The sequence below is a fragment of the Chlorobium sp. genome, from assembly GCF_036528655.1.
Taxonomy (GTDB): Bacteria; Bacteroidota; Chlorobiia; order Chlorobiales; family Chlorobiaceae; genus Chlorobium.
Map to the genome: position 1 here is coordinate 1 of NZ_JAIGND010000024.1, position 57,671 is coordinate 57,671.

General features: G+C 50.9%; 51 protein-coding genes and 2 tRNA genes (1 of these 53 running past the window's edge). 17 read left to right on the forward strand and 36 right to left on the reverse strand.

The genetic code is table 11. The features are described from left to right. Positions 1-206: 206 nt before the first annotated feature. Together K4305_RS06780 and K4305_RS06785 are read left to right on the forward strand one after the other, a co-directional pair. Positions 207-698, forward strand: a complete 492-nt coding sequence (locus K4305_RS06780) for a thermonuclease family protein (RefSeq protein ID WP_331561646.1) — start codon at positions 207-209, stop codon at positions 696-698. Positions 699-786: 88 nt separating this feature from the next. Next, entirely contained in the window at positions 787-1,197 is a 411-nt protein-coding gene (locus K4305_RS06785) for a hypothetical protein (RefSeq protein WP_331561648.1), read from the forward strand. 109 nt (positions 1,198-1,306) lie between these two features. Here the strand turns inward: K4305_RS06785 and htpX are convergent, their stop codons facing one another. The 4 genes from htpX to K4305_RS06805 form a co-directional block, all read right to left on the reverse strand. Next, positions 1,307-2,182: a protease HtpX gene (gene htpX / locus K4305_RS06790; protein ID WP_331561649.1), complete on the reverse strand. Its 876-nt coding sequence runs from the start codon at positions 2,180-2,182 to the stop codon at positions 1,307-1,309. Between the two features lie 897 nt (positions 2,183-3,079). Then, positions 3,080-5,779 carry a cation-transporting P-type ATPase gene (locus K4305_RS06795; protein ID WP_331561650.1) on the reverse strand — a complete coding sequence of 900 codons (2,700 nt, stop codon included), beginning with the start codon at positions 5,777-5,779 and terminating at the stop codon, positions 3,080-3,082. Positions 5,780-5,789: 10 nt separating this feature from the next. After that, complete coding sequence (locus K4305_RS06800; RefSeq protein ID WP_331561651.1) at positions 5,790-6,725, reverse strand: universal stress protein; 936 nt, start codon at positions 6,723-6,725, stop codon at positions 5,790-5,792. A 29-nt stretch (positions 6,726-6,754) separates the two neighbouring features. Continuing rightward, positions 6,755-8,458 carry a cation:proton antiporter gene (locus tag K4305_RS06805; RefSeq protein ID WP_331561652.1) on the reverse strand — a complete coding sequence of 568 codons (1,704 nt, stop codon included), beginning with the start codon at positions 8,456-8,458 and terminating at the stop codon, positions 6,755-6,757. Between the two features lie 730 nt (positions 8,459-9,188). Between K4305_RS06805 and K4305_RS06810 the strand changes: the two genes are divergently transcribed. Next, positions 9,189-9,503, forward strand: a complete 315-nt coding sequence (locus tag K4305_RS06810; protein WP_331561653.1) for an HPF/RaiA family ribosome-associated protein — start codon at positions 9,189-9,191, stop codon at positions 9,501-9,503. Between the two features lie 3 nt (positions 9,504-9,506). On the opposite strand, the gene K4305_RS06815 is transcribed toward K4305_RS06810, so the two are convergent. Together K4305_RS06815 and K4305_RS06820 are read right to left on the reverse strand one after the other, a co-directional pair. Next, complete coding sequence (locus K4305_RS06815) at positions 9,507-9,665, reverse strand: hypothetical protein (RefSeq protein ID WP_331561654.1); 159 nt, start codon at positions 9,663-9,665, stop codon at positions 9,507-9,509. Positions 9,666-9,717: 52 nt separating this feature from the next. After that, positions 9,718-10,803, reverse strand: coding sequence for an alkene reductase (locus K4305_RS06820; protein WP_331561655.1), 1,086 nt, complete (start codon positions 10,801-10,803; stop codon positions 9,718-9,720). 346 nt (positions 10,804-11,149) lie between these two features. On the opposite strand from K4305_RS06820, the gene K4305_RS06825 reads away from it, so the two are divergent. The 4 genes from K4305_RS06825 (at position 11,150) to K4305_RS06840 (ending at position 15,305) form a co-directional block, all read left to right on the forward strand. Continuing rightward, positions 11,150-11,551 carry a COG4315 family predicted lipoprotein gene (locus tag K4305_RS06825; protein ID WP_331561656.1) on the forward strand — a complete coding sequence of 134 codons (402 nt, stop codon included), beginning with the start codon at positions 11,150-11,152 and terminating at the stop codon, positions 11,549-11,551. Positions 11,552-11,711: 160 nt separating this feature from the next. Next, positions 11,712-12,581 carry a UbiA family prenyltransferase gene (locus tag K4305_RS06830; RefSeq protein ID WP_331561657.1) on the forward strand — a complete coding sequence of 290 codons (870 nt, stop codon included), beginning with the start codon at positions 11,712-11,714 and terminating at the stop codon, positions 12,579-12,581. Between the two features lie 105 nt (positions 12,582-12,686). Continuing rightward, a complete protein-coding gene (locus K4305_RS06835) occupies positions 12,687-13,853 on the forward strand; it encodes an ATP-binding protein (protein ID WP_331561658.1) in 1,167 nt (388 codons plus the stop codon). Between the two features lie 480 nt (positions 13,854-14,333). Beyond that, positions 14,334-15,305, forward strand: coding sequence for a KamA family radical SAM protein (locus tag K4305_RS06840; RefSeq protein WP_331561659.1), 972 nt, complete (start codon positions 14,334-14,336; stop codon positions 15,303-15,305). Positions 15,306-16,392: 1,087 nt separating this feature from the next. Here the strand turns inward: K4305_RS06840 and K4305_RS06845 are convergent. The 11 genes from K4305_RS06845 to K4305_RS06895 form a co-directional block, all read right to left on the reverse strand. Further along, the gene (locus K4305_RS06845; protein ID WP_331561660.1) at positions 16,393-17,331 is read right to left on the reverse strand and encodes a toll/interleukin-1 receptor domain-containing protein; all 939 of its coding nucleotides are present in this window, start codon (positions 17,329-17,331) and stop codon (positions 16,393-16,395) included. Positions 17,332-17,713: 382 nt separating this feature from the next. Then, positions 17,714-19,006 carry an FRG domain-containing protein gene (locus K4305_RS06850; RefSeq protein ID WP_331561661.1) on the reverse strand — a complete coding sequence of 431 codons (1,293 nt, stop codon included), beginning with the start codon at positions 19,004-19,006 and terminating at the stop codon, positions 17,714-17,716. Between the two features lie 108 nt (positions 19,007-19,114). Beyond that, on the reverse strand, positions 19,115-19,537 hold the full coding sequence (locus tag K4305_RS06855) for a hypothetical protein (protein ID WP_331561662.1): 423 nt from the start codon (positions 19,535-19,537) through the stop codon (positions 19,115-19,117). 90 nt (positions 19,538-19,627) lie between these two features. Next, on the reverse strand, positions 19,628-20,581 hold the full coding sequence (locus K4305_RS06860) for a caspase family protein (protein ID WP_331561663.1): 954 nt from the start codon (positions 20,579-20,581) through the stop codon (positions 19,628-19,630). A gap of 7 nt (positions 20,582-20,588) precedes the next feature. Next, the gene (locus tag K4305_RS06865) at positions 20,589-21,005 is read right to left on the reverse strand and encodes a TIR domain-containing protein (RefSeq protein ID WP_331561664.1); all 417 of its coding nucleotides are present in this window, start codon (positions 21,003-21,005) and stop codon (positions 20,589-20,591) included. Between the two features lie 373 nt (positions 21,006-21,378). Next, positions 21,379-21,798 (reverse strand): type VII toxin-antitoxin system MntA family adenylyltransferase antitoxin, encoded by a 420-nt coding sequence (gene mntA / locus K4305_RS06870; protein ID WP_442880433.1) that lies wholly within the window; start codon positions 21,796-21,798, stop codon positions 21,379-21,381. Between the two features lie 387 nt (positions 21,799-22,185). After that, the gene (locus tag K4305_RS06875) at positions 22,186-23,121 is read right to left on the reverse strand and encodes a hypothetical protein (protein ID WP_331561666.1); all 936 of its coding nucleotides are present in this window, start codon (positions 23,119-23,121) and stop codon (positions 22,186-22,188) included. Between the two features lie 270 nt (positions 23,122-23,391). Next, positions 23,392-23,778, reverse strand: coding sequence for an ankyrin repeat domain-containing protein (locus tag K4305_RS06880; protein WP_331561667.1), 387 nt, complete (start codon positions 23,776-23,778; stop codon positions 23,392-23,394). Between the two features lie 56 nt (positions 23,779-23,834). After that, entirely contained in the window at positions 23,835-24,203 is a 369-nt protein-coding gene (locus K4305_RS06885) for a hypothetical protein (RefSeq protein ID WP_331561668.1), read from the reverse strand. A 4-nt stretch (positions 24,204-24,207) separates the two neighbouring features. Beyond that, entirely contained in the window at positions 24,208-24,645 is a 438-nt protein-coding gene (locus K4305_RS06890) for a hypothetical protein (RefSeq protein ID WP_331561669.1), read from the reverse strand. 66 nt (positions 24,646-24,711) lie between these two features. After that, on the reverse strand, positions 24,712-25,197 hold the full coding sequence (locus K4305_RS06895) for a hypothetical protein (protein ID WP_331561670.1): 486 nt from the start codon (positions 25,195-25,197) through the stop codon (positions 24,712-24,714). 127 nt (positions 25,198-25,324) lie between these two features. Between K4305_RS06895 and K4305_RS06900 the strand changes: the two genes are divergently transcribed. Next, positions 25,325-25,915 (forward strand): pentapeptide repeat-containing protein, encoded by a 591-nt coding sequence (locus K4305_RS06900; protein ID WP_331561671.1) that lies wholly within the window; start codon positions 25,325-25,327, stop codon positions 25,913-25,915. Positions 25,916-25,953: 38 nt separating this feature from the next. Continuing rightward, positions 25,954-27,411 (forward strand): type II toxin-antitoxin system HipA family toxin, encoded by a 1,458-nt coding sequence (locus K4305_RS06905; protein WP_331561672.1) that lies wholly within the window; start codon positions 25,954-25,956, stop codon positions 27,409-27,411. A gap of 32 nt (positions 27,412-27,443) precedes the next feature. Here the strand turns inward: K4305_RS06905 and K4305_RS06910 are convergent, their stop codons facing one another. The 8 genes from K4305_RS06910 to K4305_RS06945 all read right to left on the reverse strand — a co-directional run bounded on the left by K4305_RS06910 (position 27,444) and on the right by K4305_RS06945 (position 40,229). Then, a complete protein-coding gene (locus K4305_RS06910; protein ID WP_331561673.1) occupies positions 27,444-28,844 on the reverse strand; it encodes an APC family permease in 1,401 nt (466 codons plus the stop codon). Continuing rightward, positions 28,841-29,767: an SAM-dependent methyltransferase gene (locus K4305_RS06915; RefSeq protein WP_331561674.1), complete on the reverse strand. Its 927-nt coding sequence runs from the start codon at positions 29,765-29,767 to the stop codon at positions 28,841-28,843. Before K4305_RS06915 ends, K4305_RS06910 begins: the two co-directional genes overlap by 4 nt. 56 nt (positions 29,768-29,823) lie before the next feature. Next, positions 29,824-31,827, reverse strand: coding sequence for a TonB-dependent receptor domain-containing protein (locus K4305_RS06920; RefSeq protein ID WP_331561675.1), 2,004 nt, complete (start codon positions 31,825-31,827; stop codon positions 29,824-29,826). A 289-nt stretch (positions 31,828-32,116) separates the two neighbouring features. Continuing rightward, positions 32,117-33,928: an ABC transporter ATP-binding protein gene (locus tag K4305_RS06925; protein ID WP_331561676.1), complete on the reverse strand. Its 1,812-nt coding sequence runs from the start codon at positions 33,926-33,928 to the stop codon at positions 32,117-32,119. Continuing rightward, the gene (locus K4305_RS06930) at positions 33,925-35,679 is read right to left on the reverse strand and encodes an ABC transporter ATP-binding protein (protein ID WP_442880434.1); all 1,755 of its coding nucleotides are present in this window, start codon (positions 35,677-35,679) and stop codon (positions 33,925-33,927) included. Before K4305_RS06930 ends, K4305_RS06925 begins: the two co-directional genes overlap by 4 nt. 109 nt (positions 35,680-35,788) lie before the next feature. Next, positions 35,789-37,069 (reverse strand): MFS transporter, encoded by a 1,281-nt coding sequence (locus K4305_RS06935; protein WP_331561679.1) that lies wholly within the window; start codon positions 37,067-37,069, stop codon positions 35,789-35,791. 99 nt (positions 37,070-37,168) lie between these two features. Beyond that, on the reverse strand, positions 37,169-39,343 hold the full coding sequence (locus K4305_RS06940) for a TonB-dependent receptor (protein ID WP_331561680.1): 2,175 nt from the start codon (positions 39,341-39,343) through the stop codon (positions 37,169-37,171). 55 nt (positions 39,344-39,398) lie between these two features. Further along, complete coding sequence (locus K4305_RS06945; protein WP_331561681.1) at positions 39,399-40,229, reverse strand: class I SAM-dependent methyltransferase; 831 nt, start codon at positions 40,227-40,229, stop codon at positions 39,399-39,401. A gap of 848 nt (positions 40,230-41,077) precedes the next feature. On the opposite strand from K4305_RS06945, the gene K4305_RS06950 reads away from it, so the two are divergent. The 6 genes from K4305_RS06950 to K4305_RS06975 all read left to right on the forward strand — a co-directional run bounded on the left by K4305_RS06950 (position 41,078) and on the right by K4305_RS06975 (position 46,015). Continuing rightward, complete coding sequence (locus tag K4305_RS06950; RefSeq protein ID WP_331561682.1) at positions 41,078-42,049, forward strand: hypothetical protein; 972 nt, start codon at positions 41,078-41,080, stop codon at positions 42,047-42,049. A 103-nt stretch (positions 42,050-42,152) separates the two neighbouring features. After that, entirely contained in the window at positions 42,153-42,638 is a 486-nt protein-coding gene (locus K4305_RS06955) for a DUF6650 family protein (protein WP_331561683.1), read from the forward strand. 71 nt (positions 42,639-42,709) lie between these two features. Then, positions 42,710-43,705 (forward strand): DUF2971 domain-containing protein, encoded by a 996-nt coding sequence (locus K4305_RS06960; RefSeq protein ID WP_331561684.1) that lies wholly within the window; start codon positions 42,710-42,712, stop codon positions 43,703-43,705. Positions 43,706-43,814: 109 nt separating this feature from the next. Continuing rightward, complete coding sequence (locus K4305_RS06965; protein ID WP_331561685.1) at positions 43,815-44,159, forward strand: hypothetical protein; 345 nt, start codon at positions 43,815-43,817, stop codon at positions 44,157-44,159. A gap of 219 nt (positions 44,160-44,378) precedes the next feature. Next, on the forward strand, positions 44,379-44,618 hold the full coding sequence (locus tag K4305_RS06970) for a JAB domain-containing protein (RefSeq protein ID WP_331561687.1): 240 nt from the start codon (positions 44,379-44,381) through the stop codon (positions 44,616-44,618). A 329-nt stretch (positions 44,619-44,947) separates the two neighbouring features. After that, a complete protein-coding gene (locus tag K4305_RS06975) occupies positions 44,948-46,015 on the forward strand; it encodes a hypothetical protein (RefSeq protein ID WP_331561688.1) in 1,068 nt (355 codons plus the stop codon). Positions 46,016-46,822: 807 nt separating this feature from the next. Here K4305_RS06975 and K4305_RS06980 read toward each other — a convergent pair. Further along, positions 46,823-47,881, reverse strand: coding sequence for an IS5 family transposase (locus K4305_RS06980; RefSeq protein WP_331561689.1), 1,059 nt, complete (start codon positions 47,879-47,881; stop codon positions 46,823-46,825). A 133-nt stretch (positions 47,882-48,014) separates the two neighbouring features. Between K4305_RS06980 and K4305_RS06985 the strand changes: the two genes are divergently transcribed. Both K4305_RS06985 and K4305_RS06990 read left to right on the forward strand, forming a co-directional pair. Then, positions 48,015-48,821 (forward strand): hypothetical protein, encoded by an 807-nt coding sequence (locus K4305_RS06985; RefSeq protein WP_331561690.1) that lies wholly within the window; start codon positions 48,015-48,017, stop codon positions 48,819-48,821. A gap of 291 nt (positions 48,822-49,112) precedes the next feature. Next, positions 49,113-49,835, forward strand: coding sequence for a CsgG/HfaB family protein (locus tag K4305_RS06990; RefSeq protein ID WP_331561691.1), 723 nt, complete (start codon positions 49,113-49,115; stop codon positions 49,833-49,835). Positions 49,836-49,878: 43 nt separating this feature from the next. On the opposite strand, the gene egtD is transcribed toward K4305_RS06990, so the two are convergent. From egtD to K4305_RS07040, 10 genes are all read right to left on the reverse strand, one after another. Continuing rightward, positions 49,879-50,886 carry an L-histidine N(alpha)-methyltransferase gene (gene egtD, locus K4305_RS06995; RefSeq protein ID WP_331561692.1) on the reverse strand — a complete coding sequence of 336 codons (1,008 nt, stop codon included), beginning with the start codon at positions 50,884-50,886 and terminating at the stop codon, positions 49,879-49,881. A 24-nt stretch (positions 50,887-50,910) separates the two neighbouring features. Continuing rightward, on the reverse strand, positions 50,911-52,206 hold the full coding sequence (locus K4305_RS07000; RefSeq protein WP_331561693.1) for a rhodanese-like domain-containing protein: 1,296 nt from the start codon (positions 52,204-52,206) through the stop codon (positions 50,911-50,913). Between the two features lie 184 nt (positions 52,207-52,390). Further along, positions 52,391-52,909: a hypothetical protein gene (locus K4305_RS07005; protein ID WP_331561694.1), complete on the reverse strand. Its 519-nt coding sequence runs from the start codon at positions 52,907-52,909 to the stop codon at positions 52,391-52,393. 13 nt (positions 52,910-52,922) lie between these two features. Continuing rightward, a complete protein-coding gene (locus K4305_RS07010; protein WP_331561695.1) occupies positions 52,923-54,332 on the reverse strand; it encodes a B12-binding domain-containing radical SAM protein in 1,410 nt (469 codons plus the stop codon). A gap of 150 nt (positions 54,333-54,482) precedes the next feature. After that, positions 54,483-54,923, reverse strand: coding sequence for a hotdog fold thioesterase (locus tag K4305_RS07015; protein WP_331561696.1), 441 nt, complete (start codon positions 54,921-54,923; stop codon positions 54,483-54,485). A 57-nt stretch (positions 54,924-54,980) separates the two neighbouring features. Next, a tRNA-Gly gene (locus K4305_RS07020) sits at positions 54,981-55,053 on the reverse strand. 31 nt (positions 55,054-55,084) lie between these two features. Beyond that, positions 55,085-55,158 (reverse strand) — tRNA-Met (locus K4305_RS07025). A gap of 56 nt (positions 55,159-55,214) precedes the next feature. Beyond that, the gene (gene ispD / locus K4305_RS07030; protein ID WP_331561711.1) at positions 55,215-55,964 is read right to left on the reverse strand and encodes a 2-C-methyl-D-erythritol 4-phosphate cytidylyltransferase; all 750 of its coding nucleotides are present in this window, start codon (positions 55,962-55,964) and stop codon (positions 55,215-55,217) included. Between the two features lie 26 nt (positions 55,965-55,990). Then, on the reverse strand, positions 55,991-57,031 hold the full coding sequence (gene queA, locus K4305_RS07035; RefSeq protein ID WP_331561697.1) for a tRNA preQ1(34) S-adenosylmethionine ribosyltransferase-isomerase QueA: 1,041 nt from the start codon (positions 57,029-57,031) through the stop codon (positions 55,991-55,993). 117 nt (positions 57,032-57,148) lie between these two features. After that, positions 57,149-57,671, reverse strand: the final stretch of a protein-coding gene (locus tag K4305_RS07040) for a beta-phosphoglucomutase family hydrolase (RefSeq protein WP_331561698.1). It continues 2,642 nt past the right edge of the window; 523 of the gene's 3,165 nt are visible here — the last part of the coding sequence; the start codon falls outside the window, past its right edge — the gene reads right to left on this strand; it ends in the stop codon at positions 57,149-57,151.

Genomic DNA, 57,671 nt, shown 5'->3' on the forward strand with positions numbered 1-57,671 from the left:
GAAAATACTAAAATCCCTTATGTTCAGAAGGTCATCAGGCTTGAACCGATTCCGGCGCCATCTGCCCCTTGGCAGAAGAACCCGCTCAACGGGAAGGTGATTGTCGATCAACTACACAGAACACCACTTTCTCATAAAACCGATTTTCGTTGTTAAATATTCTCGTTATGCATCAAGGATTCCTCTATCAATCCCCTCTTGTAATCATGTCTGCGCTTTTCCTCCGAGCCAGACTCCGCATCTTTCTCCTCCCCCTTCTGTTTTTCTTTTCCTCATGCAGCGAGTCACCCGAATCTGCCCGCGTCGTCAGAATCGCAGACGGCGATACCATAACCATTCTCTACGCCGACAACACGCAGGAAAAAATCCGGCTCTACGGTATCGATTGTCCCGAAAGAACACAGCCGTTCGGCAGGAAAGCCCGTCAGTTCACAAGCTCGCTCGTTTTCGGAAAACAGGTAACCATCCGCAGTGTGGATCGCGACCGATACGGAAGAAACGTAGCCTGGATATATATTGGCGAAATGAATCTCAACGCCGAACTCGTCAGGGCAGGTTATGCCTGGCATTACCGGAAACACTCGAACGATCCGATGCTGCAGAGGCTCGAAAACGAAGCAAGAAAAGCCGGGCGAGGCTTGTGGCGAGACTCGGATCCGGTGCCACCATGGAAATACCGTAACGGAAAACGCAACTGAGAGATACCTGCTGCCGCAAGCCGGAATACGTTTTTTTGGGGGGCTGAATTATCCACCAAAACGCGACCGGAACTCAAAACACATAGCCATGCATAACAATCAGAACATCGAAGCCGTAACGAAAATGACGCTGCAATTCCTGGCTGAAGCAATCGGACAATGCCCGGCCGGACTCGATAACAACACGAACAGAGACATCGTTTTTGCCCTACTCGGGTTCCAGTACGGAGCCGTGCAAAGCGCGTCTTACGTTGCCGGTCTCGACGAGGAGGACACTGCCTCCATCGCCGAAGAGGTCGTCGGAAGAATCAACGGCATGGAGAGGAATACGGCATCCAAAATACTTGCCCTCATGCCTATGCTTGCAGAAAAGCAATATCCTCCGATCGGTATCGGCGGCAAGGCAATAATCGGTTTTTATAATGCTGACGCAGATGAAGAAAAACAGAACGCGGCCGGTTCGCTGAGAGAAATCCTCCGCCAGATCGACGAAGGGTAGATCCCGAATCGACCGACAGCAAAACCTCGCTCATCCAGGCATGCGATCCGACGCCCTGAAACTGCAAAGCCCCGCTTTTTCACGGGGCTTTGCAAAGAGCATCTCAATCTCAACGTGCCGACTCCAGCGCGGCAATACGCGATTCAAGGGGAGGATGGCTGCTGAAAAGAGCCATCATGCCGCCTCCCGCAATCCCGCTTGCCGCCATCTCCTTCGGCAACTGGCCAGCCTGGAGACCTCCCAGAGCCCGCAGAGCGTCAATCATAGGACGACGGTCGCCCATCAGCGCAGCCGCTCCCGCATCAGCCCGGAATTCACGCTTGCGTGAAAAGTACATAACGATGATGCTTGCAAGGATGCCGAACATAATCTCAAAAGCAATGCTGCTGATCCAGTAACCGATACCCGGACTGCCAGAGGACTCCTCGTCCCGGCGAAGAAAGCTGTCGACAGCATAGGCCAGGACACGAGCCAGAAAGATCACGAAAGTGTTGACCACGCCCTGAATCAGCGTCAGTGTCACCATATCGCCATTCTGGATATGGGCCACCTCGTGAGCCAGCACGGCTTCCACCTCTTTTTTATTCATGCTCTGCATCAGCCCGGTCGAGACGGCCACCAGCGATTTCGACTTGCTCGGCCCAGTGGCAAAGGCATTCGGAGCGCCTTCGAAGACGGCCACTTCAGGCATCGGCAATCCGGCTTTTTTCGACAGCTGTCTCACGGTATCGACGAGCCATGCCTCCTCCTGGCTGGATGGCCGCTCGATAACCCGTGCGCCGGTGCTCCACTTTGCCATGGTTTTCGACATCAGCAGCGAAATAAAAGAACCGCCGAAGCCGATCAGGGCAGCAAATGCCAGCAGCATGCCCAGATCGAGCCCGTTGCCGGTTAAAAAGCGGTCGACGCCCAGAAGACGGGCGCTGACGGACAGAACAGCTATCACCGCAAAGTTGGTCAATACAAAAAGAAATACGCGTTTCATACAGGTGCTCCTGCTTTATAATATTATTGATTGATTATACATGTAAAGATAGGCACTTAAGCAGACCATGCAGTCTCTTCGGATAAATAAGAAATTCTCCGCTTATGAAAAACCATAATCGCTTCTGAAGAGAAAATTTCCGGAATGACACGCATGCAGATCGGAGTATCTGATTAGTAATATCAGAATCCGTCTCATTCCGGTCCAGGCTCGTCTATCTTATAACGTAACCACCACGATTATCGCAAAAGCCAGAAAAAAAGGATATGCTCGATACGCTCCATTAAGCTGTAGAATCCATTGTTAAACTGCGAGGCATAACCCCGCGGCAAGCGGATCGACAGCCGAAAACTGAAAGGAACCGAAAAACCGGAAGTTCCTGACGATCTGAAAAATCTGCGGAATTACCTTAACTTGCAAAGCGGAAGCATCATGACTCACGATGCCCCCCTATGGGATTCCTATTATAATTCGCAATATCGAGGCCAGAAATGCCATCCCGAATTACGCTGAAGAACAGTCAGGGATGCTGATCGATCCCGATTCCCGGTTTTCCTGAAAACAGATCTTTCAATCCGCACTCATCAGCCATCCCCCTATCGCGGAATAACCTTTACGGACGCAGGAGAAACACCGTTAATAATCCCTGCCGTCTTCTGATTAGTCCACCGTTCCACCCGGGCAATACCGGCTGCTCCATAAACAATCAACGGCAGGATAACATAAACATAACGATGCCGCCGATTCCTGAAAAACGGGATTCAGGGCGTTTTCAGAATCTCTAACGCTTTGGGCCGATTTCCTCTGATGTCCGGCTTCATTCACGGTCTCCGTGAGCCATACCTGCACAGTCCTGTGTATGCAGACATAGTATGCGACCGGCACTCCGGCAGCTTATTACTGTATGCCGGACTTGTTGAAAAACGTTCTTACAATGAATTTTTCAAGTTCAACGAGCAGCAGCAAGATAAAGCCTACAACCATGATAATTACCCATTCGGTCAGACCGAGCGGTCTTGTGGCAAAAAGCTTCTGCATGAACGGCGCGTAGATGAAAAGCGCCTGCAGCGCCAGAAGAATGCCGACAGAATAGAGTACCGCGGGATTTCCGGTAACGGCTTTTCCCGAAAAAACGGAGGAAACGAAAAAACGCGAACTGAAAAGGTAGAAAACTTCGAGCATGACCAGCGTCGTGACGGCAACCGTCCTCGAGAATTCATGGGAATATCCGGCGCGCTCATACCAGAGAAAGAGCCCGAAGGTACCAATCATCAGGAGGATGGAAACATACATGATCCGCCAAAGGATATAGCGCGAAAGAATCGGTTCGTCGCTTTTCCGAGGTTTCCGCCGCATGACGTTCGCTTCGGCGGGTTCGAACGCGAGCGAGAGGGCAAGCGTTACGGCCGTAACCATGTTCACCCAGAGAATCTGCACGGCGGTGACCGGAAGCGTGTAGCCGAGAGCTATGGCAAAAAGGATGCTCAGCGCTTCGCCGCCGTTGGTGGGCAATATAAAGAGAATCGACTTCTTGAGGTTGTCGTAGACCGTCCGGCCCTGTTCGATCGCACTCGCTATGGTCGCGAAGTTATCGTCGGCAAGCACCATTTCGGCAGCCTCTTTCGACACTTCGGTACCTTTGAGCCCCATGGCTATGCCGACGTCGGCCCGTTTGAGCGCCGGCGCATCGTTCACACCGTCGCCGGTCATGGCAACCACATGACCCCTGGCCTGCAGAGCCTTGACCAGACGAAGCTTATGCTCCGGACTGCTGCGGGCGAACACGTCATGCCGCAGGACGGCATCTTCAAGTTCGCCGTCGTCGAGTTGTTCGATCTGCGCGCCGGTTACGGCATGCATGCCCTCACCGATACCGATCATCGCTCCGATGGCTTTTGCCGTATCGACATGATCGCCGGTAATCATTTTTACGCGTATACCCGCGCTCTTGCAGGCCTGTACGGCGGCTATCGCCTCCTCGCGAGGCGGGTCGATCATGCCCGTGATGCCGAGAAAAACAAAATCGCCGGCGACATCCGAAAAATCCAGTCCGGTTTTTTCCGGATCGACCTCCTTGCAGGCGACGGCAAGCAGGCGCTGCCCCTGCGAGGCCATTATGAGCATCGCCTCGTCCCAGTATGACAAATCCGGAACGCCCTCTCCTTCGCCGTTGCGCTGCCTGGCACATCTTGCCAGCACGACTTCGGGAGCCCCTTTCATATAGATTCTGCCGTGTCCATGATGATCATGGTGCAGGGTAGCCATAAAGCGATGTTCGGATTCGAAGGGAATCATATCGATGCGGGGCCACTCATTCCTTACGGCCTCTGGATCGTAACCAGCCTTCATGCCCAGTACATAGAGAGCGCCTTCGGTCGGATCGCCGGAAAGAAGCCACTGGTTTTCGTGATGGCGAACCGATGCGTCGTTACAGAGCAGCGAAGCCTGGGCAATAGCCCTTACAGATTCGATGCTCTGGTGATCGACCTGCCTGCCGTCCGAAAGAAAGGCACCATCGGGAATATATCCTGAACCGGTCACGTCGAAGATCGCTTGAGACAACGCGAGCGAACGGACGGTCATTTCGTTTCGGGTAAGCGTTCCGGTTTTATCGGAACAGATCACCGATACCGAACCGAGAGTTTCTACCGCAGGCAGTTTTCTGATAATCGCCTTGCGACGGGCCATCGCCTGCACTCCGATGGCAAGGGCTATGGTCATGATGGCGGGAAGTCCTTCGGGAATTGCGGCAACGGCAATGCCAACCGCTGCGTTGAACATCTCCGATACGGAATATCCTCTTGCGAATACCCCGAAAAGAAACAACAGAACCGATACCGAGACGATAACGATCGAAAGCGTTCGGGCGAACTCTTCGAGACGACGCATGAGCGGAGTCTGAAGCGTTTCGACCGTACCGAGCATGGTGCTGATTCTGCCGATCTGGGTGCCGTCGCCGGTTTCGACAACGACTCCCTCAGCCCTTCCGTATGTAACCAGCGTTCCGGAAAAAGCCATGCAGGCACGATCACCTATAGATGCTTCGGCGGCAACCGCATCGCTCTTTTTCTCCGTCGGAAGCGATTCCCCCGTAAGAATGGCTTCGTCTATCTTGAGGTCCCTGACGCTGAAAAGACGCACATCGGCAGGCACTTTATCCCCCGACTGAAGAATCACCACATCTCCGGGCACAAGTTCCTCGGAGGGTATGGATACCTGCATCCCGCCCCTCCTGACAAGAGCCTGCGGAGAAAGGAGATCCCTTATGGCATCGAGCGCCTTCTCGGCTTTGCCTTCCTGAACATACCCGATCAGCGCATTGATGACGACAACGCCAAAAATAACCCACGCGTCGATCCAGTGACCGAGCAGTGCCGTAACCAATCCGGCAACAAGCAGGACGTAGATGAGAATATTCCTGAACTGCAGCAGGAACCTGACGAGCGGATTCTGTTTTCCTGGCGGATTCAGCCGGTTCGGGCCATGCTGCTTGAAACGCTCTTCTGCTTCCTGGCCGGAAAGACCGTTCGAGGAAGAAGAAAGCGTCCGGAAAACGCTATCGACAGATTCGCCATGATATTTCACACTATCGATCATATCATCGTTCTCATTGGGCATTGATTGGAGAAACGAACCCTTCGGGTTTGAGCGCAACCAGCGAGCAGCTTATCTCCTCGAGAATATTTTCGGCGGTATTGCCGATGATGAAGCCTGAAATACCTGTTCTGGCGACAGTCCCCATAATGAGGATATCAACCCGGTCCCGGTCTGCAAAAAGCGGAATGACCGCATCGGCACGTCCGCGCAGATGCCTTACATGATACATACCCAGCATCCCCGATTCGGCTATCAGGGCATCGAGCGCTATCCGGTGATGATGCTCCACCGCAGTAACCGTATTGGCAGGGTGCTCATCGACAGACCCGAGCCACTGGCTTTTGTGGAGATATTCCTCGAACTCGAAATCCCAGCAGGAAAGCACGGTCGGTTCAACCTTCAGGCGCTGCCCAAGCGCATCAGCAAGCCGAAGCAGTCTGAGGGAAAGATCCCGCTCGGCTTCGTCGCGAAACTCGGAATCGACGGCGACGGCAATATGCATCTCGTCATAAGCACGAAGCGGCGGCCTTACCAACCAGAGCGTACAGGGGCATTTTCGAAGCATTGTCATATCGGTCGCCCTGAAACCGCGCCCTTCGGCTTTCGGTTCGGCATCCTTGATGACCAGATCATGCCCCGCCTGCAATACTCGCTGAATGACGCGTATCGCCGGTGGCCTGCTTCCTCCTTCAACCACAATCGAAATCGGCGCCTCGTCGGGGTTCCGGCCTGTAGAGATCGAATCGACAGAATCGCGAAGCCTTGCGGCAAGAAACTCCTCGAACCGGGGAACCAGATACCGGCTGCCTTTGGGCAATTCGGGATAGACCAGCAGCACGGTCAGCTCAGCACAGTTAAGGGCAGCGAGCGCCAATGCCTGCTTCATCCCTTCGGAGGGATCTCCTGAATCGTTGCTGACATAAAGAATATTACGAGCATTGTGCATGATTGCCTCCTTGTATGAATGACTGTTCCCTACCTTGCCGAACGGTATGTAGCAGCTTCCGCCATAATCTGTTCTGCCGCCTGTCGGGCTGCATCGTGATACGGATGGAATACGAGATCCGATCCGAATTCGCGAAGCTGCTGCACCTCTTCCATCCGTTGCGTCGAAACGGCGATTTTTCCGCCATATCCATTCCGCTTGAGCGCATCGATCAGCACCAGGCGAGGATCCTCGTAAGAGACCCCGAGATCATGCTGCGAGAGGGCGCATACAACCCATTTCACGCCTCGCAGCGGCAGCGATGCTACAAGTTCCTGATCGGATGCGTCGCCGTAAAGCGCATCGCACCCCTCCTGCTTCCATTTACGGACGACGTCAGGATTGAAATCGACGACAAGAATGCGGAATCCTTCCCGCAAGAGATTTTCGGCAACGGCGCTGCCGTAGCGCCCGAGTCCGAACACGATGATGTCGTATGGTTTATCATGCAGCGCCCTGCTCTCTTCGCTCTCTTCGACGATGCCCCTCTTCCGCTCGAAAACACCCAGAAGCGGCTCAAGCATGCTGAAGAGCGTATGGGAATAGGTGATCATGTAGACGGAAGTGGCAATCGTAATGAGGCCCACAAGCGTAACCAGCCCAAGGGTCTCCGGCTGAACATGACCCAGAGAGAGCCCCATTGCCATGAAAACAAGCGAAAACTCGCTGATCTGGGCGACCGTGAGACCTGCGAGAAAACCGGTACGTTTGCGGTAACCGAGGGCGCCCATGATGACCATCACGATCAGCGGATTGCCGATCAGCACAAAAACCGAAAAAACGATCGACGGCCATATCTGGGATCCCAGCAATCCCGGATCGAGATGCATGCCAAGCACGATAAAGAAAAAAAGCAGCAGAAAATCCCGCAGCGACGCCAACCTCGACACAATCGATTCCCGGAAAGGGGTCGAAGCGAGCGAAACGCCGGCAAGCAGTCCGCCCAGCTCCTTGCTGAACCCGAAATGACTGCCCAGAGCCGCAAGCAGCGCCGCCCATGCGAGCGAGAAAGTAACAAGCAGTTCCGGCGAATGAGCGATACGACTGACAAGCGGTGTGGCAGCAAAACGGATGAACATCCATACGAAAACCAGAAGCAGCGCTCCGTAAAAAAGTACGGAAGCGAGCTGAACGTACCAGCCGTCAGCACCATCCAGCATACCGACGCCGAAAGCCGACAGCACCATCATGGCAAGCACGACAACCAGATCCTGAACGATCAGGAATCCGATGGCAATACGTCCGTGCAGGGAGTCAACCTCCTTTTTATCGGAAAGAAGCTTGACGATGATGATGGTGCTGGAAAAGGTGAGCGCTACAGCGACATAGAGAGCCGGAATCGGGGGAAGGCCGAGAAGCAGACCGATAACGAAACCGATAACCGAAGTAAAAAGAACCTGACCGAGACCGGTTGCCAGAGAAACAAGCCCGAGCGAGCGTATAAGAGAAAGGTCGAGTTTAAGCCCCACAAGAAACAGCAGCAGCGCAACGCCGAGCTCGGCAAGCAGTTCGACGTTCTCTGGCGACTGCACGATATCAAACGCCGAAGGACCTGCCAGGACGCCAACCGCTATAAAGCTCACAACCATCGGCTGGCGAAGGAGCAGGCCAACGAAACCGATGCCGGCGGCAAGCACAAGCAAGGCCGTCAGTTCAAAAAAAGGCACCGCATGGATGAACGACCAGTCCGGCATAGCGACAGGAAACGTTATAACTTTACAAAGTCAATGCTTGTTACATAAAAAACAACCTGAAGGTCATAATCATCTGCTCGTGATTGACCTTGCATCATTTGATGGCCTATGAGGAAATGACGACTCTTTTTTAGTAATGAATAAATTCCTATCCGGATCAGCAAGCCTACATCGAACAGTAAATAACTGCATTAGAGTCATTGTTATTAACAGTCAATAGATCAAAAACATTTCGCAAGCTATTCATATAAGGGCAACTCAATACGTAGTACGTAGTGGAAATCGCAACCTGCAGAAAGGAGCAAGAGTGGAATTAAGTAACAGAATAAAAGGGTTTTATCGACGGCATAAGAACTGTTCTCAAGAATATTATGTTATAGAGAATAAATGATGGGCTGATATTCCTTTATGACAACCACACAAGCGTTGCCTGTCTGCATTACTGTTGACAATGAAGCCGGAAGACGCATAGACAGCATAAGAGACAATCAGCAGGATACGATCCGGTTCACAATCAGCGCCAGCCCATGACTGAGAAACAAAAGCAATTGAGTTTGAGAAATGAGCACATCCGGAGGTTGATGACGTGCTGGATAGCCCGGGACTGTCAGGTCCTGAATATAGGCATAGAAGTCGTTATCAAACGAACGAAGTGATGCCGACTAATACCGGAACAGATGCGATCAACCATAAACGTTTATGCTGAATCACCCTGCAAAAGGAGAACCACATGATCATTCAGATCAACACGGATAGCAATATCGAAGGCAACAGCGAACTGGCGCAACAGCTCAAGGCCTTACTGGAAAACAATTTGGAGCGCTATGGCGATAAAATAACGCGCGTGGAAGTTCACCTCAGCGATGATAACAGCAACAAAAAATTCGGCACGGATGATAAGCGCTGCCTCCTTGAGGCTCGTCTCGCCGGGCTCCAGCCTCTCGCGGTGAGCCACCACTCGGCGACTACGGAGCAGGCCGTCGATGGTGCTGTCGAAAAACTGATGCGTTCCATCGACACCACCCTTGGGAAACTGGACAACTGAAAATCAGGAATGCTTCGGCAGAAGGAATCCTGCCAGCGCAGAGGATATCTGAAACCTCAAACGTTCATCAGAAGTCAACGGTATCTCCATGCGATCTTCCGCATCTTTCAGCACATCCGTGACAAACGAATCACTGCCGAGAATCCGCTCGTCGCTGAGCACTCGCGTCCCTTTTTGGTTAGGCTGAGCCGGCAATTGTCCCCGGTTTGCCTGATCAATAGACCGAATGCTGCATCGGGTAGTCGGTATATCCCTTCGATCCGGAAGTATAGAAGGTCTCCATGTCGGGCGTGTTCAGCTCCGCGCCGGTTTTCAACCGCTCTACAAGATCGGGGTTCGCAAGAAAAGGCCTTCCGAAAGCCACGAGGTCGCACCTGCCCGCATCCAGATCGCTTTCGGCCCGCTCCGCATCGTAACCACCTGAGAGTATCAACGAGCCCCTGAACGACTTGCGAAAGGTCGCCCTGATGCTCTCCGGCACAACGGGAGCGCCCATCGAGGAGTGGTCGACGAGATGGATATAGGCGAGACCTGAAGCGTCAAGCTGCCAGGCCAGAAAGTCGTACTCTTCCTCCATAGCGTCGTAAAGCGGCATGTCGTTGAATACTCCAAAGGGTGAAAGCCGTATGCCCACCCGCTCCCTGCCGATGGCCCCGATCACCGCATCCACCACTTCGAGCACAAACCGCGTGCGATTTTCAATGGAGCCGCCGTAGCTGTCGGTGCGCAGGTTCGTATTCGGACGGATGAACTGTTCAAGCAGGTAGCCGTTCGCACCGTGCAGCTCGATGCCGTCAAACCCTGCCGCAAGGGCATTGCGTGAGGCATCGGCATATTCAGCAACGGATGACAGGATATCCTCCTCGCTCATGGCCTCCGGCACGAGAAAGGGTTGCAACCCCGCAGCATCAGTGTACATCGTGCCGGCGGCCGCAACAGCCGAAGGCCCAAGCACGCGGGCGCCCCCGGGCATGTTCAGCGGATGGGATATCCGCCCGCAGTGCATGATCTGCAGAAAGATCTTCGCACCTTTTTCATGCACCGCTCCGGTAACGGCTTTCCATCCCTCGATCTGCGCCAGGGAAAATATTCCCGGTATGCGCGGGTAACCAAGGCCGTTCGGCGAGGAGGAGGTGCCCTCGGTGATGATAAGCCCGGCCGTTGCGCGCTGGGCGTAATACTCTGCCATCATCTTGTTGGGAATGTTGCCAGGTGCCCGACTGCGAGTCATCGGCGCCATCACCATATGGTTCTGCAGCGCTATCGGGCCGAGTTCGGCGGGAGTGAAGAGTATAGACATACCAGAATCCCTCAACGGTGAATGTTTCGGTTATTTACTTTTTAACACATTTATGAACCTGAGGGTTCAGGAAGGTGGTTGCATAACATTGCCTTCGCCGTCGCATAGTTCAGATATCTCCGAGAATACGCTTTGTGTTTCGAAGCAGAACTGCCGAAATTGAAACTTTTTATGTTTTCGGGAGTGTTTTCATTGAAATATTTACCTACTGTTTCGCGCCCCCCATAGATATAAGCGGTCATTGCTTTTTTTCAAAAGCAGTACCCGATGATACGTACTCAATCCATTTAAACGCAAAGGGCGCGTGTTATGAAAAAAATTATGCAGTTTATTATTAGGCGTTGCGATGATGTTTATCGTTCAGCATTCCGCTACTGCTGCAAATAAAAACGTCAAGGTCATGCAGAAAGAGGGTATAGGCAGTTATCTTGCCGACGGCAACGGGAAAACACTTTGCTGGTTTAAAAAAGATTCCCCCAACACAAGCAACTGCACGGGTGCCTGTCTGGAAAAATGGCCGGCCTTTTTCAGCGGAGCAATGCTCACCGTATCGGAACCCCTCAAGACGACAGATTTCGGCACCATAGACCGTGCTGACGGAAAAAAACAGAACACCTGCCGCGGCTATCCGCTCTACTATTATCTCATGGACCAGCACGCAGGCGATATGAAAGGCCATAAACTCAACGAGGTACTGTTCGTCATCGACCCGGGCAAATTCCCGCAGATGGCAAAACAGGATATCTAATCGCCAACTTCGAAATAACTTCAGGGCACATCTGCAACGTTTGATGAGCGATCAAAGAAAACAGACGGAGTTCCCCGGCCTCACGGAACAACGCAGCTAATCTGTTGCTCGATAACGCTACAGAGGCACCCTTTACTAAAACAGAAAGGAAAAACAGAACGTGCCGCACTACTTCTTCAGAAACAAACTGCATCTGTCGCTTCTCTCCTCGCTCGGAGCCGCGAGCTGGTCAGTATATTTCGATATTCAGGTCAACCTCTGGGCCGTTCTGACGGTCTTCTTTCTGACCTTTTCGATCTACCAGGACAACAGACTTACCGACGAAGGCGAAGACGCGACCAACGACCCCGAAGGGCTGAAAAACGCCCTCCGGCACGAAGCACTTATCACGTACGCGACCTTCTACCTGCTCTCCATGGTCTCGCTCGTCATAGCCTTTCAGTTCGGGCAGTCCGCGTTCCTGACGACAGCAATCGTCATCCTCATCGGTTTTCTCTACAACCACAAATGCTTTCCTGCCTTCCTCTCCCATCGCCTGAACGGAGCCCGGCGGCTGAAAGACATCTACATCGTCAAAAACCTCACCCCTCCAATCGACTGGGCCACAGCACTCGTCTTTCTGCCCCTGTTTTTCGAGGGTCAGGCGCTGTCGCTGAAAGCCTGGATCTGCTGGGGGTATGTGTTTATATGCGCGTTTTTCGTGGAGGTTATGTGGGACATGCGCGACCATCGGGGCGACCTTATCAGCGGCATCAAAACAATCGCCAACACGCTCTCCTTCGCGCAAACGAAGCGGTTTCTCATCGTCACGAGCCTGATAAGCGGACTGCTCCTGCTCTACTTCACCAACGCGGAAAATCTTCCGTCATCCACCCATTTCCTTCTGGCGAACAATGTCGCCGTCATCGTAATCGCAAGCCTGTACAAGGAGAACAAAACGGCCTTCATGCGCAAAATCAGCGACTATACCATTCTTCTGGCCTCCGTGCTCTTTGTCTCCTTCGGGTTGATCGCCTTTTACTCGAACTGACCTATTTTCCTCATCGCAACGGACAACGCCTCCCCGTCCGGGTTCCTCGCCATCCATACATTTTATACAATTTGAATTTTCAACTTTAAAATCGTATAATTTCCTATGATCTATCGAAACATGACAGCAACGCTTCAGCGGTTGGCCAACGCATTTCCTGTTATTGCGATAACCGGACCAAGGCAATCGGGAAAAACAACGCTGGCAAAATCCGTTTTTGCCGGCAAGCCATATGTTACGCTTGAAGATCCGGCAGAACGGGCATTCGCGATGGAAGACCCGAAAGGATTCCTTCAGCGGTTCCGTGATGGAGCCATCTTCGATGAGGCGCAACGCTGGCCTGATCTGTTTTCGTACCTTCAGGGCATGGTTGACGAAGCGCCGGTTCCCGGAAAATTCATCGTAACCGGTTCACAGCAATTCGGACTGCTCTCCGGAGTAAGCCAGTCGCTTGCCGGCCGCGTGGGCATGACCACGCTGCTCCCGTTATCGCTGTCGGAAATACCGGGAGTTGGCGAGCATTCGATATCTCTCGACCATCTGCTCCTGCAGGGATGCTATCCCGCCCTTCATGCCCGAAACATGCTGCATGGCGACTGGTTTTCAAGTTATACGGCAACATATATCGAAAGGGATGTCCGGCAGGTCATAAAAATTCAGGATCTGTCGGTCTTCCAGCGCTTTGTGCGCCTCTGTGCAGGGAGAAACGGACAGATGCTGAACCTGCATGCTCTTGCGGGCGAAACAGGCATTTCCCATACAACCGCCCGTTCATGGCTTTCGGTGCTCGAATCGAGTTACCTTGTTCATCTGCTTCCGCCATACTACAGAAACTTCGGAAAGAGGCTCGTAAAAACGCCGAAGCTCTATTTTATCGATCAGGGTCTTGCCTGCTGGCTTCTTGGCATCCGTTCATCCGAACTTCTTGCCATTCATCCCCTGAGAGGAGCAATTTTTGAATCATGCATCGTCAGCGAATGCCTCAAAGCCCGGTATAACCGAGGACTTCCTGCCGACCTCTACTTCTGGCGCGACAACAACGGGCTCGAAGCCGATATTGTTTTTGAAAGAGGCAGAATGCTTCAGCCGATAGAAATAAAATCAGGCCAGACCATTACCGGCGACTATATCCTCTCAGGCCTCAAAGCCGCACGATTTGCCGCTGACGAGGCGCTTCAGCCCTGGCTGATCTACGGAGGTGACGATTCATACGAAAGAGGCGGGGTAAGCGTCATGAGCTGGCGCGACTGCGCACAATGGGCAGAGCCCTGAACGGAGCGCGCCTGTCGCTTCTATCCGGTTTCTCTTCAATACCTTGCAGACTTATTGTGAATCCGGATCGATGCCCCGGAGTCTCATGCAGCTCCTGCGGAGCTGGATGTGGGAGGAGGGAGCGCTTCTCTACCGACATTGCACCCCTACGGGGTTTGAAGAGGCATGGAGGTTAAATCACGGCGTGAGGCATCCCCTTTTCTCCCGAGTCCCCCAGGGACGACATGCCGGCAGCACATGCAACCCATCCCCACCGGTCCCGACCTGTCGGTTAAAAAAAGAAGCGACACAGGCGCTCTCTCCAAAGTAAACGTTGCCATGGTTATGAACTTGCCCTCAACATACAGTTCCAAAATCAGCACCCTGGAAATGATTATCTTGAACAAAACATGAGAAGTAACGATGACGTAACAATGTTTTGAGCTACATTATTTCCTCAAAAAATAAGGTATTCGATGGAAGCAATAACTGGAGAAGACGATGAACGGGAGGCGCCTGAAACACGATATTATCACCACACAGGAGCAGCTCGCTGAGTATGTCACGCTGACCGATGCAGAGAAAGAGGGAATCTGCAAATGCAGGCCGATAATGCCGATGAAAATCACGAGGCATTATGCAGGGTTGCTGGATCGCGACAATCCTGACGATCCGCTCAGGAAGCTCGCCATTCCTTCAGTTGAAGAGCTGGTACGATACCCGGATGATGAAGCGGTGGATATTCATCGGGACGAGGCCAAATATCAGCCGGTTGAAGGAATCATCCACCGCTATCCGGGCAATGTTTTGCTTATGTACACTACCGCCTGTTTTTCCCACTGCCGTTTTTGCTTCAGGTCGGAGAAAGTCGCTTCAACTCTTGATGGACGGCGGCTCGACAAGGCCATCGGGTATCTTCGAAAAAACGAATCGATCCGTGACGTGATCTTCACGGGCGGTGATCCGATGTACGGAAACCCCGATCGTCTGGAACACGCATTGTATGAAGTTCGCTGCATTCCCCATGTGGAAATCATCCGCATTACTACCCGTGCGCCCATATTCGCTCCGGAAATCTTTACCGATGAGTTGATCAGGATGCTCAGCTGGTTTAAACCCCTCGTCATGATCACCTCTTTTATTCATCCGCGAGAGTTGAGTGACGAGGTGTGCAGCGTGCTCGACCGACTTTCCGATGCCGGAATCGTGCTTCTCCAGCAGGGGCCGATACTCAAGGGCATCAACGACGATGTGAACACCCTGAGAACGCTGTACGAAAAACTGGTTCAGCATCGCACTATGCCCTACTACGCGACCTGGGGCATCGTTTCTCCCGGCAACCGCCACTTCACGCTCGACGGCGAAAGCGCACGCAAGCTGATAAGGCAGCTGGAAAACACCACCTCCGGCTTCTGCATTCCGCATCTCAGCACCCTCGATCAGAACAATAACAAGACCCGCTCTATCGGATGAAGCGGCCATCGATAAGCCGTGCTTCCAGACAAACTTCGGCGTCAGGGTCTTTTTCCTCGACGCCAACTCCCTTTCCTGCTGCCGGATCACAGAAACATTTCCGTTATTCCCCTCTTCAACCAACACCTGCTCAATATTGCATCTAATCAGTCTTGAGCTTTCATCGGGAGTTAACGGGCAAAGACAAAAGTGTTCGGCCTATTTCAGCATCGTCCTGAGGCGCAACATCAAATCTTTACAATGATTTACATTGCTTTACAGCGGCCCCTACTCTACGAATCAACAAGCCTATGGAGTTTTTGAAAAGGCATGGTCGCTAAATCCCGATGCGGGAGACATCCGCTTTTCTCCTCAGTCCCGTAGGGACGACATACCGGTAGCACAAACAACCCATCCCCTACCAGACTCTTGTGTCGAGCCTCATCCACCGCTACGTTTCCGGGGCAAAACGACCTCCTGAATCCCGAAGCCGAACGAATCGTTCAGGCAGTTTTCCGGAGTGCAAGGGCGACAAAAAAACCGTTTCGCATTTCGCGGAACGTGTAAACTATTCTTTAGAAGTATGTTAGAGTATTTTTACTTACAGATCAGTGTCTCAAAGTCGCCTATAGGTCAGTCACTCCTCCTCAGTGTCGCTGGCACGCTCATGAAACCCACTGCATGCGCACAATGAAAGCGATGACAACCTTCTACAAGCATATATCTGTAATCTGGATCGTTTGAGGTGGCCGCCTTAACCGGCTCCACCGCTTCGTCTGCAACGAACCAACGAAGTAAGCGAATCACCCTCTCTTTCGCGGTAGCACCGGTTTCTCTGTCGTCGCAAAAGACGCCCCTCAATCGTGCTCTCTCAGTTAAAGGCTCAACGCTGGCTATTGGAACAATAAGAATCTCTCCGTCTACTGGTGCCGCACTATAACATTCACGGTTCGGTCGAAAACCGACAGCGCCCGCCTCGGCGAGCCATTCGTCGTCTATCTCATACTCCAATTGATGGTGTCGGTACTTCATCTTCTATATGCATAACGTGAAGTTGAGCGGACTGCGCGGCTTTTCGCGCAGGTCCGCTCGAACGTAATGTTAGAGATCACTTTGCAGGGGCAAAGGATGCCGATTTGTTTGGTGCGATTGCATAGGAGAACGTAATTTCGTCCTTAGAGCTGCCGTGACCACGACTCTGGAGCTTCTCGATCTTGGTGGCGAGGTAGTAACCGGCAGTGTTCTGCCAAATAGCGATTTCACCAAGTCGTGGACTCCTTACTCGGGAAGATGTGTCATACGCTGACGCATCGGTGATATCGGCAATGCTCTCCGCCCCAAGTGCGAGCGCGACAGACCGAATGCTCGGCGGATCAGTGTATGCGTGGATAGAACTATTGCCTCCGCGAGACCAAGCAGTCTCAAATGCCATATCGCCAGCACCGACGACATACCGTCCGTTGTTGTTCGAGTAGTCGAAAACCACTGTGCCGGCAAGAGACGGTGACACGTACCGCTCGGGGCCAAAAGATATGAGTGGTGGAGTCGGAGTAGGTGCTGAGAGAAAAGGGTTCGCTCCGAGTGGTGGTCTAGGCTTTACTCCTTGGCCATGGATGTCGCGAAGGAGCTCCGCATACTTTGACTCGTATGCAAGATCATCGCGAAAATCAACGTATACGCGCGAGGAGAGGAAGATTGGAACCAGCTGCGCTAGCGTATTTGCCCGGATTATTGGGATGATGCGGTCTGCGGTGACGTTCTGCATCATTTGGGCTGTGAGAATCATTTTTTCGTAGCCAACGCAGCCGGTGCCAGCGTTAGCTTTTTCAACGTATTGGCTTGTGCAGATGGACAGAACACGATCTGCGGCTGTTAGCCCTGACTCCATGAAACGAGGTAGATCATCACCGAGTGTGAGATCCCATTGATCAAGGAGGATGTCTACGCCATTAGCAACAAGCCTTGTTGCCAGCTTAAGCACCCAGTCCTTGTGCAAATCGCTGTCGTGAGAATATGAAACGAACACCTTCGGTGGGAGAGAAGTCATTCCGGCTCCGTGATGATGAGTGGTGAGCTCTAACAATGTTTAGACTGATCTGCCTAATTCAGGAAAAGCAGAAGGCTTCTTTCTGTATAAGACAATTTCAAATTTATAATCACAGACCAGCCAATTAATTATCCAAAAAAGGCTTACCGGCAGTTACAAATATTTAAACCTTAAATTCCGGAACGACATTCTCTTCATTTACTTTTCACCCCGACATGACACAGATTTTAGACAACTCCTGATGTCGGTATCACTGACGGACTGGACCCTCGTCGAACGGGCTTCACCACTCCGCATACCTAATAAGTACTCAAAGCAAACATCGTCCCTTAATTCTGTCCCGGCCACGTTCACTCGACCGCAGGGCGAGTGAACGCTTCAATCAGCCGCCGCGTTTAGCGGTCGGCTGTATCGACTTGTTAAATTTGAACTTTTCCGCAACGTATTTTGCAGAGTTTTCAATGTATGGAAACACTGTGCTTTCATTGATATTTAATAGGTCCAGCTCTTTCAATATAGCTTTTTTGTTCGCGATGGTGATTCTTGATACCTTAATTTCCGCAGTTCCCTCTTCATCAAATACTGCGTCTAACCCAAACAAAAGAAATGCTCCAGACTGAGAAGAGATTCTATCGTTGCTCTGTTTTCCTTTTACGCAAATTATTTTTCGCAAATCATCGGGGATTATGATTGGCTCGAAGAACGGCTTTTCTTCTCTGATAAAGTGCAGCAATCGCCTGATTGGTGGTTGTTCATTAAAACCCTCTTCTTCAAACTTTATTGATTCCTTCTCAGATTGCGGTAAGCGAGCTAAATTAGTAATACAGCTAGCCACATCGGAATCGAAGTACTTAATGTCTTTTCGTTTCATTGAGAAAACAATTACTTCCCCGTCTTCGTCGACGGATGACTTGCACGCGAAATAGAGGGCAATTAAAGGGTTTGATGTTATATCGAGAAGTCTCGTTGGTAATGAGTAATGCTGCATCCTCACAAGACTATCAAGCGTGTAAACGTCTGATTGAAAGTCAGCGGAGTTGGAGACTAATAGCTCTCTGTATAAAATATGCTCATTGTCTTTATAAAGGTAATTTCCTTCTTCATCTTTCCTAAACAGTGAAGGCTCTAATTTGTACTTCTTCTTATTTGAGTGACCACGGTAAAACACTTCGTAACCATCTGTCTGCTCAAGGCCCAAAACCTTGCCAATAAACCCCTGAACCTTAGTGACCTTCGGGTTTGAGCTTCTTTCAGTGGTGGGTCGTTCCTGCTTAGTGATTTTTGTTTGCTTGTCAGGCGGGAGAATTCCTCGATCTCGAAATCTCTGGAATAGGTCTTCGTCTTTAACCGCCCAATGAGTCCTATTCATTTCCCAGCCACGGATATCCAGCAATGTGGCGATCGGTTGGATTTGGGAAAATGGTATTGGTTCGATGTCTTGTTCGAACTCAAACTCTATGAGAAGGTTGCGTCCACGTTCTTTAATAGATGTCAGATAACCAACTCGGACATCTGAATTTTCCCCTTCATAAGCAAATAGACAAGGGTAGCTTTTCAGATTTTCAATATGAGCGTCGCTTAACTCTTTTAAAGCAGACGCAATGGTCTCATTCGTATATTCAAGGAAGCGACTTTTATCATACTCATAAAACCCTTCATCCCAAGCGCCATCCATCGCGGTTACTAGTAGGTTGTACATGGGATGATCGATTCCTTAAAAATTTAACGTAAACGTAACCGGCCTTGCGCGGCTTTATGCGCAAGGTCCGTTTTGACCGCCGGGTTAGGGCTTGGGCGGCTTGGACTTTGCAGAGCCATGGCCGAAATGCTCGGATAAAGGTTCTTCATTGTGATGAACGATCTCTCCGGTTTTTGGGTCTTTGACAATTTCTCTGTACAGATTCTTGTCTTTGTCGATGACCCGCTCTTTGGTCATCCATTTGTTATCGGACTTTCTCAAGTCATCGCCAGCGAATACGTCGACGCGCGGATTCTTCTTGAACGGCATTTTCACGTTTTTCGCCTTGGCCCGGAGACTGTCGTGAATCTCAAGCCCGATGTTCTCAACAGCATTCAAACCGATTGATTTCTTAACCGACCCACATTGTGAACATAGATGTTCTGGCGCAGGATGATGGGCCCATTCTTTAGGAAGAGAAGCACCACAATCCATGCACGAAACGGTAATGGTCATGTCGTCGCTCATGAGTGAAAGCCCTATCGTCGCAAATCCCCGGCGGCAAAAAGCAGCGCGACGAAGGAGCAGCGCTTTTTGCTATCCGAGTGAATGCGATTGTTAGATCATGCTTTTGTTTACTAAATTCCAATAGTGCGCCCCGAGCACTGTTAGTTTGCAACCAGTTGAGTTCATGGCGGCATAATACATATGCTCTTCGTCTATTGGCTTAACTAAATTTATTCGGCTGTACTTTTGTAACAATGAAAATATTTCTGTGTTTTGTTCGTCTGGCGTATCTGATGTTGGTTCGAAGCTAGGGTCCAGAGGAAAATTAAACGTAGGGTCAGGGAAAAGCTTGTTTATCTGCCTCAGGTCATCAAGCGCAATTGGCGGCTGGACCTCACGCAAAGAAATAAATCTCTTTACGTTTGTCTTAAAAATTGGTCTTTGCTCCCAAGGGCCTAGAGACTGATCGATGTGTGCATATACGCTACCTGGCGTAATATCACCAACAAGATTTGAGGCGCTGCCATTTAAGGCGTCTACGAACAACGACGTGAAAACACCAGAACCACCTGATTCGATTGAATACTGATCTTTTGCCGATGCTGTAAGTATTGTTACACCTTCACTCAAGAATGCTTTGTCTTGTGCGCTTGACGGGCTTCCGACCAATCCGGAATGACAGCAATCTAAGATAACTACCTTATTTTTTGCCTTTGATGCATTTGCAATAGTCAGCAACTCATCCATTGAAAAGCCATCATCTCCATCGGTACATTCTGATGTAATAAGATAACCTCCCGTTGACTCAATGTACCCATGACCGGAAAAATAGAATAGCGCAATATCAGCGTCATCTCTAAACAGCTCAGTCACAAGGTCTTTAATCTGTCGCCTTTCAATCTTAGAAGTGGAATCTGAGGAAACAATTGTATTGACGCCAAAATTGGGCGAGCCATCTCCATGCCTTTCAAGAACATTTTTTACTGCGTATGCATCGTTTACACAACCATGCAAACGACTAACGTTCTCGTAATAGTCTATTCCGACGACAAGTGCCTTTCTCATGATTCACCTAAATTGAGTATTCCCGGACAGCTTTCACAATCGATGCGCTTTGCCACTTAACCACTGCATCCGCATTATCTTTGACTATCTTTGAGGTTTTTTCCGAAGCCCAAGGTTCAATTGCGATCAGAGGCTTTGAGTAGACCTGTTTTGCTATCTCAATCTCTTTGTTTATCCACTTTGAGTAAGTGCTATATACACCAGCCAACATGACGACACAATTTGCGAACCTCATCTGGTTTTGAATCGCAGCATAAAGAGCCATATCGTTTGGAGCATTATGAATAGGGTCATTTTTTGGAACGGAGTAGTCTACCCACTGAAAATTTGGATGCTCGTTGAAGAACAAAACCAACTTGTCATACGCATCTCCATAGGCCCATGAATGGCTAATAAATAGCCGGTATGTCTTATGCACTGGCATATTAACTTCTCCTTTTTCAATTGGTTGGTTTCGCACTGCACTGATCTAACAATGTTTAGACTGATCTGTCTAATTCAGGATAAGCAGAAAGCTGCTTTCTGTATAAGAAAATTTCACATTCACACTCACAGACCAGCCAACTTATTAATTATATGAAACTTAAACGCATTAACAAATATTTAAATCTGTCGGTTTATAAATGGGAGATATCTTCTTTGCACCTCGAAAATCATGAATAAGTCAGTGCGTATCGCTCAGTCGCGAAACCGCTTGGTCAAACTCTTCGAAATCCCGGATATGGGCAGTAGCAATGGCAAGCTCGGCTGCGTAACCCTGAGAATTGAACGACGCAACGACTCAAGTTTCTGTTCAATTAACGGCCAATCCATGCTTCCCTCCGCTCCTTGAGAATTCTTCTCTGATAAGGCACAAAATCCTCCTGGTTATAAAGATGTTTGAGCAATAACTCGGCATAGAGCGTATTGCTGCCAACTATTCTTCGTCCTCCTGCTATGATCTGGCCAAGCAGAGGCTCTCCAACTGTTGACAGGTCGATCAGATCAACAGGGCGGCCTAAAGCTTCTGCAAGGTCTGCAATCAGTTTCATGGTTTCATCTGTGTCGAGCGGATGATCCGCACCGACCGCCAGATCGAGATCGCTTTCACAATGAGCGGTACCTTTGGCCAATGAGCCAAACAAAAGCGCCAAACGGATGGTGTTATGCCGTTCAAGCACTTTCCGGATCTGAATGTCAATTGACTCGGTCGCCATGCGCTTATCTTCTGTTCCCATAATTCTCCACCTCCTCGATAACAAAGTATGACTACCTTTGAAATATATTCAATGCGCCTCACTCAATCAGTGCGTCGCGCATCACAACACAAAAAAAGCCAATCCCGCCTCATCAAATGATGTGGCTTTCCCCGTGCGTCAAGTCTCTATACTCGTAGCGTATAGCTTTATCGTTTTGAAGTTTTCAAAAACTTATACCAGCACAATACGGCTTACTACCCGCAAAACACAATATTCTATTCTATGCTATTGCACTGCGTCCCGTACTCTCTCGTACTCCCTTATTCAAGCATTATTGACACGTTTCCCCAACTTGGAAACCGAACATCTGAATTAAGCAACCTACTCGGCTTTTCGGCAGGTCCGCTCGAATGTTGGATTAGGCCTTTACACATGGCCATCTGGATCAGCCCCAGGGTGATTTGTCCAGTCGCAAACACCGCAACTTACATAATAGTCACCATCCGGCGGAATGAGTAGATCGTAGTGCGTTCTTACATCACGCGAGTTACAAAGCGGACATTCTTTTCTCTTGTCTGTGCGACTTCTTTCGAGAATCTGTATGAAGTGACTGGTGAGCGTCTGGCAAGCGTTGATTGCAATAGACGATGCAGTCTTATTCGCGCTTCTCGTGTGAGTTAGCCAGTTAACGAGTTGCCAAGTGGCCTTGGCCGTATTCTTCAAATGCTGCCGCAACTCCTTGTTAGCACCGCCTACACACAACTGGTTCATCAGGACTTCGGTCCAATCGTTGAAATTGGAATCCTGCGGACGTTCAATTTCTTTCGGAATTTCAGTATGACGCCGAAGTGCACCGACAAGTGATATCAGGCTTTCCCTCAGTAACATGCCTACTGCCTGATATTCTTCTACCTCCAGCGCGCTGTCATGCCTGTCGCTAGCTTGCTCTCCACGCCTAAGCACCTCGTCAAATGCGCTTGGGTCATCGGCGCTGACTCGCCCGGAACGGCTTTTTAGGCGAGCCATTAGACCAATATGGAAGGACAGCGTGTAGTCGAGACTTGGAAAGTGCTTCTGGGAATAAAGATTAGTAGAATTCGTAATGACCCACCAGCGAGCCTTATCGGTGATGACATCCCAAATGTCGTGTGCCTCACCTAAAACGATCTCACGCTTGATCCTTTCCAAGTGCTGGACGGTTTCATCTTGCGCTTCAATTTCCACATATCGAGCGATCTCCATTTCTGAGTGAGGATCACGTTCAACTGCGTAGCGATCAAGTTCGCCAGGCGGGACCGGATGTTCGTGTATGAGGCTTTCACCCTCCGGACGATCATCAGAATTCTCGTATTCAGCAGCCATCGATTCTCTCAAGAGGTCTAATATTAATTATATAGTTTCGTATAAGAAAATGTGTTATTGATCTGTGTTCTTATGCTTTATTCAAGAATTGATTTCGTAATTAACAAGCCAAAGCATAAACCAATCAATACGTAAATCAAGTAAGAAGCATCATAATCCCGAATCTCGGCTCAGAACAAATCACAGTTTAGCTTGTTACTGAGCGCTTATATTATACCGCCAAACAAGGAGCACTATTTTTTCAAAAAACCAAGACCAGAAATTATTCCATCACTCTATACCAGCATGAGCAATGAGCAATTCAATGATTTCGGTATACCCAAACTCTTTGGCATATTTTAAAGGCGTATAGCCGCGACCATCTAAAACATTGACCTCAGCATTCCCATCCTCTATCAACAAACGAGCAATACTAATAGCATTCTTATTAACAGCAATATGCAATAATGTTTGTTTATTAAAATTAGCAATATTTGCATTTGCACCATAAGATAACAACAAACGTACAACCTCAGGATTATTACACTCAACAGCAATTAATAATGGCGTCCACTCTGGCGGCAATATAATCGCATTAACATCAGCAGAATTAGCAATCAAACCCCTAAGCCGATTAAGTTCACCTTTAATAATCGAATCAAAAAAATCATTATCCATAACTTGACATCTTATTAATTTAAGGTCTTATAAAAAAAATTATGCATCATATTATTTTAATCCAATAAATTATCTAGTAAACCATCAATATCAACCGAAGTCTCAACTATGGTCTCAAAAAGATCCATCAATGCCCTTTGCTCTTCAGCATACACAAATTCCAACTGATTTTTATCAGACAAAATTGCAAAACAAACATATTCAACGTGATAATGCTCTTCATATTCACCAGAGAATCGTCTTACTCTTTCCTCATAGACAGCTATATTTTTACCCTTATATTCAGTAAAATAGTATCTTGGCACATAGACATCCCTATATACCGAAATCGCTTGCGGAGGAGTAGATAGATACCACTTCAAATCACCGCAAACTGTTAGCCTATTTAATTCAACTAATAGTTCTATAATTTTTTTCTTATTCATAAACCTATAGAATTATTTTTTCATTTTTGCTTTGTCTTAACATTTCACCAATAAAACATATTGACCCATATGCATCCCAACATATTTTATCTATTGATGTATCAAAGTCAGAATATGATGCAAGATATTTAACAATCTCCTCTTTATCTTCACCAATAGCTGTTTTTTTCAATTTTATCATTATCCCCTTTGCTCTCGCAAAACATTTCAGCAAAGAAACACCTGTGTTTTTATCTTTTAATAAAAGATATATCTCCCTAGCAAGTTCATCCAAATCTTTATTTATCTCAAAAATGCGAACATTTTTTATATAATGATTTTTTATGGCATAGGTCTGCATAAAAACCAATATCCCAAGCAAAAACGAACCGATTGATAATATAATAGACAAATTATCAATCGCATTTGAATCAAACCATTTATAATACAGCAAATCCATCATATATAATTGAAAAAATATTAGGAGATGTCCTTCAGAAACGACAATAAAGGCATTTTGAAGGTAAGGCTACCCCTCGGAAGCTGCCCCCCCATGCGCCTCAACCCTCTCCGCCCACTCAATCAGCTTCTTCTCATCCATACCCTCCCATGATTCGACCTTGCCGGTGAGCGCCTGTTCGATGAAGGCGTTCTCGATCACTGTTATATCTGATGAAAAGATGTAGTCGTCGAGGGCTGCGTCGTCGTGGGGCTGAAAAGCGAAATACGGCACATCCGGCTTGCCGTCGTTGAAGAGAAAGAGCTTTTCGTCGGGGTCGAGATCCTCGTTCTCTTCGAGCGATTCGCTCTCTTTGGCGATCTCTTTTATCTCAGCGTAATGCTTCAGCGAGAACTCGATGGGGCCGAGCAGGGGGTCGTACACCCGACAATCCACGCTGATCAACCCTTCGTCCGTCAGGACATAGAGCATGCGTCCGAACTGCGAGTATCCCCCGTCGACAAGGATCGGCGCCGCGATGGCTTTCAGGAGGTTGAGCGCTGTATTTCTGTCCATTTTTTGCACCAATAGGTTTCAGTGTTAACACTGTGCAAAATACGAATCAATTCACTCAATAATGTAATTGTGGCGGCGTAGGCCTGACTGATTTTCAGAAAAGGTTTCCGGATGGTAAGTTGCAGGCATGAACAAGGGGAACAAAACGAACATCGAGCTTACCGAGAACCGGGTTTTCGAAAAAAGCGTATTCGGCTCGGAAAACCCGCTCGGCGGCGTGTACGAGGAGTGCCGTTTTCTCGGCTGCGGCTTCACCAACGCGGAGCTTTCGGGCGTGACCTTCAGGAACTGCACCTTCGAGGGGTGCGATTTCAGTCTGGCGAAGATGAAAAACCTGAGCCTGCAGGAGGTGCTCTTCAGGGAGTGCAAGCTGCTCGGCGTGCAGTTCGGCGAGTGCAGGACCTTTCTTCTCGAACTGCGCTTCGAAAGCTGCATGATGAAACTCACGACCTTTCTCAGGCTCAGCCTGAAAGAGACCGTGTTCAATAACTGCGATCTTCAGGAGGCGGACTTCACCGAAGCCGACCTCACGGGTGCCTCTTTTGCCGGGAGCGACCTCCTGAAAGCCTTCTTTCACCACACGAACCTCGAAAAAGCGGATTTCCGCACGGCCTTCAACTACTCCATCAACCCCGAAGCCAACCGCCTCCGCAAAGCGCGCTTCGCCCTGCCGGGGGTCGTCGGCCTGCTCGACACCTACGGCATCGAGATCGAGTAGGTTCGGCATCTGCAGCGTTCGCCGATGCCCCTGGGGCCATGAAGGAGATTCCCTCTGCCCGTCGCAATCCTGAACCCGACCGGCCGGCAAATGGTCCGGAAAACGGGGAAATAACCCCGATACGGGCTTTGTATATCGGCAATAATCGTTATCCTGCAGGCTTCACCATGCACCTGCGCAGCCAACATAACCGGAGTAACCCCGCCATGTACCGTTCCGTCAACCGCATTGAAGTTCGCGCCTGGAATCGCACCGTGGGAGCCGTTACCCTGGATGCCGCTTCCGGCTGCTGCATTTTCGAATACGACCCCTCGTGGCAGGCCGGAGGCATCGAGCTCGCACCGCTGACCATGCCGCTCGCAGAGACCGTCCACACCTTTCCGCTGCTCCCGGAAGCCGCCTTCATGCGCCTCCCCGGCCTGCTTGCCGACTCCATCCCCGATAGGTTCGCCAGCAGGCTCATCGAGACCTATCTGGCAAAGGAGGGACTCTCCCCCGAGGCGATCACGCCGCTTGACCGGCTCGCTTACATGGGCAGCAGCGGCATGGGCGCGCTGGAGTTCCGCCCTGTGCGCGGCCCGCGCTTTTCGAAACCGAAGGAACTGGAAATAGACCATCTGGTAGCCGCATCGAACGCAGCGCTTGCGGGAAATTTCCACAATGACCGTGAAGCCGAAGCCGGAACAGCAAACCTCTTCCAGGTCGGCACGTCGGCCGGAGGCGAACAGCCGAAAGCCGTTATCTCGTGGAACGAGGAAACCGACGAGATCCGCTCGGGTCAACTGCCTGCCGGACCGGGTTTCGAGCACTGGATCATCAAGCTCGACGGCGTTGGCGTGGAGGATGAAGCGGCAAACGACTGCTCTGCAGGACGCATAGAGTACGCCTATTCGATGATGGCAAAAGCGGCTGGCATAGCCATGACGGAGTGCTGCCTGCTCGAGGAGAACGGAAGGGCGCACTTCATGACCCGCCGTTTCGACCGCAGGGAGGGCGAAAAACTGCATATGCAGAGCCTCTGCGCCCTGCGCCATCTCGACTTCACCCGGAGGGACGCCCACGATTACGACCGGTATTTCGAAACCGCCGGGGCGCTCGGGCTTCCGGAAACGGCCATGCAGGAGGCATTCCGGCGTATGGTGTTCAACGTGCTTGCGGCCAACTGCGACGATCACACCCGGCAGCTCTCGTTCCTCATGGACCCGGACGGCAACTGGTCGCTCTCCCCGGCCTGCGGCCTGACGCACGCGTTCACCCCTTACGGAGAGTGGAAGTTCCGGCACCGGATGTCGGTCAACGGGAAGTTCAGCGACAGTTCACGAGAGGATTTCGATATGGTCGGAAGGCGCTTCACGGTGCCGGACCATGAAAGCATCATAAGCGAAGTGGCCGAAGCCGTCGGGCGCTGGCCGGAGTTCGCCGCTGCCGCAAGGATTTCGCCCGAAGCCGCGCTCCGCATCCGGCAGGATTTTCCGGATAGAACCGCTGCCCCCTGAAATCCCGAAAACGGGGCGGCGGCGCTACCCGATCACAGTTCACCAGCCTGGCAGCACGAGGCCACTGAATCGTCCGACTGTTTGTTCAGCAGAAAATAAAGTGCAACGCCTATACCGATCGTCAGCACTCCGGCTGCCCCGACAAGCGGTCTGCTGGAGATCGTAAAAACGACAACCCAGAGGTTTCCGGCAATGAAAAGCAACGGCGTAAAGGGATAGCCGAATGTCCGGTAAGGACGGGGCAGGTCTGGCTCTTTCAAACGTAAACGCATCAACCCCAGCACCGTCAGCATAGCCGACAATGAAAGCGTAAAGCCGATATAAACGAGCAGCACTTCAAAGGCAGCCGTAAGAACCATGACAATGGCAATTGCCGCCTGAAAAAAAATCGAATATGCCGGTGTATGATGTACAGCATCGACCTGTCCGAAGGTGCTGAAAAAAAGGCCATCGCGTGCCATGGCATAATAGACCCTGGAACCGGTCATAATCATGGCGCTGACAACCGAGAGAAGACCGAAAGCGATGGCCATGCCGAAAAAGGAGCCGATGCCCTTGCCGAATAGGGCTGTCGCAGCCCCTAGTCCCACCTCAAGCAGTCCGGTCATGCGTTCGGGGGGCAACGCATAGAGATAGAGAAGATTCAGCAGCATATAGAGCAGCGTTACGATCGCCGTTCCGATAAGCAGCGCAAGGGGAAGGGTCCTTTCGGGATTTTTGATTTCTCCGCCAAGATAGGCTGTGGCATTCCATCCGCTGTAAGCGAAACTCACAAAAATCAGCGCCACGGCGAAATCACCCCACGGCATTGCATCCCCCTCTCCTGCAGAGAGCAGAGCCAAACGGGACGGATCGCCTTGACCCAAACCGAAACCGGCAACAACGAAAAGCAGGATGAAGGCGATTTTGAAGGCCGTCAGAAAATTCTGAACGCGCTGGCCCAGATGCAGGCTGTGGTAATGAACCAGCGAAAACGTCACGATGGCAGCAATAGCCAGAACAGACACTGGCGAGATGCCCAGCAACCGGAAATCGAACAGGTCGATAACGAACAGCGGTTCGTCGCCTCCTCCCAGCAGATAGGTCGCAAAGGCAATTGAGGCCGCCGCAATGGGAGCCGAAAACCCGACAATGAGCGAAATCCATCCCGAAACAAAACCGGGCAGCGCTCCAAAGCTCCGGCGCAGATAGATGTACTCCCCGCCTGCATGAGGCAGCATGGCCCCAAGTTCGCCGTAACAGAGAGCTCCCGCCAAAGCAAAGAGCCCTCCGATAACCCAGCAGGCAAGAAGAGCCTGCGGACTCCCGACCTCACCGAGGATAAAACCCGAGGAGGTAAATACGCCGGTACCGATCATATTGGCAATCACCAGAACGATTGCGGCAGGAAGAGCAATTTCCCGCTTCAGTCCGCCGGTGAAACTGTTTTTCATCTGAGAAAATCCCCTACGTAGACAAGATGCGCGAATGGAAGCTTATCCGGGCCCAGCTGCCCGACAATGGTATCGAGCGTAGCTTTGATTACCTTTTCCTCTTTTCGGAATCCCGCGTCAGCCACGATAGCGATAGGCGTGTCGCCGGGATAACTCGTTTTGAGTTCAGCAACAAGCTCCGGAATACTTCTGTTCATGAAAAACACCATGGAGGAACGGCTCTCGGCAAGCTTTTTCACGTGATCGCTGTTACCTGCCCCTCCTTTCGATGAAGTCAGGATAACCGCCCTGCCTTCCCCGCCGATAACTCCGCGCTGAAGAGCCGCATTGGCTGCATTGAAACTTGAGATACCCGGCACGACGATCGGCTTGAGGTCCTCGAACTCTTTCAGATAGCCGGAATGCGGCCCATAAACCAGGGGATCGCCGTTATCGAGCACCACGACGTTTCTGCCTGCGCCAACGGCTTCGCGAATCACTTTGCGAGCCTGGGCTTCAAGCTTGGCGGGGTCTTCATGCCTTCTGCGATTGTCCTTGTCTTTATCGCCTTCCTTACCTTTCGCATGCTTTGCAGCCCGTTCAGCCTTGCCATCCGCTTTCCTGTTATCGTTTTCTGCGCGATCTCGCTTCCAGAACAATCCATGTCCTGCGGGATATAGCTTCTTGCCTTTCAACAAATCACCATATCTTTTATCGGCGCCCTCCGGCTGCATGGTAAAAACAATATCCGCCTGGGTAATCACCTTGTGTGCACGAATGGTCATATTGTCGAGGTCACCGGTACCGGTACTCACCAGAAACAGATGCCCATGGCCGGGAGGCAAACCCTCGTGCGCATGCGCGGGCATTACCTGGCCAATCCCGATTGCGCACAGCATGGCTAACGCCGAAAAAGCTGTTTTTGTTTTTTTCATTTCTGACATTCCACAACCCTCCTGTCTATTTGTTAATTGATACATGTTTGTTCACCAAAGCAACCTTAAAAGCGATAGGAAGCAACAAGGCGGAGGTCACGGCCAGGCTCATAGATAACGGTATCTCCGCTCTCTATAGAAGCCTGATCGCTGTATCGCCGATCGAGCAGGTTGTTGACAACCATCGAAAAACTGACTCCGTCGAGACCTTCCGGCAGCCATTCTGCCTGCAGGTCATGCAGCACATAACCCGGCCGGTCGAGCGCGCCTTTTTTAATCGCTCCCACGGCCGTAAGGGTATAGCCGAATATCAGATTGCCGGACGCCCTCCAGCGGGTATCCCATATCATGCGGTCACCTGTAGATGCACCCTTGCGCCGGGTTATGGCGAGAGGATTGCCATACTGGTCTTCGGTATCGACATGGGAGTACCCCAAGGTCGAACTGAAACTACGCGAACTCCAGCTTCCGCGAACCTCCCATCCTGACGATATGACCGGGTCGTCATTGTAGAAACCGCTAACCGGCCTGCCTTGGGTACCACCGATCTGCATGATCAGATTGTTGATTTTCGTCTTGAAAAGGGTGCCCGTTATGCTAAAATTATCGCCGGAAGCGACAAGCCCGCTACCAGAATACCGCAGGCCGATCTCGCGCTGCAACGACCTCTCAGGCTCAAAAGGCTTGCCGTAGCTGTTTTTACCTGTCTGGGTATTGAATGTTGGAGTCGCCGATGCATTCGCGAGCCACTGAACCGGAATGATGCCGGTACTGCGCACAGCCTCGCCATAACCGGCATGGGCCGTCAGCCCGCGCGACAGCTCAAGCTCCACGCCTGCACTCGGCGACCACTCCCCTCCGCTCACCATCATACCCCCGAAAGCGGTTTCATAATCATCGTAACGGGCACCGAAAGAGATCCCCACCGGCCCGATGCCCATCCTGTGCCGAACAAAAAAACCGAGGTTTTCCGCCTTGTTATCGGTACCGGTCTGCACTCCCTGATTGCGATGAGTCCCCTCTTCGGAATAGTAATCAGCCCCGACGGTCAGCCGGTGGCTGGTTCCGGCAAGGTCAAACAACGCCGTATTGCGCACCTGACCTCCTGTACCCTCGCTCTCGGTTTCCGTGCCGGAATCGCGGTTTTTCAGGTACAGATTGTTCTTGTACAGATTAAAGCGCCAGTCGACCAGCCTGCTGCCGGGCATGCGGTACCGATGGTCAAAAACATAGGTTTCACGCTCACTCTCCTGGTAATAAAGAGTTGCGCTCTCGTCATACCCCGCATCACCCGCTCCCCAGCGATACAGGCCACTGTTTGTATTTTTTTCCGCGCTTACCCGAACGCTATGACCAGCCTTATCGAGCACACTGAGCTTAAGGAAATAGTCCCTGTCCTTGCCGGCCGAGCCATGAACATCTTCGCCGCCCCCTGCCCGATAGTCGCCGCTATTTTCAGCGGAAACATGCGCAAGAACTCCAAGCCAGCCGCCAACCAGTCCGTATGCGGCGGCAGAACCTCGCCATGAATCATCGACTGTGGCATAGCCGTTCTTCAGCATAAATCCGGAACTTCTTCCCGGATAGAGCAGGTCCTGTGCATCCACGGTTTCAAAGGCGATACTTCCGCCCAGCGCTCCGGCACCATTATCGGCGACGGGGCCGGGCGCCACAACGACGCTCTTCAGAAGATCCGGATCGATGCCGCCCGCATTTCCCCGATGCTGGAACAGGTTCCTTCCCTGGGTGGCGCCGTCTATCGTAATGTTGAGGTTTGTGCCTTCCACGCCTCTCAGATATATCCGCTGGGCACTTCTCGCTCCCCCGCCAACGGTTACCGATGGTTCGGCGGCAAACACGTCCTTGATATCCCTTGACTGGCTGCGCCTGACCTTTTCAAGGGAAACGGTTCGCTTGCCGGCCTCAAGCGAATCTGCCGTTACGGAAATTTTTTCCAGAGAGAATGACGACTCATTGGGGGCTCCATAAGCCCTTGAAACCGGCACGCTCAACACAACAAGCAGGGTGAAAAGCAGTTTTGCCAACCTGCAGCTTCTGTCTTCTTGCATATGCTCCTCGATTTTTTTATCGGCCTTTCCCATATTCCTCTGCAAGCACAAAAAACGCCTTCCTGAAAACAAAACTTAATTAAACTAAGTTAAAATAGAAACAAAAACACAAGATCAAAACACTATTTTATATACACATACAGCACCATATAAGCATATGTCGATAACCGGGATACATAACGCTTAGGGAGCGATGCGGCACGTGCAGGGTAAAACAGAAGAGGCTGTCCCGATTTTGCCTTCGGGACAGCCTCTTTGCGAAAAGGGTATGATGGGGCGTAGGCTCTCGTCAGCTGACAGTCGCCTGTTCTCCGGATGGAATCGCACCGACATGCCACGCCTTCACCGATTGCTGCGCGTCCCACATGGCGCGGTATCTGCCTCCCGCCGCCAGAAGTTCCCGATGACTGCCCGTCTCGGCAAGCCTGCCCTCTTCCATTACCAGTATCCGGTCGGCGCCGACGATGGTCGACAGGCGGTGAGCGATGACAATGACGGTCTTGTCCTGAACAAGCGTGTCGATGGCCCGCTGCACTGCCAACTCGCTTTCAGTGTCAAGAGCCGCTGTAGGTTCATCGAGAATGACGATGGGAGCATTCTTGAGTAAAGCGCGTGCTATGGAAATACGCTGACGCTCCCCTCCGGAAAGCCGACCGCCGATATCTCCCAGGGGGGTGTTCAACCCCTGGGGCAGGCGCTCGATGAACTCCAGGCATTGTGCCGCCCGAAGCGCAGCCTCGACCTCCGCTTCGCTTGCATCGGGACGCGCCATACGGACATTTGCCAGAACCGTATCGTCAAACAGGTAAACATCCTGGAATACCACGGAAATCAGGGAGTTGAGCTCGTCTGGAGGAATTGTGCGTATATCGACGCCCCCAATGAGCACCCTGCCGGCCTGGGGATCCGCATGACGCAGCAGAAGACGGGTAAGGGTGGTTTTGCCCGAACCTGATGGCCCGACAAGCGCAGTGAGGCTGCGCGCGGACAGGAGTGCGGTGAAGTCGGTAACCGAGGGAGTCGATGCCTGTACATACCTGAACGTGACCCGCTCGAACATCACGTCATGGCTCTCCGGCCGGGCTGCAGCGGGCTTCTGGGGCAGAGCTGGAACAGCAAGCATCGTTTCGATACGTTCGAGTGCAGCTTCGATCAGCTCCAGTATGGCCGTGTAAACAACAAAGGTGGCAAGTGGATCGGCAAAACGTACGACAATTACGAACACTGCGGCAAGTATGGCTATATCGAGCGTCCCCCCCAGTACCCACACGACACCGAGAGCGAAAATAAGCATGAGGCCGACTTCGACAATGCTGGTTACCAGAATATCGGGCTTCGAACTTTTTCTGTGCCCGAGCGTCTGAATCTGTTCAAGGTGCTCGAAACCGGCCTGAAGACGCGCGGCTTTCAAGCCGGCGCTGCAGGACGCTCGCAATACGGAAATACCCTGGGTATATTCAACGATATCGGCGCTGGTCCGCTCATGGGCGTCAGCCAGCAATCGCATATTCGCTCCGAAAACAGGTCGACGCCAGCGATAGAGCGGAACGATGGCCGGGAACATGAGCAAAAGCGCGATACCCAGGCGCCAATCGAACGCCATCAGGAACAGTGCCGTGGCAAACGGTGTAACAAGTGCAACCAGAATAAGATTGAGAATGAGCAGGGTATAATTAAGATTCTCATCGACATTGCCGAGCAGAGTTGCGTTCATTTCCCCGGCTCGCTTGTCCTGAATGGCTTCAAGCGGCATACGGCGCAACTGTTCACCCAGCAGGGTACGCAAATCGTGGGTTGCCTCGGCCATGCTGCCATCATAGTCGAAAGCCTGAGCCCGCCAGCGGAAAACCGTTGCCGCAATCATAAGGCAACTCATGGCAATCAGCCAGAACCTGGCCGCATCCGCATCCGGCCTGCTGAGGACGGCAATGAACAGCGGTACGATGCAGCCAAGAGCAAGCCCCTGCAGGGCTGCCGCAAGAAAAAGGCCGATGAGACTTTTGCGCAATGCGGGGCCTCGGCTGCCGACGCTTCGGAGCAGCTGCCGATATGTTTCCCGCCAGGGGGTAATCGGACGAATCGGATTGTTCATGACTTTCATATAGTTGCTGTTTGCTGATTGTCGCCGGATATCGTGCTGCCGGCAAGCGCCCATATCTGAGCCTGTTCAAAGCTGCGCCAGAGTCTTGCGTACGTACCATTCGCAACCACGAGATCTTCATGGCGTCCCGCCTCTGCCAGCCGGCCTTTATCGAAAACCAGTATCTGATCGGCATCCCTGATGGTCGCCAGCCGGTGCGCCACCATGATGACCGTCTTTCCCCGCATCAGTTCCGACAACGCAACCACCAGTGCGGCCTCGTTTTCCGGATCGGCATAAGCGGTAGCTTCGTCGAGCACCAGAATTGGCCTGTTCTGCAGAATGGCCCGCGCTATGGTTATGCGCTGGCGCTGGCCTCCGGAGAGGAAAACCCCCCGCTCACCGGCCAGCGTATCGTAACCCTGAGGCAAAGCCTGAATGAAATCGTGAGCCTGGGCGGCTTTCGCCGCCGCCATGACCGCGTCCATGTCGGCATCCGGCACACCAAGGCGGATGTTTGCGGCAATAGTGTCGGCAAAGAGAAAGGTATCCTGGAAAACAAAAGCCACCTGCTGCATGAGCAGATCGGAAGCTATCCTGCCGACATCGGCGCCCCCGATCAGAATCCGGCCGGAGGTGACATCCCAGAACCGCGGAATGAGCCTGGCAACCGTACTCTTGCCTGCTCCGGAGGGGCCGACCAGGGCCGCAACACTTCCGGAGGGAACCGTAAAACTCACATCGACGAGAGCATCCTCATCGCCCTTGCCGTACCGGAAGCTTACGTTCTCGAAACATACGCTGGCGTCTGCGGGAAACAGTTCGGCGCCGGAGGCCGGCACTGGCAGATCAGGAATATTCATAACCTCGTAAATACGGGCGATACTGAGTTTCACCTTGTCAATCATGTGACCGAGCATCATCATCGGCATCATGGCTTCGGCCATGCCCGTACCGATCAGCAGCACCGCAAGCCAATGTGCGAAAGAGAGGGTATCCTGCCATATCAGCCACGTACCCAGCCAGAGCAATACCGCAAGAGTCGGCATGGGATTGAGTACCGCAAATGAAAACCGTGCCGGAAAGCCACTCTCCCGATACCAGCGGGTCAGCATCTCCAGATAGCCTTCGAGTGCCTGCTGGTATCGCCCAAAGGTTGCCTTGCCGCTATCGAACGTTCGGACAACCGGCATGGCCTGAACAAATTCGATGATCGAGGCGCTGACCCGCTCTCTCGCCTCATTGTACAGCCTTACCATCTCGGTGCGGTTGCGCATAGCAAGACTCAGGATGCCAAAACCGAAAACCAGGACGGTTGTCGCTCCAAGGGCAAGCCGCCAGTCAAGCCAGAGGAGCATGCACAGGGTCATGACCGGAGCGGCGTAGGCACGGGCATAAAGCGGCGTACTGTCTGCAACGAAAACATGCAGGGCCTTCACATCATCATAGAGAACCTTGGAGAGCGCCCCTGCGCCCGCAGCCTCTATATCGCCCATGGAAACACGGGCCAGATGGTCGCTGATATTCATCCGCAATATTTTTTCCAGCCTGAAAGCCGCATAATGGGACTGGTCGAAAGAGGTCTTGCGCAACACGAAGGAGAGTACCGTACAACCCAGAGCGGCGACCATAACCGGCAATGGCAGCTTGCCGGGTGATTCCAGAAGCTGACGGACGGTCAGGGCCAGCAGGCCCATTGCCGCCAGCCCGGAAACAACCGCACCGACCGATAACGCCATGGCAAAGCGGATCTGTGCGCGGACCGGATGCATGATGAACCATTCGCCATGACGCTCATTCGCCGACGGGACAGGAATGGTTGCCGACACGTTGGCTGAATCAGCCTGGATACGGAAATCAACAGATGACATAACTGTTTTTTTAATCTTCGTTTACGGAGTCTATACGGGCCTCTGGCCCGACGGTATTGCTATTGTAATCATCAAGGCATGGCTGCGGGCCATTGTAGCGAAAAGAGAGATAAACCATTGCCAAACCGAAAGATGCCGCCAGCCAAAGCACCGGCAGGTAACCAACCCTTCCTGCCAGGGCGGTGCCTGCGGCGACGGCAACAATACTGAACAACATGTACATGCTGTATTGCAGCGAGTAGTCGGTGGCAGGACTTTCAAGGGAGGAATGCTCCATCATCAGGGTGCTGATCACCGCCACAACGGGGTTGTAGAACAGAAAATAGAGCCCGACCGCCGCCATCACAGCCAGCTCGCCGGTCTGCCCCTGAACAGGCACAAGAAGAGCCAGAATACCGGGGATCTGGAAAAGCGCCGCACCGATCATGACTGGCCGGAGCCCATACCGGCGAATCAGATAACCTGTCGCAAGAGCGGAAGGGATGCCGAACAGGCTTCCGATAACATTGACCACGAAACCGATTCGGTCCAGAGCCCATCCGGCATCCACCAGAATGGGTGTAATGAGCGCATAACCCAGACTGACTCCCATAGGATAGAAGAGCAGCATAAGCAGCCAAAGGCCGCCCTCCGGGAACTGCCAGATGGTCCATATCCGCCGGATGACTGAGGTAACGGGCAGAGTCCGGACGTGACGGACCGGCTCGCGAAACAACACGACCTGAACCAGAGAAATCATGGTCCCGGCAGCAAGAATGGCGATGCTGCCCTGCCAGCCGAAGTAAGGGTAAACCATCAGCACGCCGCCAGCGCCCAGGAGGTTGCCAAGCAGGCCGCCGGCAACCTGCAAACCGTTGCCGACTCCTCGATCCACTTGCGTCAGCAGCAGACAGGCGAGTCCGTCGGTTGCGATATCCTGGGTTGCAGAAAAAAATGCCAGCAACAGGCAGAGCATGAAAACATTGAAAAAATCGGATACCGGATCGAGACTGCCGATGGCCAGAAGAGTCAGGACCATACCACCCTGCATCAGCAGCAGCCATCCCCGGAAATGGCCGGCCCTGGCGAAGCCGACCCTGTCAACCAGAGGCGCCCAGAGAAATTTCAGGGCCCATACCAGGCCAAGCAGGTAGATCACGCTGACCCGTTCAAGGGATGCCCCCCCGGCCCGAAGGATAGCTACCAGCGAAACCAGAAAGAAACCAAGGCCAAGATACTGGGTAACGTAAAGGCTGCCCAGAAGATACCAGGCTGCAACAGGCAGATTCTTTTGTGCGGACCCGACCGGCATCTTACGTTTCCCGGAGTGCGGCACCGGCTCCGTACCTGTTTTTCGAATAACGCAATCCCGGCAAAACAACAGATTCAATCATAACAGCTTCGGTTGAAATCAGAAATAATAAGCCGCACCCAGGCCTATCGTACGACCCATACTTGGCCATCCGACGGTAAAAGGAGCTATTGTCGAAACCATCGAAATCATATAATAGCCGTAATGATCGTAACGCTCGTCCAGAAGATTGTCACCCCAGACATAGACTTCGCCATTGCCTATTCCAAGACCGATACGGGCATCGACTTTGTGATAGGCATCAAGTTCGAAATTATTCTGCGGATCTGCGGCACGCTTGCCAACATAGCGGTATCCGATACGGGCGTTGAACGTCGATGCGCCGGCACCGAACAACCCGCCTAAAGCCTTGCTGTACTCCGCCGAAATCATGGCGCTCCATTTGGGTATATCAGGCATGCGGTTTCCCGGCTCAACGTCTCCGGCTGCAGTGTTTGTCGTGACATGGCTGGTTATTCCGCCATCGATGTAGGTCACCCCGCCTCTCAGGGTCAATCCACCTCCTGCCCGCCAGCAGCCCTCAAGCTCGAAACCCTTGCTTTCGGTGTCGGCATTCAGTGCGACCGTAGCAAAATTTTTTGACGGATCATAACCAAGCAGATGATCGTCCTTGACGTCGTTATAGAATAACGCCCCGTTCAGCATAAAGCGACGATCTCCGGATTCGTGCTTGAATCCGACCTCAAAGTTGTTGACGATAGCCGGATCATACGGATCGCTGTCAAAAGAACTGGTAGCATAATCGTTGAATCCTCCGGCCTTGTATCCCCGCGCGAACACGCCGTAAATGTTGGTTCCTGTGGCAACCGCATACGACAGGGCAACCCGGCCTGTGGAGTAATTGTCCGACAGACTTCTGTCATCGTACAGAATCATCCCGGCCGTCTCATAGCTGGCGCTGTACGTCTTTTCTTCCCAGGTATGGCGCAGCCCGCCGGTCACTTTGAGCGCATCGCTCAGCGGATAGGTAATCTCCCCGTAAACGGCATATGCATTTGTCTCGAAATCACGCAAATTGACCGTGGAATAACTGGGCATATCCGTATCGAAGCTCCGTTCGGTACGCGAGAGGTTCAATCCGGCAACCCAGAAAACTTTTGAATCAGGCAAGGAACCCAGGCGCAGATCCTGACTGAACGAGCGCTCTTCTGCCGCATCCTCTTTTATCAGCTCCATCGGGATACCCATCCACAGTGAATTCACGCTGATGTCCGAACCGTTATAGGTCTGCCAGTCTGACTTGAGGTATGAAGAAACGGAGGTCATACGGAAACCGTATAGATCGTGATTCAACTCAGCCGAACCGTGCACCGTCTCCTTGCTGCTCTCTAAATGACCCGGTGTCAGATCAAGACTCGGGTTGTCGCCATAAGGTCGAAGCACCATCATTGAGAGCCGGTCTTCAATCTTCTCGTATTCGGTCAGGAACAGCACCGACGTCTTTTCTCCGGGCTGCCACAGCACACTGCCCCTCATAGCCATATCCCTCGGCTTCGTAACCGGCTCACCATCCTGCTCGTTCATTACCGGACTGTCGCTGCCCGAACGGCGCAGAGCGACACGCGCACTCACGGTCTCGCTCACCGGACCTCCGACAGCTCCCTCAAGAAGATACCTGCCTTCCCCGCCGACTTCGCTGCGAAGATATCCCTCCGTTTCGCGGGTTGGCTTGCGGGTGGTTATATTGATCGCACCAGCCTCACTGTTCCGGCCGAACAGGGTACCCTGAGGACCTTTCAGAATCTCGACCCTTTCGATATCGAAGGTTGCCATCTGTGCAAACCGAGAAGACATCGGCGCGCCGTTGACATTGATCGTCACCGATCCGTCATCGGCACTGACAGGATAGAGCGCACCGACACCCCGGATGCGGATATTTGTATCGTTGTCTCCTCCTCCCGAGTTAACATCCACTCCAGGGCTGCTGCGAAGCACATCCTCGAAATCGACGGAACGCCGGGCAGCGATCTCGCTGCCGCTGATGACACTGATACTGAAAGGAATTTCCTGCGCATTCTCGGTGCCGCGCCTTGCCGTTACGGATACCGGCTCCAGCCGGATAACCAGAGAATCCCCAGACGCCTCCCCGGCATAAAGAGATTTCGGCGAAAACAACATCGCCAGAAAGAGTACGTTCAGGCCAAGAACAAAACCGCCTCTTTTTCCGGAACAGAAAGCCGGACTCACGCAACCGAAACGCAATAATGACGACATAGAACAAAGGATTGTAATTGAAAAACGCCTGACGAATCAACAATCGGAAAAGGCTCTATGCTTTTTTGCCACGAACACGGACAATGACGGGAACATGATTGCCGAGAACAGGCAACCGCGCAAGCAGCATGAAAAGCCGGATGAAAAACCCGGCGCGGATATACCGGTAAGGCTCGTTCGTCACCGACTCCACGCGCGGGCTCCATCCCCGGAGCAGCGGGTCGATCTCGTTGCGAAGCACCCCCCAGGGCATCTGCGGAGTCCGATAGTGCGGCGTTTTCCACATCCCGGCCATGGTCTTTTTTGAAAACCAGGGCGGAATGGTATCGAACATGATTTCGACACCCGGAAACCGCTCCAGTATGGCAAGAAGCAGTTCTCTGACCTGTTCTTCGGTGAAGTACATGAACAGCCCCTGGGCGGTAACGAAAACACCTGCGCCGCCGTCGACCTCGTCCATCCATGCCCGATCCAGTGCGCTGCGGCGAACATGCCTGCAACGCGGTCCGGAAGAGAGGAACCGTTCCCGTACGTCGATTGCCTCCGGCACGTCCACACACAGCCATTGTACCTTTCCGTCATCTATCCGCTGGAACTGGGTCTCCAGACCACAGCCCAGCTCCACCACGGTGCCTCCCGGATGATTCTCCATCCAGGGTCGCAATGCCTCATCGAACATCATCGAACGAACGGCGTGGGAACTGTCCGGAGGGCCGAAACTCCGCCGGTAGTCGTAATCAATCGATCGGTAAATCCGCTCGGCATGCTCGTCGCGAAACCAGGCGTCCTGACGCACCGACTCGCTGGCACGATTGTGCAGGGTCCAGAGCATCGTTTCCGGAACGCCGCACAGCCCGGCTTTCACCGGCTCACAACCCTGATTCATATGCAGCCCATCCTCTTTCATGTTCTTTTTCGTTAACGGTTTTCGATCCAGTATCTCCTGAAAGAGCGCATACAGAAAACACTGCTCTTATGCTTTACCTGACCGCATTAAATTAACAATCTCCGAAAAAGAGTCAAATTTTATTTAAACTAATTTTAAATAAAAAAAACACACAGAAGCATCACGACGCGCGAAAAACTGCAGCACGCCCGACCGACGCAGAGAGGGGTGAAGGGAACGTGTTCTCTCTCCTCCGGTAATGCAAGGGAGAATCCGTTCTGGCGCAGGGGCGTATAGCAGAACCATCACCACTCCCCGAAGCGCCACCGGCAGCCCCCGCACCACCCCCATCCTCAACCACAAACCGAACCGGAAACAACGTCCGCCGCAAAAACCCATCCATCAAACCCATAACCCCTCCATCTCATGGATAGAAATATCTCTCATTCAAAATGAACAACAAAATCCCATATAATAGAAATAAATTTCTATTATTCAGGCGCAAAAAAAAAGCCATCCGGCCAGCCGCCCTCCATCCTACAGCCCACCGCTCACATCTTCCACTCCGTCTACCGCCAGCCCAAAAACCACGCTATCGCCGTGGAATACTCATATTTCCTGCGTACATTATCAGGTTACTTTTCCGAAAAAGCAGCTGTAATCAGCGTTTTTATACCGATCCATATAAACAGCCCAAATAAAATCACAGCCATTATATAAGTGCATGCTTGGTAAGCATATAACGGATTTTGAAGCCTTGAGTTTTTTGTGTCTTATATGGGTTATGATTCGATTTCTGCGGTTTAGGCGGATCAATCTAATTATTGTTACACTACGGGAAAATACCGATGAATGATTTGCCAAAAGAATTGGTGGAACGAATTAACCTCTTTGAGGAGAATTACGACCTGAAGTTCTCTCACCTTCCAAGTAGTCCAAAAGTTGTTATTGGAGACAAAACCAATGGATGTCGCTTCGCTGTGAATGAACATCCTGAGCAAACGTTCAAACAGGTGGCTCATGCACTCCCTGAAGCAATTGGCAACAAATCAATTATCTGTGCTGAAGAGTGTGATTCATGCAACCACTTCTTTTCCGAACACGTGGAAGTGCATTATGACAAACTGGCAAAAGTGTATCGGCAAATTGCTCAGATCAAGGGAAAGAAAAAGGTTCCAAGTTACAAGACCAAAGATAAGCGATCTCGCATTGATGTAAGTGACAGAGTTATGATTAAGCAGACTGTTGGGAGCAACATGGTTGAAATTGACCAAGAGGGAAAGACAGTCACTATAAATTATGAGATTGAGCCATATGTTCCTGCGGCTGTCTACAAGACATTGGTCAAGATGGCACTGTCAGTCATGCCGCGGCCTCTTCTCGATTCCTTCGAAGCCGCAAACAGATGGATATGCAATCCTGATCACACAAAGGACCTGATGACTCCGCTCATGATAGATGAGACTTTCATACCTGGCCCACGCCCTAATCCAAGTCCAGCGGCTCTCTTGCTGACCCGAAAGGATTCTTGCACACAGCCATTTCCACACTGCATTTTTGTTCTTGCCTACGGCAATATCGTCCAGCAAATCATGGTTCCGAGCAGCGCAGACGTGGAGAACATCCCTGACGGCAAGATGAGAATCCCCAGATTCCCAACACCATTCGAGGTTGAATGGGAATACGGTGGGATAAGGTCCTGTTCAGTCGATTACACGAGCACTGACTTGCTGCGTGGCCGCGTTCTGCCGGTAACAATGTCTTTTGAGGGAATGGAAGAAATCCCAACAGACAGCAACGAATTGAAGAAGTACTTGTAGACATTTGTGTAACAAAAAAGTGCACCTGTGGTGTACCCGCTGTCCGTCTTCGGCAGCGGGTACACCACAGGTGACTTAGTCGTTATGTTTCAAGGAGAGTTCAGTGAACTTTAAGAAAATAGCTAATCGCCTTACAGGATTTAGCACTCCAATTTTTGGCGTTTCTTGGAACCCACCAAAGCTTGAGTCTGAAGCTGCACAGAGGTTAATTACGGAGCTTGAGGATAAGCGAGTTCTGTTTAATCCGTCAGACGTTGAAGTTCCGCATCACTGTGTTGAGTCAATTATCCAGCTTCGTCGCTTTTTGACTGATGAGCTAAAAGGCTTGGATCGCGAATCCAATCTTGCAGCAAATATCAATGCTATGCGTGCTGCGTGTAGAAAATTCCTTGATTCTGTTCAGTCTGACGAAAGGATCATTAGGTTTGGCTCAGATCAAGGTCATTTTGCGAGCTGGCAATTTATTAGTGCGGTTGGTGAGCTGCGTGGTGTATTTGGAGTACATATTGCTCAAGTATCGGCTCAGTACGGCATTAATTTAGGGTCGCCGCTATTAACTATCTTGCCCGGTGAGCCAGATAAAACATAACAAGCAACTGCAGCTGATCAATTTACGCTGCGCTCCAATTGCCCGATCCGCGGCCACGTTAGAAGCAAAAAATGTCTGGTCACTATTTTAAATATAAGGCTATCACCCTCACCTCAGAAGGTGAGCTAGATAAACGTTCGGTCAGCCAGGTCGTAGAGCCAATAGCTGAAAGTTATTTGTATTTGCCGACCCGTGAAAAATTGAACGATCCAAACGAAGGGATATTTCAAAATCAGATACAAGCGGGTATCACAGCATTTCTTCAGGGCTTAGTTAGTATTGGAGAACGAACTGAATTAACCAAAACGCTTTATGACTTAGCGCGCCAAATAAGCCAGTCAACGGACAATAGCGGTGTGTTTTCGCTATCGAGAAACGTTACGGATGAATTGATGTGGGCTCACTACGCCGCAAGTCATTGTGGAATTGCAATTGAGTACAACCTTGTTCAATTAACACGGTTTTGCTCAAAGCAACATCTCCACTGCTTTGGAGTAGATTATGTAGATGAGCCTCCGAGCCTTGATATTCAACATTTGCAAGGCAATGCCGAAAAAGCCGTTCGAGCAATGCTCGGGCACAAATCTCCGAGGTGGTGTTATGAAGAAGAATTTCGTGTTCTTTTAGAGAATATTCACGGCCCTATTCCTCACGATTACCGTGCAGTAAGAAGTATCACTTTCGGATTAAAGGTGCCTGAAGAAGTTCGAAAACAAATCTACGAAGAAACAAAACATAAGGTTCCGAAGTATTACGAGATTATCAAAATACCAGAAACATATCTGCTAGAAAGAAGGCTCATAGAGGCACTTTCAGGCAAGAATCCAACAGGCGAAAAGGCTGAAGTGGAATGGGCGGAGCACTTCACCGCGTTAAATGAAAATGAGAAGAAACATATGGTTGAAATTGCGCAGCGCGAAATTGAGAACGATCCACATTTCGTAGAGTTGATGCTAGCCGAAAAATCAACCACATCCCCATCCAAAGCCGTCCTGCAATACGAAGCAAAGCATCACCTTGGCCTTGATCCTTGGTCAAAATACACGAAGCACTATTATGACTTATAGTGCCAAAACGTCTAACAATGCCCTCAACGCGGACGCATTTTTAGTTCGCTACGCTCACTACAAATTAACCGGTTACAGCTGGCGTTGTACATCTATACACAATGTATGAATGACACGTGAAGAAACGCGGATTCTGGATCCACTACTACGACATGTTCGTATGCTTGCTCCAGAATGGTGGAAGGAACTGAAATATCAAACACAATTTGGGCCTGAGTACACTGACTTTCCGTATTTTCCCGCAGCACTTGAATTCGATGCACTTGCTCGCAATGCGATTATGCACCTTAACGAAGACCGCAAAAATATTCTTGTGCAGCAATGGCAATCCCGGCATCGCATTATCAAATTTGAATCAGAACAAGAGATCTTCGAACAATATGGCTCGATGTTATTGGGTTACATTGTAGAAACAGCAACGTGGGCCGGCACAAGAAGTTATTTCGAAAGTTAGCCATATATTGCAAATGCCAGGGCAAACGCTTCGAGAGTATCGCACCTCAAGCTTACTTCTGTATCCAGCCTATTCCCATTTGATATGCAGACCAGCACCCCAACCCCATGACCAACCGGCAACAACGCTTCACTCCAGCCGCTTAGCTCTCCGGCTCCGGGTGCGCAACACGCGCTTCCATGACACCCACTCCTCGGTTATTCTCTCAATCCCTGCTGTATGACAACTGACCTCTGGCGACCCCAGTCCCGAACACCGACCGGATGGCCGACTTGCTTCGCCAGCTCCGCAAGTCGCCCCCACCCCTCCGGCAACCCCGAGCCAAGCAATGCCGACAAAACCGTAACCAAACAAATCCGCAGCTCAGCCGACATCATCGGCATCGAACTACTCGACCACGTCATCATCGGCAGCAACGGCAACCACTTCAGCTTCAGGCAAGAAGGCCTCTTCAACTGAAACAAAAAAACAGGCGCTCCCACCCCAGCGCTCCTCCCCAGACACCTCCCGAATCCTCCTCCCACACTACCCACCAATCGGCAAATAATTACGCTATCAACAGTGATAGACTCCGGATTTATGCATATATTATTCCTTACACTTTCTGCAATAATGGCAGCAATCTGAGCTGTTATGCGGGTCAGTACAAGACATAGTCATAAAATTCATTACATTATGTAAGTTTATTACATTAAGGATTTAATGACGTTGTGAGGAGAATGAATCTTGTGTCTTATATGGGTTTTAATTTAATAAAATCAACAACTTTGCGATTCAATCTTATTATCATGAGCAAAATCAAGAAAGTTGACATTATATCAATAAATACGCTTCTTTGTCAAGTAATTGAGGGATATGAATACTACCACTACTCCTTTAATTACAGTACTATGAAAAGATTTTTAGAGCCCGAAATAGAATTTATCGATAGACAGAGTTTGGCAAAAGAACTTATAGAAGGCATTATTATTAATCATGGCAAAAAAGATATATTAAAATCTATCGTTAAACTGGCAGACTTTGAACAAAAGGCACAAGAATTAAAGCCTGAGTTGAGGGATCATGTTGTCCATGCCTTACTCTGTTACGTTTTTGGAGCCTATATATATGAAAGCTTTCTAAAACCAAGCGGAATTATAATAAATGATATTCAATGGAAAATCGCATGCTTATTTCATGATATTGGGTATCCTGTTGAAGTCGCAAATGAAATAGGCATAAAATATTCGAAAACAGTTAATTCGATATCGAATAATATTGGTTTTCCGGTTGATGAGGTTTATTTTAAAACTGTTCCAATAAATTTTGAGAAACTTCAAAATAACAAAAACAGCTTCGATTTGATCCAAAAAAATCTTGACTCCTGGGGGCTAAAAATTAATGCGAAACAAGAATACGATAAAAATATCGATTCCGGAAGAGTTTGCCATGGTATGATTAGCTCCTTGTCGGTCTTAAGAATAATAGATATATTGTACCAGAAAAATAATCCTGAAAGAATATTTGAGGAAAAAATCGTCGATGGAGTTGACTGGAACCAACGCTGGTTTATTGAGGATATTATCCCTGCTTGTTCAGCCATTTTTTGCCACAACCTTCCACCAGAATGCTTTAAAGAATCAAAAATCAATAGACATAATGCCCCTTTAGCATTTTTATTAAGAGTTACTGATTGCTTGCAGGAATGGGAACGGCCTTCAAAAGAAAATCCGGAAGGGTATTTAAGTACCAAATTTAATCTGAGTATTGATGATGAAAAATTAATACTATTTGCAGATATTCCCTTAGAGCGTAAGTTCAAAATAAATTCTGAGCTGCAAGCGGCACTAATTGCTGAAGACATAGTAATCCAATGATTCTTGCTAAAAAATCATCGGTGAGGACGTAATAAGCAGTTCAGCTCGTTCGCGCGGACAGGATAACCCCCGACGCCCTCACCCAATAACCACAACCTCATCCTTCGGCCCATCATCCCCAGGCACCGGATCACGTTTCGCCCACCGCTCCGGATGCTTCCGTTCCAGATACCACGCCGACGCAAACCAGCTCTTCTTTGACGCATCCTTGATATTCTTTCATGTGAAACTCCTCAGCCTTCGCCTCCGCACGCTCCACCGCTCCGCTCTTCATTCTACACAAAACACGCCGACAACAGCAGAAAACTCCGAATTCCTGAGTACATTTTCTTCGTATGCACTTCAAAAAGAGGCAGGAGCAAGCGTTGTTATGCGGATCAGCACTAAACGCAGCACTAAAACGCAATGCATTAGCTAACTCATTTCTTCGTAAGAGGATGATAGCGTTTTAAGGTGAGTCAGCTTTGTGTCTTATATGGGCTGTAATTCACAAATTCGCAGTTTATGCGGATCAATCTATTTATTGTTAGGCATTCGGAGAAGTAGTTGTCCAATCCAAATTTCGATCTTTTAAATGTTCTTCCAGTGACAACTCCTGAGCACACTGCTCAAGAATTGGCTTTTGCTCAAGCTGGTATCAATCCTTTACGAACCATTACTACATTTCATAACGAGATTGATGGGAACCTCGATTTATTGAGTTTTGATATATCTCTGTACTTGGGTCAGCCGAAAAGCTCGTAGTCGATCCTAAAAAACACCGTTCTTTGACACATTTTGGGCTTAAAAGCTCCCTGGAAGAACCTCTTAGGCGTAGCTATCCCGCAGGAAAACATCGTGCACTTTCTTCTTCAACTGTGTGCAGCGCATCATGTTATAGGTCAAGTTGGCTAATCCGATCTTGGCTGTTGCCCGTATGTAGCCAATGGTTCTGATGTACATGGCATGCATCGAATTGGTCATGAAGCCGAACACATGTTCAACTCTGGCGCGGGTACGAGACTTTTCCTTGTTCGAAGCCTTCTGGGCATCGGTGAGTTTATGGTACCTGTTGCCTTTTTCATGAACCATATTCCTCATACCACAGCTTTCGATAGTTTCTTCCTGTCCAATATAGGCCGCGTCTGCGTACAGTTTCTGACCGCCATCGTCGGTACTGATAAGGGTTTCGAGTTCCTGTGAATCATGAACTGAAGCATCGGTAACCATGTAGTCCCTGATGAGCTTTGTTCCCTTGTCAGCTTTTATATGGTTCTTGTAGCCGTAGAAAGACATCTTATTTTTTCTGGTCCAGCGAGCATCACGATCTTTTTGACGAAGTTTGTTGGGTCTTGCTTTCCAGGCTTCAGGGGTTTCGCCTTTCTTGATCTGCTGGTTCTCGTCCCGCGTGTTGCGCTGACGGGGAACTTCAACAAAACTGGCATCGACAATCTGGCCGGTATTTGCAAAGACGGACTGGTCGTCAAGGGCCTCATTGAACCGGTGAAACAGGGCTTCGATAACCCCTTCCTGGATGAGGGTTTCACGGAACTTCCAGATGGTCTTGCTGTCGGGAACCTTGTCGCTGGACTTCAGTTTCAGAAAGCGCTTGAAGCTCAGCCTATCTGTTATTTGGAACTCCATCTGGTCATCGGAGAGACTATACAAGCTTTGTAGAATGAGCAGTTTGAACATCATGATTCGATCAAACGGAGGGCGACCTGCTTTGCTGCTGTTTTCAGGCTTACTGAAGACGACATTCAGGATCGGCGCAAAGATGTTCCAGTCGATATATGTATCCAGTTTCACCAATGGATCTTTGAGCTTGGTGAGCCGTTCCAGCAGAAAATGTTCGTCGAAAAGGCCAAGAGGATTGATGTTTTTCATGATAGCAGAAGATGAATGAAGAAATCTGCTGAAATATACGAATTTCCGGCCTTTTTATGAACGCTAAGTCATTTTATTTATGAAAGATATGTCGCTTTCGAATAAATAGAGATGCCCAATAGTACTGCTGACGATGCCTCTCGGGCATGCGGCAGTTATTCTTCTGCAAAGCGTGCCGGGTAAAGACCACGTCGTTCTTGCGGGTCTGCTCCTCGGTTTTATCGGCATGGCGCTTGTACTTGGGGGCATGCGCGTTTCTCTGGACCTTACGGCGACTTTTCTTGGCCTGTTCGGCGGTCTTTTTGTCTGGGCAGGGTGGATCGAAATAGGATTGGAGTATCATGCTGCTCAGTTGGGAGTCGAGCCGATGATTCGGAACGGGGAAGTTGTCACCAAACCGGAATATCTTCTCATACCCTCTTCGGCAGGATTTTTTGCGGTTCTCATGCTCTATTATCTGTTCGGCATACGTACGGGTTGCCGTTTCTTCCTCTGGTTCCAGCGTTTATTGCGCATCGACAGATCGATCTCATCGGCCCGGATTTCGCGTAACGCGGCGATGGTCACCTTTATGGAGTTCGTCGTGCTGCTCTGGGGGTTTTACCTGCTGTTGCTGTTTGCCTACGACGAGCAGTTGGCCGGAGACCGACACGCCGTGACCTATTTCATTGCATTCGGTTCTCTGTTATGGTCGGTTCTGCTGTTTGCGAACCTTCTGAAAATCGGCAGTCTTGGTTATGCCATACGGTATGCCATACCGACGGTCGTCATATTCTGGAACTTTGTTGAAATACTCGGCCGCTGGAATGTGTTTACCGAGATCTGGATAGAGCCGTCCGATTACCTGTTGGAAATTGCGCTTATGGGAGCTGTTCTGATCATATTGACCATCTCCGTTCTGTTCGGAGAAAAAGGAAAACTGCAGCCGGATCGGCAATAGGGGGTTGTTGTATTGCCGAAAAGCAGTGAACTGCGATGTTTATTCTACAGGAAGGTTTCAGGAGTCGCATTAAGTCGAAAGGTATGCTTGAGGGATGATTCGGGAGCGTACCAGTAAAATCAGACAGTAAAGGTCTGTCGTTCTTTGGTTTTACTTTTTTCTGTGATACCTTACGACAGAGTGTAACATCATTCAATGGTCAGACTTCAAGTACGTTTCGTTCATCATGGCACATTTTGATGGAGAAGCGGTCAGGTTTTCTCTAATTTTAAACAATTCCGGAGGTTCATCATGCGATTTAAAGCGGTTCTGCTGTTTCTTTTTCTGATTTCACTCTCTGTCGTTTCCGAGGCGTTTGCCCAGGAGAAGCCCCGGATCGGAGTGTTGCGGTTTACAAACCGTACTTATGCAAGCTGGTGGCATGGCGGGGTCGGTTCGGAGCTGCAGGATATGCTTATTTCGGAACTGGCCTCGACCAATAGTTTTCGCATACTCGAAAGGAGAGAACTCGATGAGGTCATAAGGGAACAGGATCTGGGAGCTTCCGGCAGAATCAATCCGGCTACCCGGTCAAAGCTGGGCAGGATTACCGGGGCAAAGTATCTGGTTGCCGCTACAGTTTCCGCTTTTGAACACAATACGAGCGGCGGCGGTGGCGGACTCTCATACGGCGGCATCAGCCTTGGCGGAAGGCAGGACAAGGCATACATGGCTGTTGACCTGAAAGTGATCGACGTCGAAACCGGTGAGATCTATGACGCCCGTACGGTCGAAGCGACATCGAAGTCCAGCGGTATCAGGGTAGGCGTCTACCGCGGCGGGTTTGGGGGTCATCTCAACCAGTACAAGGATACTCCTGTAGGAAAAGCAATCAGGGGCTGTATCATTGAAATAGTCGATTACCTTCAGTGCTCTCTCGTGGAGGGAAAAAACAGCGGCTGTATGGATGAGTACAATCAGAAGGACAGAAACAGAAGGGAGAAGACCAAAAAGTCTATCGATCTTGATGATTGAAATGTGATACGGAAGGGCGGCTTAAAAGGAAGCCCTTCCGTGTTTAACTCGTTTTCTTATAGTATGCCAGGCTGAACCATTCGTTTTTATCGGAAAAGATCCGGTCGAGAAACAACCCCGCATGCTCTCCGACCGCATGAATGTCTTTTACATTGAACTTGTGGGAATTTTCGGTGTGAATGGTTTCTCCTTTCTGCAGGTCAAGAGGTTTTGCCGTTGAAGGGCAGTTCACATGGACTGCCCTTTTTGCTTCGAGATGCATTTCGATTCGTCTTTGTTCGCGATTGTAGAATGCTCTGTGCTCGAAATCTTCCGGGTCGAAATCCGACTTTATGAGGCGATTGACGACGCATAAAATGTTTTTGTTGAATCTGGCGGTAAGTCCCTGCCGGTCGTTGTATGCGATTTCAAGAAGAGCGGCAGTCTTTACCCGGTCGAATCCAATCAGAAATCCATCGCCGGGAAGCATGGTATCGCCGATGTTACGGATGAAGTTCATGGCTTCATCGCGGTCGAGATTGCCGATGGTGCTGCCGAGGAAGCAGAAGAGTTTTTTTCGTTCTCCTGGAATGAGATGCATCTGGTGGTAGTAATCGGCTGCGATTCCCTGTACCGAAAGCCCGGGAAACCTTTCTGCAAGTGCCCTGATCGATGTTTCAAGCGCCGAATGGCTGATATCGACCGGCAGGTAACGGATATGCGAGAGTTGCTCCGACGATAGTCTGTCGAGAATGATAGTGATTTTGGCGTGGTCTCCGCTGCCGAGTTCGGTGATGTCGATATCGCTGGAACCAATCAGATGTATCAGGGGGAGTTTCCGGAGAATCTCTTTTTCTGTTCGTGCAGGGTAGTACTCCGGAAGGCGGGTGATTTCGGTAAAGAGTTTCGATCCTTCCGTATCGTAGAAGTATTTGCATGAAATTCGTTTCGGGCAGGCAAGCAACCCATCGATGATTTCCGAAACAGCCTTCCGGAGGCCTATTTCAGGCAGACGGTTCACGATTGAGGCGGAACCGCATTCAACTGCATCTTTTGTGGAATAATCCATCATGCAACCATCAATGGTTAGGGTATTTCATTGTTTCGCTAGGGGCACTCCCGTTTCCCAGGGGTTGTCGGGATCGCTGCTCCACTCGAACCAGCCGCCATCATATACCGAAACGCGCGGCCAGCCCATGAGGATCGCATTGAACCATGCCTCACTGCCGCGCCACCCGGTTCCGCAGTAGAAGGCGAGGCGTTTATCGGGAACGATGCCCGATCTTTTCCATATATCGGCAATCTCGTGATATTCGCGGGTGGTATGATCGAGGTTCCGGTAGTTCTGCATGTGGTAGGCGTCGCTGCCACATTCGGCGAACACCGCTCCGGGTATGCGCCCTTTCTTTTTGATGTAGTTGTAGCCGCTGACTTCGCCGATGTATTCAGGATAGCTTCTGACGCAGACCAGCTCGGCATCGTCGGATTGCAGAATCTCCTTTGCTTCAGGGGTATCGACGGCGAGTTCCGGTCTTGCGGGTATTGCGGTTCCGAACGATGCAACCGGCCGTTTTGGCTCGTCTTCCGTGCTGACGGGATAACCGGCATCTTCCCAGGAGCGGTAACCGCCGTTCAGTACGCGCACGTCTTTCACTCCGGCGTACATCATGATGAACGCAAGCCGGATGGCGCCGATATGACCGGCTGCACTGCCTGGAAAGGGGTCGTCATTGTTCGGGTGCAGGAATTTGCCGTAAAGCACGACGGTGGTACCTGCGGTGATGCCATGCTGCTCGAGCGCTTTCCGCAGTTCTTCGGGAGTACGCCTGTTCCAGGTTTCGGGAGCCTCCAGCGCAAGTGTGTCCATATCGATTGCGCCGGGAATATGGCCGCCAAGATAGGCGTTGCGGTTGCGGTAATGGGCATGGCAGACGACGAACCTGTCGTTCCGGTATTCCTGCGGAGTGCCTCCGGAAATCAGGGTGTTCACCCAGTCGGAATGGACGAGCATGTGATGGTTGGGCAGTTTGTCCATCGGTTTGTCTGCGTCGCTGCTCCATTCATTCACAAATCCGTTATATACCGATATCTTTTCGTATCCGTTCAGCTGGAACCGTTCGACCAATAGAGTAGTTTCATCGGGCGAATATCCATACAGTACCAGTTCATCCTGTTGGCCGATATGTTTGAAATCGAGGATTGTTTTCCATTCCGGCAGGGTTGCCCATGTTGCGGGAAGGGATTTCGCGCCCCTGATATGTCCGCCCCGCATTTCGCCCCGCATTTTCCATCCATTGTAAGCGTCAACAGGGCGTACATCGATGATTATCGATTTTCGGCTTTCCGCTGCGCGGAGCAGTTCCCAGGTGGTTATTTCTTTTGGTTCAGGCATGGCATTATGGATTGGTGCGCATACGAATCAATCAGGGATATGGTAAAAGGTCCCTGTTTGTTTTATGCAACCATCAACCGTGATAAAAAAAATCCCGACGCACGTATCTTGTGGGTTTCCAGAAGGAAGGCGCATTCATATTATTGCAGCATGTTCAGCAACGAAGGCGTGAGGCTGATTTCCGTCACCTGAGCCGTCGTAAAACGGACGCCGGTTTCCATGGCTTGAAAATGGAGATGAAAACCGTAGCCAGGAGCAGGAGTACCTGCGCCGAACCGAATATCAGGTTCATCCGCTGGTTCCAGAGATAAGAAGGGTCCTGCAGGGCCGCTATGCCGATGTTGCCGGAAATATCCATCATTGCTGTTTCCCAGGGGCCGAGAAAGAAGGTGCCGAAGAGTATTGCCGAAACCGTGACGATCCATTTGACGGTAAGCCAGGTGTGCCTGAAAAAACCCCAGTTGCTGAAGAGGGAGTAGATGAGCCCGGTGAGGAGGCAGCCTATTGCTCCGGGGATGACCACTATGTTCATGTCGACATGATGGATGCTCCGGTTGATGCCGTGGAGTTCGCTTCCGTCGGTGATGCCGTTTTTCAGGAAGTAGAGCGAGAGCAGCGAAAGCGCGCCTCCCGTCCAGAAGCCTACAGCAATTAGGTGGAATCCTTTCAGCCATTTGAGGCCTTTTGCCGAGAGTTTCCGCATTCGGAACTTCAGTTCAGTAGTAGTATTCGGGGGAGAGCTTTCTGGTAAAGCGGTGCATCATGTAGTTTGCGAACCAGACCCAGTTCAGCGGTTTGCCTTTCATGCGCTGCATGATGGAGCGGCCGTTGTACACCTCTTTCTGAAGCTTTACGAAGTTTTCGAGCATTTTTTCGCCGCTCATTTTCTTCGGTTCGAACATGTAGTGGTAGGTGTCGTATTTATCCCAGTCGAAGTGGCGTATGCGGGATTTCATTTCGTCGAAATAGGGCGTGCCGGGGAAGGGGGTGACCAGCGAGAAGACCGGAAACTCGATACGGTTCTTCATGATGAAGTCGTAGGTGAGCTGGAAGCTTTCCTCGGTATCGTTATCGAAACCGAACATGAAGTAACCCTGTATGGCTATGCCGTTCTGATGCAGGTTGCTGACCACCTTTTCGTAGCTTCCGAGACGGTTCGAGCCTTTCTGGACGCTTTTCAGGGTTTCGGGGTTGAGCGATTCGAACCCGATGCTGAGCAGGTCGCAGCCGGAACGTCCGGCAAGTTCGGCGACTTCTGGTTTGTCGAGGAAGTTCATGGAGATGTTTGCGTTCCAGTGGACGCCGAGCCCGGCCATCTCTTCAAGCAGAGTCATGAAGTATTTCGGCCTGAAGCTGATGTTGTCGTCCATGAAGGAGAAATTGATCTTCTGCCTGCCAAGCCTGTCCTGGTGATAGCGCATTTCTTCGAGCACCAGATCAAGTTCCCTGTAGCGGTAGTTTTTGCCGTAGATGGTGGGTGTCGTGCAGAAGTTGCAGCCGACCGGGCATCCTTTTGTGGCAAGGATCGGAATCAGGGTACTGTATTTCTTTCTGTTTTTGGAGTTGAGCGCATAGGTGAAGTCGGGGCGGAGCATGCCGTTCATCGGCTTCAGGGTCTCGGCGCGGTAGACCTGCTTCATCTTGCCGGTGAGCATATCCGTGGCTAGTTCCGTCCAGATGGATTCGATTTCGCCATAGACGACGCTGGTGCAGTGCTGAGAGGCTTCGTCATGCAGCATGGTGGGGTGCACGCCGCCGAGAATGACGGTTTTGCCCTGTTTCAGTGCTGCGTCGCCTATTCTGTAAGCTTTGTTTGCGTTAAGGGTGCGTGAGGTGATGGCGATGACGTCATAACCGGAAAGGTCTTCGGGTATCGTGTCGCCGAGCCGTTCGTCGATAAAGGTGACATCGAAGAGTTTTCCGACGAGAGTGGCTACCATGATGAGGTTGAGCGGCATGCTGACCGTGCCGGAGTCCACCATCATGCTGGTGTTGCTTTTGGGCTGCACGAGCAGCCATTTTTTTCCGGATTTCTGTCGGGATGCGAGTTGCTGCAGAAGCTCTTCTGAATAACCTGCTGCGGGGGCGAACGGTGCTGTAACGATCTCGGCTTGTTCGGTCTGCATACCCTGATGAACGGCAAAAGTGGTAAAAAAAACAGGGAAAACGCCATGAGCGGTTCCCTTGAACTGCGAAATTACAAGGTATGAAAAGTTTTGAAAAAACAAGTATCTCAAGCCGGAAAAATCGGGCTTTCCCGGTTTGGCTCTGTCTGATCAGGTTTTATGAAGTACCGCTACGGTGAAGCGGCTGACGCAGACCAGTTTCCCTTCTTCGTTCCGGATTCTGATGTCCCAGACCTGAGAGGTTTTTCCAAGATGCAGAGGGGTTGCAGTTGCGTGGACATATCCACTTTTTACCGGTCGGATGTGATTTGCGTTGATTTCCTGGCCGACGATATACTGCTTTTCGCGATCGATGCAGTATGATGCGGCGATGCTGCCAACGGTTTCAGCAAGGGCCAGGGAGGCGCCTCCGTGGAGAATGCCGATACGCTGAATGGTGCGATGATCGACCGGCATCCGGGCTGTCATGAAATCTGAGCCGACTTCGGTGATTTCAATGCCGATATGCCGAGCCATCTGGCCCTCGACGATCTGGGTTTCGTTGATCTCATCCGGCGTTACAGGAACCGTGAATATTGTGGCAGTATTCATATGGCTGGCGGGAGATGTGTTGAACGGGTACGATATCTGATCGGGATGAAATGCGGGAGCGGGTGACGAGATTCGAACTCGCGACATTTTGCTTGGGAAGCAAACACTCTACCAGCTGAGTTACACCCGCATGAAATGGGACTCCTGATGCTGTTCCGATGTGGTGAGAGAGGGAGTTGAACCCTCGACCTCAGGGTTATGAATCCTGTGCTCTAACCAACTGAGCTATCTCACCAGTTGATGGGCTGTTAATATAGGAAACTATCCGAAAAAAACAATCGGCGTCCCGATTTATTTTTCGCTGCAGGTCTCTTCGGCGACAATGAGCCTCCGGTAAATCGCCTCGGCAACTTCGACGTCTTCCGGCGTGGTAATTTTCATGTTGTGGTAACCGGTTTCATAAATGCGGATGCGCTGTTCGGGGAAAAATCGTTCGACCAGCGATGCGTCGTCGGTTCCGTACCATTGCTCCATCTCTCCCTGTTCATGAGCCTGTACGAGAAGGCCGGCGCGAAAACTCTGCGGAGTCTGCACCTGCAGCAGACGGCTTCGATCGGGGGTTTCGCCGAAGAATCCGGGATCGCTGGCGATGAATTTTATGGTGTCTTTCGGTTTGGTTGCCGGAACGCAGGCACCGTATTCCATTGTTAGCCGGGAGATGTTGTCGATTTCCGATGGACGGATGAACGGGCGTGCCCCGTCATGGACCATGATGATGTCCGGTCCGGCGCCTGATGCCGCAATCTCGTTTTCGATGAACCGGATACAGTTTCTGATGGAGTCCTGGCGCTCTTTTCCGCCTTCTATGATCGCCCTGATCTTGCTGAACCCATACTGCCTGGCCATGGATTGCAGGTTTTCGATATTTTCAACTCTGGTGGCTATATAGACGGCCTGTATTGTCGATGCGTTCTGAAATGCTTTAAGGGTGTGGCAGATGACCGGGTATCCTCCGATTTCAAGCAGTTGCTTGCTCTGGCCGTCGCCGAGCTGCATCCGTTTGCCTATTCCGCTTGCGGCGATGATTGCCGATGCGCTGATGGTCATGACAGAGCTGATGGTAATGGTTAGTGGATGAACATTGCATCGCCGTAAGCCAGGAACTGGTAGTCGCCTTTGAGCGCGGTTTTGTATGCTTCCATGAGCAGACGGTGTTCGGCAAATGCGCTTACAACCATGAGCAGCGTGGTTTCAGGCTGCTGGAAGTTGGTGACGAGGGCGTCGGTGACCTTGAACTGGTAGGGCGGATAGATGAACTTGTCGGTCCATCCCCGCCCGAACTTTATTTTGCCGTCAACCGTGGCGTTTGCTTCGAGTACCCTGCAGGTGGTGGTTCCGACCGCGATGACTCGTCCGGTTTTGTTGATTTTGGTTTCGTTGATCTCCATGGCGGTCTGGTAGGGAATATTGAAATATTCCGAATCCATCTTGTGCTTCGATACATCCTCGACTTCGATTGCGCTGAATGTGCTCAGACTCGGATGCAGCGTTACCGGCAGGATCCTGACTCCCATTTTCTGGATTTTCTGCAGAAGGGGCATGGTGAAATGCATACCGGCCATCGGGGCCACCACTGCTCCGGTTTGCGAAGCGTAAACCGTCTGGTAGTCTTCCTTGTCCGACTGCTTCGGTTTTCTGGTGAAATAGGGTGGAAGCGGAACGTGGCCGATTCTTTCGACAAGTTCGAAGACGTCTATTTCGGGGTTAAGAAAGCGGATGGTCCTGCCGCGGGAGGTGGTATTGTCAACCACTTCGGCTACGACGTCCTCATCGAAGTAAATTTTATTGCCGACACGCACCTTTCGGGCGGGATCAACAAGCACGTCCCACAGGCCGGCGTCTTTGTTCAGGACGCGAAGAAGGAATACTTCGATCTTGGCATCGGTTTTCTCTTTCTGCCCGAAAATCTTGGCAGGAAAAACCCTGCTGTTGTTAACGACAAGCAGGTCGCCTTTTTTGAAATACGATACAATATCCTCGAATACCTTGTGTTCGATCTCTTTTTTTCTGCGGTTGAGCACCATAAGCCTGCATTTGTCGCGGGGCGAGACCGGTTCTTCGGCAATTTTGTTTTTCGGCAGGTTGTATCTGAAGTTGGACAGGCGCATAAGCGGTGAAGCGATGAATCGTCAGTAAAAATGGAAAAATAAAAATTATACGTTTTCGCTCTGAAAGAACAAAACCCCGGAAAGCGTCGCAGCAATACCGGGGAGTTGTCAATATGGTCATGAAGCGATTTCAGCCGCCTCGCCCTCCTTAAGCGTGAGGTGGTGTCCGGCCAGGCATGCTCCGGCCTCTCCTGATTCGGATCTGGTGAGCAGTGCGCGAATCAGGTGTTTTTCTATGGTTATGGTGTAGCTGTTTTTACGGAAACAGACGTTCAACTGCAGTTTTTTCCAGTGACCGGGCAGGTTCGGGTGGACGTTGAGTTTACCGTCATAGAACGAAATGCCGGCGAAATAGCGAAGAACCGTGTCGAGCGTACCGGCCATGACTCCGCAGTGAATGCCTTCCTGGGTTGTGCCTCCCTGCGTATCGTTGATGTCGCTTTTGAGCGCCTCGAAGAACCATTTCCAGGCGGTTTCGTGCCCGTTATCAAGATAGCTCGAAATTATGGCGTGAACAACCTTGCTGAGGGTCGAGCCATGACTTGTTCTTGGTTCATAGTAAGCGTAGTTCTCCCTGACGAGCCGCATGGCGTCAGGCGGGGTATAACCGTTCTTTTGCACCAGACGGGCAACCTCGCCA

Excerpts from the sequence above, each read along its gene's own strand:
- mntA (WP_442880433.1), bottom strand. The coding sequence starts at position 21,798 with ATGGGAACAGAAGATAAGCGCATGGCGACCGAGTCAATTGACATTCAG.
- K4305_RS06900 (WP_331561671.1), top strand. The coding sequence starts at position 25,325 with ATGAACAAGGGGAACAAAACGAACATCGAGCTTACCGAGAACCGGGTT.
- K4305_RS06895 (WP_331561670.1), bottom strand. The coding sequence starts at position 25,197 with ATGGACAGAAATACAGCGCTCAACCTCCTGAAAGCCATCGCGGCGCCG.
- K4305_RS06910 (WP_331561673.1), bottom strand. The coding sequence starts at position 28,844 with ATGAAAAACAGTTTCACCGGCGGACTGAAGCGGGAAATTGCTCTTCCT.
- K4305_RS06945 (WP_331561681.1), bottom strand. The coding sequence starts at position 40,229 with ATGAATCAGGGTTGTGAGCCGGTGAAAGCCGGGCTGTGCGGCGTTCCG.
- K4305_RS06780 (WP_331561646.1), top strand. The coding sequence starts at position 207 with ATGTCTGCGCTTTTCCTCCGAGCCAGACTCCGCATCTTTCTCCTCCCC.
- K4305_RS06935 (WP_331561679.1), bottom strand. The coding sequence starts at position 37,069 with ATGCCGGTCGGGTCCGCACAAAAGAATCTGCCTGTTGCAGCCTGGTAT.
- K4305_RS06840 (WP_331561659.1), top strand. The coding sequence starts at position 14,334 with ATGAACGGGAGGCGCCTGAAACACGATATTATCACCACACAGGAGCAG.
- K4305_RS07015 (WP_331561696.1), bottom strand. The coding sequence starts at position 54,923 with ATGAATACTGCCACAATATTCACGGTTCCTGTAACGCCGGATGAGATC.
- K4305_RS06875 (WP_331561666.1), bottom strand. The coding sequence starts at position 23,121 with ATGGCTGCTGAATACGAGAATTCTGATGATCGTCCGGAGGGTGAAAGC.
- egtD (WP_331561692.1), bottom strand. The coding sequence starts at position 50,886 with ATGATGGATTATTCCACAAAAGATGCAGTTGAATGCGGTTCCGCCTCA.
- K4305_RS06940 (WP_331561680.1), bottom strand. The coding sequence starts at position 39,343 with ATGTCGTCATTATTGCGTTTCGGTTGCGTGAGTCCGGCTTTCTGTTCC.
- K4305_RS06990 (WP_331561691.1), top strand. The coding sequence starts at position 49,113 with ATGCGATTTAAAGCGGTTCTGCTGTTTCTTTTTCTGATTTCACTCTCT.
- K4305_RS06960 (WP_331561684.1), top strand. The coding sequence starts at position 42,710 with ATGTCTGGTCACTATTTTAAATATAAGGCTATCACCCTCACCTCAGAA.
- K4305_RS06835 (WP_331561658.1), top strand. The coding sequence starts at position 12,687 with ATGATCTATCGAAACATGACAGCAACGCTTCAGCGGTTGGCCAACGCA.
- K4305_RS06825 (WP_331561656.1), top strand. The coding sequence starts at position 11,150 with ATGATGTTTATCGTTCAGCATTCCGCTACTGCTGCAAATAAAAACGTC.
- K4305_RS06980 (WP_331561689.1), bottom strand. The coding sequence starts at position 47,881 with ATGAAAAACATCAATCCTCTTGGCCTTTTCGACGAACATTTTCTGCTG.
- K4305_RS06810 (WP_331561653.1), top strand. The coding sequence starts at position 9,189 with ATGATCATTCAGATCAACACGGATAGCAATATCGAAGGCAACAGCGAA.
- K4305_RS07005 (WP_331561694.1), bottom strand. The coding sequence starts at position 52,909 with ATGCGGAAACTCTCGGCAAAAGGCCTCAAATGGCTGAAAGGATTCCAC.
- K4305_RS06915 (WP_331561674.1), bottom strand. The coding sequence starts at position 29,767 with ATGTCAGAAATGAAAAAAACAAAAACAGCTTTTTCGGCGTTAGCCATG.
- K4305_RS07000 (WP_331561693.1), bottom strand. The coding sequence starts at position 52,206 with ATGCCTGAACCAAAAGAAATAACCACCTGGGAACTGCTCCGCGCAGCG.
- K4305_RS06800 (WP_331561651.1), bottom strand. The coding sequence starts at position 6,725 with ATGCACAATGCTCGTAATATTCTTTATGTCAGCAACGATTCAGGAGAT.
- K4305_RS06970 (WP_331561687.1), top strand. The coding sequence starts at position 44,379 with ATGACAACTGACCTCTGGCGACCCCAGTCCCGAACACCGACCGGATGG.
- K4305_RS06820 (WP_331561655.1), bottom strand. The coding sequence starts at position 10,803 with ATGTCTATACTCTTCACTCCCGCCGAACTCGGCCCGATAGCGCTGCAG.
- K4305_RS06905 (WP_331561672.1), top strand. The coding sequence starts at position 25,954 with ATGAAGGAGATTCCCTCTGCCCGTCGCAATCCTGAACCCGACCGGCCG.
- K4305_RS06920 (WP_331561675.1), bottom strand. The coding sequence starts at position 31,827 with ATGCAAGAAGACAGAAGCTGCAGGTTGGCAAAACTGCTTTTCACCCTG.
- K4305_RS06965 (WP_331561685.1), top strand. The coding sequence starts at position 43,815 with ATGACACGTGAAGAAACGCGGATTCTGGATCCACTACTACGACATGTT.
- K4305_RS06885 (WP_331561668.1), bottom strand. The coding sequence starts at position 24,203 with ATGAATAAGAAAAAAATTATAGAACTATTAGTTGAATTAAATAGGCTA.
- queA (WP_331561697.1), bottom strand. The coding sequence starts at position 57,031 with ATGCGCCTGTCCAACTTCAGATACAACCTGCCGAAAAACAAAATTGCC.
- K4305_RS06845 (WP_331561660.1), bottom strand. The coding sequence starts at position 17,331 with ATGACTTCTCTCCCACCGAAGGTGTTCGTTTCATATTCTCACGACAGC.
- K4305_RS06975 (WP_331561688.1), top strand. The coding sequence starts at position 44,948 with ATGAGCAAAATCAAGAAAGTTGACATTATATCAATAAATACGCTTCTT.
- K4305_RS06930 (WP_442880434.1), bottom strand. The coding sequence starts at position 35,679 with ATGCATCCGGTCCGCGCACAGATCCGCTTTGCCATGGCGTTATCGGTC.
- K4305_RS06950 (WP_331561682.1), top strand. The coding sequence starts at position 41,078 with ATGAATGATTTGCCAAAAGAATTGGTGGAACGAATTAACCTCTTTGAG.
- K4305_RS06795 (WP_331561650.1), bottom strand. The coding sequence starts at position 5,779 with ATGATCGATAGTGTGAAATATCATGGCGAATCTGTCGATAGCGTTTTC.
- htpX (WP_331561649.1), bottom strand. The coding sequence starts at position 2,182 with ATGAAACGCGTATTTCTTTTTGTATTGACCAACTTTGCGGTGATAGCT.
- K4305_RS06890 (WP_331561669.1), bottom strand. The coding sequence starts at position 24,645 with ATGATGGATTTGCTGTATTATAAATGGTTTGATTCAAATGCGATTGAT.
- K4305_RS06880 (WP_331561667.1), bottom strand. The coding sequence starts at position 23,778 with ATGGATAATGATTTTTTTGATTCGATTATTAAAGGTGAACTTAATCGG.
- K4305_RS06865 (WP_331561664.1), bottom strand. The coding sequence starts at position 21,005 with ATGCCAGTGCATAAGACATACCGGCTATTTATTAGCCATTCATGGGCC.
- K4305_RS06805 (WP_331561652.1), bottom strand. The coding sequence starts at position 8,458 with ATGCCGGACTGGTCGTTCATCCATGCGGTGCCTTTTTTTGAACTGACG.
- K4305_RS06925 (WP_331561676.1), bottom strand. The coding sequence starts at position 33,928 with ATGAAAGTCATGAACAATCCGATTCGTCCGATTACCCCCTGGCGGGAA.
- K4305_RS06860 (WP_331561663.1), bottom strand. The coding sequence starts at position 20,581 with ATGAGAAAGGCACTTGTCGTCGGAATAGACTATTACGAGAACGTTAGT.
- K4305_RS06855 (WP_331561662.1), bottom strand. The coding sequence starts at position 19,537 with ATGAGCGACGACATGACCATTACCGTTTCGTGCATGGATTGTGGTGCT.
- K4305_RS06850 (WP_331561661.1), bottom strand. The coding sequence starts at position 19,006 with ATGGATGGCGCTTGGGATGAAGGGTTTTATGAGTATGATAAAAGTCGC.
- K4305_RS07010 (WP_331561695.1), bottom strand. The coding sequence starts at position 54,332 with ATGCAGACCGAACAAGCCGAGATCGTTACAGCACCGTTCGCCCCCGCA.
- K4305_RS06985 (WP_331561690.1), top strand. The coding sequence starts at position 48,015 with ATGCCTCTCGGGCATGCGGCAGTTATTCTTCTGCAAAGCGTGCCGGGT.
- K4305_RS06785 (WP_331561648.1), top strand. The coding sequence starts at position 787 with ATGCATAACAATCAGAACATCGAAGCCGTAACGAAAATGACGCTGCAA.